We start from the raw sequence: 57671 nt of genomic DNA, 5'->3' as shown, positions 1-57671 counted from the left end.
TGCCTCGTCGAGACCTTGAGCGTCGTCCTCGCGCGGCCGGTGCCACAGCAGCGACCGCAGCCAGGCCCGGCTGAGCGGGCGCGGCGCGGGCTCCGGGGCGAGCGGCGGGGCGTCGTCGCAGAACACCCGCATGAACGCGGTCAGGTCCTCGTACCAGTCGTGGTTGCCGGGTATCGCGTAGATGGGCGCCCGGTAGTCCCGGTACGGCCGGAAGAACTTCGGTCCGTAGTCGCCGGCGCCGCCCACCGGGTAGATGACATCGCTGGCGAGGACCGCGAACCGGGTGTCCTGACCCTCCCTCAGAAGCCCGGGTACGACCGCGTACTGCGGGTCGTCGCCCTCGCCGGTGTCCCCGATGACGAGGAAGGAGAACCGGTCGGGGTCGTCGCGCCGGATCACCTTGTCGGCCGGTGCGCCGGCGGCCGCCCGCTGGGCCACCCACCGGGAGCGGGTACGGCCGGTGGGATCCCCGAACCAGGAGGCCAGCACGCCGTTGCGGGCCGCCCACAGCATCCGGGGGTCGAGCCAGGAGATCTTCCGGCCCCCGGGCGGCATCAGCCCTTTGTAGGTGCCGGGTTCGGCCGCGCCCCAGCCGGCGCCTTCCGGGGTATCACGTGAGGAGACAGACACCGGTGCACCGTAACAATGATCGGGTGACGGGGGAGCCCGCCCCCGTCACCCCGAACCGGCCGCTCAGAACGTGCGGTCGAGCAGGTCGAGCAGCGCCTCCCAGTGCCGCTCGTCCGCCGCGCGGTCGTAGGCGGCGGTGTCGGACTGGGTGAAGCCGTGGCCGGCGCCGGGGTACACCTCGCAGCGGTGCCGGACGTCCGCCTCGGTGAGGGCCTTCTCCAGGCGCTCGATCTGCTCGGGCGGCAGGGACGGGTCGCCGTCCGCGTGCCCGAAGTACAGCTCCGCGGTGACGCGTCCGGCCACCAGGTGCGGGCTGTCCGGCGCCTCGGTGGCGAGCCGGCCGCCGTGGAAGCCGGCCGCGGCGGCCACCCGGTCCGGGTAGGTGCCGGCGGTCAGCAGCGACAGCCGCGCCCCCATGCAGTAGCCGGTCAGGGCGACGGGACCGTCCGCCGCGGCCGGGCACGACTCCAGCCACCGCAGATAGGCGCCGGCGTCCCGCATCGCCGCCTCGGGGGTCAGCTGCCGCATCATCGGCCCGAGGGCCTCGAAGATGTCCGGCCGGGCCGCCGTGTCGATGAACTCGGGCAGGTCGAGCACCGGAGCCCGGCGGGCCCGGTAGAACAGGTTCGGCACCAGCACCGTGTACCCGGCGGCGGCGAGCCGGTCGGCCATCGCCTCCAGCCGGGGCCGCAGCCCGAACGCGTCCATGTAGAGCAGGACCGCGGGCCGGGGGCGGCCGTCGGCGGGACGGGCCAGGTAGGCGTCGGCGACGCCGTCCTCGGTGGGGATGTCGACGACGTTGCCCTGGACGGAGGTCATGCGGGGCGCCCTCTCTGCGATCGCACGGCGAAACAGGTCACCGGCCCGGCGGGACCGGACCGCGCACATGGTGTCACGCACGGTCCCGCGGCCCCCGGCAGCCCCGGCTCCTTGGGCACGGCTCTACTCGAACCGGGACGTGTCCCCCGCGCCGACGCGCACGATCTCCAGCTCGCCGGACGAGAAGTCGATCACCGTCGTCGGCTCGGTGCCGCACTCCCCGGAGTCCACGACCCCGTCCAGCACATGGTCGAGCCGGTCCTTGATCTCCCAGCCCTGGGTCAGCGGCTCCTCCTCGTCCGGCAGCAGCAGCGTGCTGGACAGCAGCGGCTCCCCCAGCTCGGCGAGCAGCGCCTGGGTGACGACGTGGTCCGGGATGCGCACACCGACCGTCTTCTTCTTCGGGTGCTGCAGCATGCGGGGCACCTCCCGGGTCGCCGGCAGGATGAACGTGTAACTGCCGGGCGTCGCCGCCTTGATCGTGCGGAAGACGTCGTTGTCGATCCGTACGAACTGGCCGAGCTGCGCGAAGTCCTGGCAGACGAGGGTGAAGTGGTGCCGGTCGTCCAGGCGGCGGATGGACCGGATGCGGTCGATGCCGTCACGGCTGCCCAGCCGGCAGCCCAGCGCGTAGCAGGAGTCCGTCGGGTACGCGATGAGCGCACCGGCACGGACGCTCTCGGCGATCTGCGCGATGGTGCGCGGCTGCGGGTTGTCGGGGTGCACGTCGTAGTACTTCGCCATTGGCCGAGCCTATCCCCGGGGCGGGCCCGCACTCCCACGGCACCGGCTCGCCGCGCGGGGGTGAGGTAACGTCCCCGACCGGTACGTGAACGAAGCGCAGAACCGCAAGACGAGGTGAAGGCCGCATGGCTGGCGGAGAGGACGGAGCCGGGCAGGCAGGGGTGAACGACGCCGGGCCCTCGGCGTGGGCGCAGGAGCTGCTGGAGCACCTGCGGCCGCACGGCAGGGACGTCGGCCGCGTCGTGGCCTGGCTCGCGGACGCCGTGCGGGGCACCGCCTGCCTCCTGGACCCCTCCGGCGCCCTCGTCGCCGGCACCCGGCCACCCATGGGGGAGCAGCTGGTCGACGCGGTCGCCGCCGGCCGGATCGCGTCGGCCGCCTGGGAGGGCCGGGGGCGTCATCTGCGGCTGGCCCGGGTCGCCTGCCCGGACCCGCCGGCCGCGGGTGTCCTCGCCGTGTCCCGCGCGGAGCCCTTCGACCGGCGGGCAGCGGACATCGTCGGCCACACCGCCCACGTCCTGGAACTCCTGCTCAGGGCCGGCGAGACCACCGCCGCCGGACGACGTCTGGAACGGGCGACCTCCGATCTGCGCCTGGCGATCCTGCAGTTGCTGATGGTGGAGGACACCGTGTCCGCGCGCCGGGTCGCGGCCGGGCTGTGGCCCGGGCTGCTGGACACCGACACCGCGTGCGTCTACGTCGTCGAGGGCAGCGCCGAGGAACGCGACCGGCTCGCCGAGGAGTGCATCGACGCCACCGGCGAGCGGGCGCTGGTCGTGCTGTGCCCGGCGGTCGACGAGCACGTCATCGTCGTGACCCCCGGCGAGACCGAGGCCCGCGAGCTGCGCTCGCTGATCGCCCCGCGTCCGCGGACCTTCCTCGGCGGCAGCGCCCGGCAGGCCCTGGTGCGCACGGCCACCGCGTACGGGCAGGCCGTGAGCGCGCTGGCCGTCGCCCACTTCCGGCCCGACAAGGCGGCCGTCTACGCCGAACGCACCCACCCCGAACGCCTCGTCGACCCGGCGGCCCTGCGCTGCTGGACGGCCCGGGTGCTGCGCCCGCTCGACGCGCTGCCGCACCACACCCGCGCCGAACTGCTCGCCACCACCCGGCTCGGCCTGGAGTTCACCGCCGTGAACGCGGCCAAGGTGCTCGGCGTCAGCCGCAACACCGTGCGCGCCCGCATGGAGCGGGTCGAGACCCTGCTGAGCACCCGCTTCACCGACCTGACCGCCCGGGCCGTCGTCCACGTCGCCCTCAACACCCAGGAGGGCCTGGCCGGCGCGCCCGCCGACCAGATCGCCCCGCACGACGCCCCCGTCTCGCTGCGCGACCTGCTGTCCGGGCCCGCCATGGTCACCTGGGCGCACGACCTCCTGTCCCGTCTCGACCAGGACACCCGGGACCTGCGCCGCACGCTGCGCGCCTGGATCGCCGAGGGCGGCAACGCCGAACGGGCCGCGCAGCGCCTCGGCGTCCACGCGCAGACCGTGCGCGAGCACGTCCGCAGCGCCGAGCCCGTCCTGGAGCGCAGGCTCCTGGCCGGCGGCAGCGATCTCTACGAGGTCGTCCTCGCGCACCTGGCGCTCGGTGACCTGGAACCTCCCGCCCTGCATGCGACGAAAGCGGGCGTTTAGGACGTGGCTGTGCACAGGTGAGTCCTGGCGGCCGCTCAGCGGGCACCGACGCGATACACAGGACGCGCGCGGGAGCCGTACGGTCTACGCACTGCGGGGGCACGACCGGAACGGGGGACCGGTCGCGTCCCCGCGCGGGTTGTGCGTCAGCCGCGCAGCCGCACCGGTATCTCCTGCCATCCGAACGCGATGAACGACGGCACCTGGCGCAGCTCCTCCGCACCGGCGGCCGGCCGCAGTCCGGGGAACCGGTCGAAGAGCGCGGGCAGCGCGGTCAGGGCCTCCAGCCGGGCCAGCGGGGCACCGATGCACCGGTGCACCCCGATCCCGAACGACAGATGGTCGTCGGCCCCGCGCGCGGCGTCGAAGCCGTCCGCGTCCGGCCCGTAGTGCGCGGGATCCAGATTGGCGGCGGCGTACGTCGTGATGATGGCGTCCCCGGCCGGGATCGTCACGTCCCCGACCTGGAGGTCGGTCACGGCGAACCGCAGCGGCAGCGAGGCGATCGACGGGTGCACGCGCAGCGTCTCGTCGATCACCGCGTCCCAGCCGATCTCCCCGGATCGCACGGCCGCCAGCTGCCGGGGGTGGGTGAGCAGGGCGACGACGGCGTTGCCGATCAGGTTCACCGTCGTCTCGAAGCCGGCGCCGATCACCAGCAGCAGCGTGTAGAGCAGCTCCTCGTCGCTGAGCCGGTCGCCGTCCTCGTCGCGTACCCGGATCAGCTCGGTCGTGAGGTCGTCGCCCGGGTGCCGCCGCCGGTGGGCGATGAGCGCGCCCAGCACCGAGCCGATCCGCTCCTGCACGAACGCGGCGTGCTCCGGCGTCGGGTCGGAGGTGTCCATGATCGCCGCGATGAGTGTGGCGGTGTCCTCGCGCAACTCGTCCGGCACGCCGAACAGCTCGCAGATCATGCGCATCGGCAGGGGGTGGGCGAACGCCGCCTTCAGGTCGACCGCGTCGCCGCCCTCGTCGAGCGCGTCCAGCAGCTCCGCGGTGATCGCCTCGACGCGGGGCCGCATGATCTCCGTGCGCCGCTGGGTGAAGCTCGGCGCGACCAGCTTGCGCAGCCGCGCGTGGTCGCCGCCGTACGTCGACAGCATGTTGACCACGCCGACCCAGCCCAGGATCCAGCCCCAGGAGGGGTGCTCACCCACCTCGGACCACAGCCGCCAGTGCTGCCGGGGGTCCTTGCTGACCCGGGGGTCGAGGATCAGTTTCCGCAGCGTGTCGTACGTCGTCGGGGCCCAGGCCGGGATGCCGCCGGGCAGCTCGACGGGCACGATCGGGCCGCGGGCGCGCAGCCGGGCGCTCTCGCCGGGGATGTCGGCTCCGAACGGGTCGATGGCGATGCGGTCGGTCACGGTCACGACGGGCCTCCTGGCTGGTCGGGGGAGCGGGGGGTGAACCGGACGGGCAGCGAGGTCAGCGAGCGGTGGAACGGCCCGGGCCGCCAGGTCAGGCGCTCCCGCGGCAGGACCGGCTCCAGGTCGGGCAGCCACTGGGTGAGCCGTTCGATGGCCTCGGTGGCGATCAGCAGCGTGTGCTGCCGCACCGGGCAGGCGTGCGGCCCCGCCGACCAGGACAGGTGGGAGGCGTCGCGGGGATGCCGCTCGCCGGGGGCGTCGCGCTCCGCGAAGTGGGCGAGCGCCCCGTACGAGATCACCAGCGGGACCGCCGCCCGGATCCAGGCGCCGTGGAACGACAGGGGCCTGCGGGCGTAGTGGATGCCGTAGTTGGCCAGCGGTGTCTCGTGGTGCAGCACCTCCACGACCGCGTCCATCACCGGGCGGGCGCCGCTGGTGAGCGTCGAGTAGAACCGCGGGTTGCCGAGGATGCGCGACAGGGCGTTCGACACCAGGTTGGCGGTCGGCTCGTGCCCGGCGCCCAGGGTGAGGAACACCTGCCAGGTGACCTCCTCCGGGGTGAGCCCGGCCGGATGGTCGAGGAGCCGGCTCGGCAGGTCGTCGCCGGGTGCCGCGGCCTTCGCGGCGATCAGCTCCATCACATAGCCGCCGTACTCCGCCTCGCCCTCGGCGGCTTCGGCGCCGCCCTCCATCATCTTGCCCAGCGCCACGTCGAGCCGGTCGCTCTGGCTGTCCGGCAGCCCGAAGAGGCTGTTGAAGACCAGCGCCATCAGCGGCCGCGCGAACTCGCCCACCAGATCGGCCTCGCCCTTCGGGCCGAACCGCCCGGCCAGCACCCGCACCGCGCGGTGCACGCGGGCCCGCAGGTCGTGCGGTTCGATCCGGTCGAAGGTGTCGATCAGCGAGGTGCGGTACCGTACATGGGCGGCGCCGTCGGCGAACAGCGTGTTGGGCCGCCAGCGCATCATGCCGAGAATCGGCGAGTCGTCGGCGACCGTCGCCTCCCAGGGCCGGGGGTCGTGCGAGAAGGCCTCCGTGTCGTGCAGCAGGTCCAGTGCCGCGCGCCGGCCGGTGACGACGTACGCCGGTACACCGGGCGCCAACTCGCCCCAGCCGACCGGGCCCTGGGCGCGCAGCGCCTCGTAGTAGCGGTAGGGGTCGAGCGCGAAGCCGTCCTCCCACAGCCGTACCGGCGTCGCACGGGAGAAGCTGTCCAGGTCGGGGGAGTGGACGGTCACCGGTCCTCCGGGGTGTCGCGGTCGATCAGGTGCTGGACGAGGGCGAGGAGCGCGTCGACGGACGAGTCGGCGTCCCGCGCGTCGCAGGTCACCATCGGGGTGCCGTCCGCCAGGTCCAGGGCGGCGCGCAGCTCGGCCTCCGTGTGGTGCCGGGGCGCGTCCGGGAAGGTGTTGAAGGCGACGGCGTACGGCAGTCCCGTCTCCTCCACGAGTCCCAGCACGTCGAAGGAGGCGTCGATGCGCCGGCTGTCGACCAGGACCAGGGCGCCCAGGGCGCCGTAGGCGATGTCGTCCCACAGGGGCCGGAACCGCTCCTGCCCGGGGGTGCCGAACAGGTAGAGGACGACCCCGCCGGGCAGGCTGATCCGGCCGAAGTCCACCGCCACGGTGGTCGTCGACTTGTCCCGCACCCCGGCGATGTCGTCGAGCGGGGCGGACGCCTCGCTGAGCGGCTCCTCGGTGTGCAGGGGCCGGATCTCGGAGACGGAACCGATCAGGGTCGTCTTGCCCACCCCGAACGGCCCGGTCACCAGGATCTTGACCAGGTCCCGTGCGGTGTCGGGCAGATGGACGTCGTCGGACGGGCCCGCGGTGGCGCGGGCGCGGACGTCGCTAGGCGTGCTTGAGGGCGCGAAGGCCATCGGCCACTCTCTTCAGCAGGTCGGGGTCGAAGCGTCCGGCAGGCGGGATCGGCGCGCGGGCCGACGCCAGCTCCCGGTCGATGAGGCCGCCCGCCAGGACACGCACCGCCGACACCGGGAGCCGCAGCAGCGCCGCCGCCTCCACCACCGTCAGCGAGCCGTCCTCCAGCGCGTCCAGCAGGGCGAGCTGGGCGGCGGGCAGACCGGCGGGAGCGGGCGCGTCGGTGCGGGTGAGCACCGACAGCCGCTCCAGGTGGGGCCGGCTGGGCCGGGCCACCCCGCCGGTCGAGAGGTACGCGGGGACCAGGGGGCGGCCACCGGCGCGGCCGGTCATGCCGGCGCGCCGCCGTCGCCGCCTCGGGGCGCGGCGGCCATCGCCTTCTCGCCCAGCCGCGCCACCTGCGAGTGCACGCGGTGCGCGAGCAGGTCGAGCCGTACCTCCTGGTCGCCGTAGGCGGCGACACAGGTGCCGTGGTCCGTCGGCACGATCAGCACATAGCCGTGGTCGGACTCGATGACCACCTGGCGCACCTCGGCCCGCTCCCGGTCGGCGAACGCGGCGGCCGCGGTGCGGCAGGCGCCCTGCACGGTGCTGGTGATCGCGGCGACCCGCTCGGCCGAGGCCTGGGTCAGCGCGTCGGTGTAGCCGGTCACGAGTCCGTCCCGGGTGAGCAGCACGGCGGCCACGACGTGCGGCACCTCCAGGATCGGATCGAGAACCCATGCCGTGTCTCCCGCGTCGCGGCTGGTCATCGAGCCGTTCCCCCTTCGTGGTCGGTCAGTTCGTGGTCGGTCCGGTCGGTCGGTCCGGTCCGGGCGGTCTGGTCGGTCGGTTTGAGCCGGTCGGTCGGGTCGGTCGGTCCGAGCCGGTCGGTCGGGTCGGTCGATCCGGTCCGGTCGGTCTGGTCTGTCGGTCCGAGCCGGTCGGTCGGGTCGGTCGATCCGGTCCGGTCGGCCTGGTCTGTCGATCCGGTCGGTGCGATCCGGTCGGTCTGGTCTGTCGATCCGGTCGGTGCGATCCGGTCGGTCCGGTCGGTCGGTCCGGGCCGGTCGGTCGGTCCGGTCCGGTCGGTCGGCGCGGTGGAGTCGGGCTCCGCCTGGGCGGGCCCGGCGTCGTCGGCGCTCCCGCCGGCGGCCGACCGTGCCGCGGCGGTGCCCGCCTGCAGCGCCCCGAGCGCGGCGGCCGCCTGCTCCGGGCGGTGGGCCGCGGGCTGCGGCGCGGCGGGCTCCTCCGACGCGGCGGTCACCCGCGTACGGCGTCTGCGCTGCGGCAGCCGCCCGGTCCCGCCCTGCTCCCGGTGCCCGGCCCCGGCCTCCCCGTCGGGCCGGTCGTTGCCGTAGCCGTGGGCGGAGTCGGACGCTTCGCCGGGGCGTGCGGCGGTGGTGCCGCCGGACACCGGCGCGGCGGCCGGCTCGTCCCGGGACGCGGGGCGGGTGGAGCGCGGCGCGCTCGCCGCCGGCGGCCGTTCCCCGGGGTCGATGTGCCCGAGCAGATGGCTGTCCACGCGCAGCACCGCGCGCACCCCGCCGTACGGGGCCGGCGACGACAGGTCGACGCTCAGGTCGAACTGCCGGGTCAGCTGCCCGATCGCGGCCAGCCCCATCCGCGGCGGGTCGCCGAGGTCGGTGAGGAGGATCGGCTCGGACCCCGCCACCAGCCGCTGCGCACGGGCGCGTTCGTCCTGGGTCATGCCCAGGCCGGCGTCGTCGACCGTGACGCACACCCCGTGGTGGACGTGTTCCAGGTTGACGACGACGTCCGTGTCGGGCGCGGAGTGCCGCAGCGCGTTGTCGAGGAGTTCGGCGACGATGATCGCGACCGGCTCCACGGCGTGGGACACCAGCGCGGTGCCCGCCTCCAGATGGTTGTGGACCCGGACCCGGTGGTAGCCGGCGAGCCGTGCCTGGCCGCCGGTCACCGCGTCCACCAGGTGCGACTCCTCGCGCGCGAGTCCGACCCAGGCTCCGCACACCACGGCGGCGACCTGCGCGCGCCGCAGCGACTGCTCGTTCTCGTGGTCGAGCTGGAACAGCGTCTGCGTCAGCTCGGGGTCGTCGTACTTCTGCTGGAGTCCGCGCAGCGCGTCCTGCAGACGGTAGAGGGCCGCCTGGATCTCGCGTGTCGCGCCGCGCATACCGGCCTGGGCGGCCGCGTCGATCCGGGTGCGCTGCGCGGTGAGTTCGGCGCGCAGGGCGTCCAGGACGTGCTCCAGCGCGAGGCCCAGGGGGGTGCCGGAGGTCTGGGGGCGCAACGGGCCGGGCACGGCGACGTTCGCGTGGGTCTGCTGCCGGGCGGCGGCGGGCAGGCGCCGCGCCGCGAGGTGCTCGACCTCGTCCGCCGACGCCCATGCGGTCTCGTCGAGTCGGGCGCGCAACCTGCCGATCTCGGCCCGCTGGCGGGCCTGTTGGCGCTGTGCGCGCAGCAGCAGGCCGCCCAGGGCGAGCGCTGACAGCATGCCGACGGCGAGCCCGCCGGTCACCAGGTCCGGTAATTCGATCATCGAGTCGGTTTCCCAGAAGGTCGGTTCGGGGCCGTCGGGCAGGGCTCGTCGCGAGACCGTGACGCGCGGCGCTCGGAGCACAGTACACACCGTCATCGATCGATCTCACACGGTCGGCGAATACTTGGGTTCAAATGCATCGCGAGTCTGCTCGCATCTGTCGCGGACTGTCGCAATTGCGGTCCCGGATCGGGTGTGCCGCGTGCCGCCGGGCGGGCGCACACGAGACCCCGGACGGACCCCCGCTTCGCCAACACCCGTTCGACACGTAGGGTTTACATCCGTTCGGCCCATCGGACCGGACAGGCTTGCTACGGTTCTACTCACCGGTAGCACATTTGATGCGGGGGGACACGAGGAGACGGCGGACCAGCGCCGTGACTCCTCGGCGGGTCGTCGAGACGGACGGCCGGGCAAGGGGGCCCGGGCGACCGAGGCGTCTGCACGTGTCCGGCACGTGACCCTCGAGCTTCCTTCTTCGCCCACCGATCCAGACAGGTGAGACTCGCGACATGGTGCGATCCCTGGTCGACCTTCTGACCGAGCACTCGGGGCGCCACCCCGAGCGCACCGCCTACCGATACCTCGTCACCGGCGACTGCGACGGCGAGATCCAGGAGATCTCCTACGGCCGGCTCGCCCGGCGCTCCCGCGCGATCGCCGCCTGGCTCCAGGAGCGCGGCCTGACGGGCAGCCGGGCCATGCTCCTGTACCCGCCCGGCCTGGAGTTCGTCTGCGGCTACCTCGGCTGCCTCGCCGCCGGTGTCGTCGCCGTCCCCGGCGTCCCCCCGCACGGCCGCGCGGGGAACCACCGCGCCCTGACCCGGATGCGGCGGCTGATCGCCGACGCCGACGCCCAGGTGATCCTGGGTGGCCGCGAGGTGATCGAGACGCTGACCGGCCTGACGGAGCACCTGCCCGAGCTCGCCGGACTGACCTGCGTGGCCACCGAGGACATCCCCGACGACGCGGCCGGCGCCTGGCGCGAACCCGACCTGGACGCCGACTCGGTCGCCTTCCTCCAGTACACGTCCGGCTCCACCTCCGCGCCCCGCGGCGTGATGGTCACCCACGGCAACCTGCTCGACAACGAGCGGATCATCACCGAGCGCATGGGGCACACCCCGGACGCCGTCGCCGAGCACGGACACGAGATGTTCGTCAGCTGGCTGCCCGTCTACCACGACATGGGACTCATAGGCCCGGTCCTCAACACCGTCTATCTCGGCGCCACCGCCACCCTGTTCTCCCCGCTGCACTTCCTGCAGCAGCCGCAGCGCTGGCTCACCGCCGTCAGCCGCTACCGCCCGCACACCAGCGGCGGCCCCAACTTCGCCTACGAACTCGGCCTGCGGCACGCCACTCCCGAACTCCTCGACGGCCTCGACCTGAGCGCCTGGAAGGTGGCCTTCAACGGCGCCGAACCCGTGCGGGCCGCCACCCTGCGGCGCTTCGCCGACACCTTCGCCCCGGCCGGCTTCCGCCGCGAGGCCCTGTACCCCTGCTACGGCCTGGCCGAGGCCACCCTCATGGTCAGCGGCGGCACCCCGGGCACCGCGCCCACCCTGCTCCCGCCCCCCGGCGGACGGCCCGACACCGCCGCCGTCGGCTCCGGCCGCCCGGCGCCCGGACTCACCGTCGTGGTGGCCGACCCCGAGCGCGGCGAGGAACTCCCCGACGGCGAGGTCGGCGAGATCTGGGTGTCCGGCGCGAGCGTCGCCAGGGGCTACTGGCGCAACGCCCTCGCCACCCGCGAGGCCTTCCGGGCCCGCCTCGCCGGACACGAGGGCCGCTTCCTGCGCACCGGCGACCTCGGATTCCTGCGCGACGGCGAGCTGTTCGTCACCGGACGCCTCAAGGACCTCATCGTCGTCGACGGCCGCAACCACTACCCGCAGGACCTCGAACTGACCGCGGAGACCGCCCACCCGGCCCTGCGCCCCGGCTGCACCGCCGCCTTCGGCGTGGACATTCCGGCCGGCGACGACACCGCGGCCGGCACCGAACAGGCCGTCCTCGTCGCCGAGATCGCCCCGGACACGGCGGGCGAGGCGGAGAAGATCACCGACGTGGTCCGCAGCGCCATCGCGGAGGCCCACGGCATCGCGGTGCGCGAGGTGGTCCTCGTCCGGCCCGGCACCATCCCCAAGACCTCCAGCGGCAAGATCCAGCGCCACGCCTCCCGGGCGGCCCACCTGGGCGGCACCCTCGCCCGGATCGAGGAACCCGCCCTCGGCTGACGCCGCCCCGCCCCGCCGTACGCCGCCGCGCGCGCCGTACGACGCACACCGCGGCCGCGGGCCCACGCGCCCCCGGACACCGCGGCCTCCTCTCCGCGACCCACGAGGACATCTGTCTCCATGCCTGCGCACGAGTCCCCGAAGCAGTTCCCCGATCCGCCCCTGCGCACCCCGCAGGACGTCCGGGCCTGGCTGGAGTCGGCCGTCGCCCAGGCGGCCGGACTCGACCCGGACACCGTCGACCCCGACCGGCCGCTCGCCGAACTCGGCCTGGGTTCACGCCAGTTGGTGACCCTGGCGGCCGAGCTGTCCGCGCTGACCGGCCGGACCCTCGACCCCTCCCTGGTCTTCGACCACCCCACGGTCATGGCGCTCGCCGAAGCGGCCCTCGACGACCGCCCCGCCGCCCCCGCCGCACCCCGCGACCCCGTCGGCGCGGCCCCGCAGCGCCACGACGACATCGCCATCGTCTCCATGGCCTGCCGGCTGCCCGGCGCCGACGACCCCGACGCGCTGTGGCGGCTCCTCGACGCCGGCCGGGAGGCCGTCGGCGACGTGCCCGCGGGCCGCTGGGACACCCGGGACCTGTACGACCCCGATCCGGAGGCGACGGGCAAGGCGTACTCCCTGCGGGGCGGTTACCTCCACGGCATCGACCGCTTCGACGCCGCGTTCTTCGGGATCTCCCCGCGCGAGGCGGCGGCCATGGACCCGCAGCAGCGGCTTCTGCTGCGGACGAGCTGGGAGGCCGTCGAACGCGCCGGCATCGTCCCCGCCACCCTGAACGGCAGCTCCACCGGCGTCTACGCCGGCCTGTACGACGGCGGCTACCTGGCCTCGGCGGGCCTCGGCCAGCTCGACGGGCACGTCGGCACCGGCACCGCGCCCAGCGTCGCCTCCGGCCGGATCGCCTACACCCTCGGCCTGCGCGGACCCGCGGTCACCGTCGACACCGCCTGCTCCTCCTCCCTGGTCGCCCTGCACCTGGCGGCACGGGCACTGGCGGGCGGCGAGTGCGACCTCGCCCTGGCCGGCGGCGCCACCCTGCTGCTCACCCCGCGCGGGCACGTCGAGTTCAGCCGGCTGCGCGGACTGTCGCCGTCCGGGCGGTGCAGCCCCTTCTCCGCCGACGCCGACGGGGTCGTGTGGGCGGAGGGCTGCAGTGTCGTCCTCCTCAAGCGGCTCGCGGACGCCCGCCGCGACGGCGACCGGGTCCTCGCCGTCGTCAAGGGCTCCGCGATCAACCAGGACGGCCGCAGCCAGGGCCTGAGCGCCCCCAGCGGACCCGCCCAGGAACGCGTGGTGCGGGCCGCGCTCGACGCGGCAGGGCTGGAGCCGCACGACATCGACCACGTCGAGGCGCACGGCACCGGCACCCCGCTCGGCGACCCCATCGAGGGCCGCGCCCTCGCCGCCGTCTTCGGCCCGGACCGCCCCGCCGGCCGGCCCCTCGGCATCGGGTCCCTGAAGTCCAACATCGGGCACACCCAGGCCGCCGCGGGCATCGCCGGCGTCATCAAGACCGTCCTCGCCCTCCACCACGAGCGGATACCGGCGTCCCTGCACGCCGCGACGCCGACCGGGCACATCGACTGGGCGCACGGCGGACTGCGCGTCCTCGACGAGGCGCGGCCCTGGCCGCGGGAGGCCGGGCGGGTGCGGCGCGCCGGGGTGAGCGCGTTCGGCATCAGCGGCACCAACGCCCACGTCGTGCTGGAGGAGGCCCCCGACGCGCCGGCGCCCCGGCCCGCCGCCCCGCCCGCTCCCGCCCTCTTCCCGCTGTCCGCGCGCAGCCTCCCGGCGCTCGGCGCCCAGGCGGCCCGGCTGCTCGACCACCTCGACGCCCACCCCGGACTGCCGCTGCCCGCCGTCGCCGCCACCCTCGCCCACCACCGCACCCACTTCGAGCACCGGGCCGTCGTCCGGGCCGCCGACCGGGACGGCCTGCTGCGCGCCCTGCGCGCCCTCGCCGAGGGCACGGCCGACGACGACGTCGTCACCGGCCCACCCCGGACGGCCCGCACCGGCAAGGTGGCCTTCGTCTTCCCCGGCCAGGGCTCCCAGTGGCCCGGCATGGCCCGCGATCTCCTCGACCGCGACCCGGTGTTCGCCGACGAACTCGACCGCTGCGACGCCGCCCTGCGCCCCTTCACCGGCTGGTCGGTGGCCTCCGTGCTGCGTGGCGACCCCGCGGCCCCGGACCTGGACCCGGTCGACGTCGTCCAGCCGGTGCTGTTCGCCGTGATGGTGTCGCTGGCCGCCGTGTGGCGGGCCCGCGGGGTCCGCCCGGACGCCGTCGTCGGCCACAGCCAGGGCGAGGTCGCGGCGGCCTGCGTCGCCGGTGCCCTCAGCCTCAACGACGCCGCCGCCGTCGTCGCCCTGCGCAGCCGGGCCCTGACCGAGCTGTCCGGCACCGGCGCCATGGCCGTCGTCGCGCTGCCGCACCCCGACGTGGAGCGCCGGATCAGCGGGCACGGCGGCGGGATCACCGTCGCCGCCGTCAACAGCGGCCGCTCCACCGTGGTGTCGGGAGCCGCGGACGCGGTGCGGACCCTGGTCGAGGGCCTGGAGCGGGAACAGGTCTTCGCCCGCGTCCTCGACGTCGACTACGCCTCCCACAGCGACCGCGTCGAGCCGGTGCGCGACGCCGTCCTCGACGAACTCGACGGCGTGCTCACCCAGGCCACCGCCGTCACCTGGTACTCCACGGTCACCGGCGCGCCCGTCACCGGCGAACTCGAAGCCGACTACTGGTACCGCAACCTGCGCGAACCCGTCCGCTTCGCGCCCACCGTCGAACGCATGATCGCGGACGGCCACCGCTGCTTCCTCGAACTCGCCCCGCACCCCTCCCTGCTGACCGCCCTGGGCACCATCGACGAGGACCTGGTGACGGTCGGCTCACTGCGCCGCGACGAGGACGGCCCCGCCTGCCTCGACCGCGCCGCCGCCGCGCTCCACGTCCACGGCCACGACGTCGACTGGCGCCGGCTCGTGCCGCCCACCGTCCCCGTCGACCTGCCCACCTACGCCTGGGACGAGCAGCGCCACTGGATCGGGTCCGCCGCCCCGGCGGACGCGCCGGGACTCCTCGACCGGGCCGCGCACCCGCTGCTCGGCATCCAGCTCCGCTCGGCCGACGAGACCCGCTGGACCTTCCGCGACGAGTGGTCCGCGGCCACCGCCGACTGGCTCGCCGACCACACCGTCCACGGCCGCACCGTCGTCTCCGGCACCACCCTGCTCGAACTGTGCCGCGCCGCCCTCGCGGTGGCCCGCCCGGACACCGCCGCCGACGTCTGCGGCTTGCTGCTCCTCACGCCGCTCACCCTGCCCGCCAGCGGCACCACCGAGGTGTCCGTCGAGGTGAGCACGGCCGGGGCCACGCCCGAGGTCACCGTCCACAGCCGGCCGCGCGGCCCGGAGAGCGCCGACTGGACCCTGCACGCCACGGCGTCCGCCGCCGAGCCGTCCGAGCCGCCCGCCGACGCACCGCCCACCTGGCCCGAGGAGTCCGCACCGGCCTGGGACGAGGGCACCTACGCCCGTCTGGCCGCCCTCGGCCTCGGCTACGGTCCCGCCTTCCAGGGCGTGCGCGAGGCCACCGCGACCGGCGCCGGGACCGTCCTGGCGCAGCTTTCCCTGCCGGCCGCCGCGCGGGGTACCGCGGATCCCTACCCGGTCCACCCCGCCCTCCTCGACGCCGCCCTGCAGGTGGCCGCCGCCCTCGAACCGCACGACGGCCGGGCGCTGCTGCCGGTCGCGATGGCCCGCTGCGTCCTGCCGCCCGGCGGCGCCACGGACCTCGTCGCCGTCGTACGCCGGATCCAGGAGCCGGGCGAGGACGTCGTCCTGGACGTCACCCTGTGGGACACCGACGGCTTCCCGGCCGGCCGGCTTGAGGGCGTGCGCCTGCGGGCCGCGGACCCGGCCGGGCTGACCGGCGGCCCGGAGATCGACCGCCATCTGTACGAGCTCGCCTGGACCCCGGTGAGCACGGCCGGAACCGGATCGGCGCAGGCGCCCGCCGGCACGGTGGTGCGCCGGTGGCCCGCCCCGGAGCCCGGTGCCGACCCGGTCGCCGCCGCCCACGCGACGGCGGCGGCCGCGCTGGGCGAACTGCGGGCACTGATCGCCCTCCCGCCGGACGAGGCCCCCGCGCGCAGCGTCTGGGTCACCACGGGCGCCGTCGCGGCCACGGACACGGACACCGCCGCCGGGTACGCGCAGTCCGTGCTGTGGGGCCTGGTCCGCGGCGCGCGCGCCGAACACCCCGACCTGGGGCTGACCCTCGTCGACGTGGACACGGACGACGGGGACCTGCCGCTCTCCGCCGTCGTGGACACCGGCGAACCCGAACTCGCCGTGCGGGACGGGCGGTTCCTCGCGCCCCGCCTCGTCCGGGCCCGTCCCGCCCCGCCCGGCGCCCAGCCCGCGATCCCCACCGACGGCACCGTGCTGATCACCGGCGGCCTCGGTGCCGTGGGCCGCAGGATCGCCCGCCTTCTCGCCGAACACGGCGTGCCGCGCCTGCTGCTGACGTCACGCCAGGGACCCGACGACCCGCGTGCCGTCGGGGCGACGGCCGAACTGGCCGCGCTCGGCGCCCAGGTGGAGGTCGCCGCCTGCGACGTCGCCGACGAAGCCGCCCTCGCGGACGTCCTCGCCCGCGTCGGCGACGAGGCCCCCCTGCGCGGCGTCGTCCACTGCGCCGGCGTCCTGGCCGACGGCGTGCTCGCCGAGACCACACCGGAGCGGCTGGCCGAGGTCCTGCGCCCGAAGGCCGACGGCGCCGCCCACCTGCACCGCCTCACCGCGGGCCTCGACCTCGGCCTGTTCCTCCTCGTCTCCTCCGCCGCGGGCGTCGTCGGCACCCCGGGGCAGGCCAACTACGCCGCCGCCAACGCCTTCCTCGACCAGCTCGCCCATCACCGGCGCGCGTCCGGCCTGCCCGCCCTCTCCGTCTCCTACGGCGCCTGGGCGGGGGAGGGGCTGGCCGCCGAGCACGCCGACCTGGAGCGCATGGCCCGCCTCGGCCACCGCGCCCTCACCCCCGAACAGGGCGGCGCCCTGACCGCACGGGCACTGCGGCACGACACCGCGCACCTGGTCGCCTGGTCCCTCGACCTGCCCCGGCTGCGCGCCGCGGCCCCCGCCGGTGCCCTGTGGCGGTCCCTGCTGCCCGCACGGCCGCCCGCCCCGGCGGGCGGACCCACCCTCGCCGACAGGCTGTCCCGGCTGCCCGAGACCGAACGCGCCGCCCGCGTCCTCGCCCTGGTCCGCGAGGAGGCCGCGCAGGCGCTCGGCCTGCGTTCGGCCGACGCGGTCCGCCCCGACCAGCCGCTGCGCGACCTCGGCATGGACTCGGTGACCGCCGTCGACCTGCGCAACCGCGTCGGCACCCGCATCGGTGCCCGGCTCCCCGCCACCCTGCTCTTCGACCACCCCACCCCGGCCCGGCTCACCGATCATCTGCTGACCACCGTCCTCGGCCGCCCGGTTCCGGCGAAGGCCGCACGGCCCGCGCACACCTCCTCCGCGCAGGAGCCGGTGGCCCTCGTCGCCATGGCCTGCCGGCTGCCGGGCGGCGCCCGCGACCCCGACGGGCTGTGGCGGCTCGTCGCCGAGGGCCGGGACGCCGTCGGGCCGTTCCCGGCCGCACGGTGGGACGTCGAGGCGCTGTACGACCCCGACCCGGACGCGCCCGGCAAGTCCTATGCCCGCGAGGGCGGGTTCCTCGACGACATCGACTCCTTCGACGCCGCGTTCTTCGGCATCACCCCGAAGGAAGCGGCGGCCATGGACCCCCAGCAGCGCCTGCTCCTGGAGACCGCCTGGGAGTCGCTGGAACGCGCCGGCATCGTGCCCGCCGACCTCGCGGGCAGCAGCACCGGCGTCTACGTCGGCATGTTCGGCAGCGACTACCTCTCCGGCACCCGGCTCGACCAGCTCGACGGCTACGTCGGCACCGGCTCCGCCCTGAGCGTCGCCTCCGGCCGGCTCGCGTACACGCTCGGGCTCAACGGCCCCGCCCTGACCGTCGACACCGCGTGCTCGTCCTCCCTGGTGGCCGTGCACCTGGCGGCGCAGGCACTGCGGTCCGGCGAGTGCGACCTCGCGCTCGCCGGCGGTGTCACGCTGATGGTCACGCCGGGGACCTTCGTCGAGTTCAGCCGGCTGCGCGGGCTGTCCCCGACGGGCCGCTGCCGCTCGTTCTCCGACGCCGCCGACGGCGCCGTCTGGGCGGAGGGCGCCGGCATGCTCGTCCTCAAACGCCTCGGCGACGCGCGGCGCGACGGCGACCGGGTGCTGGCCGTGCTGCGCGGCACCGCCGTCAACCAGGACGGCCGCAGCCAGGGCCTGTCCGCGCCCAACGGCCCTGCCCAGGAGCGGGTGATCCGCCGCGCCCTGGAGCAGTCCGGGCTGCGCCCCGCCGACATCGACCACGTCGAGGCGCACGGCACCGGCACCACGCTCGGCGACCCGATCGAAGCGGGCGCGCTCGCGGAGGTGTTCGGCGCCTCCCGCCCCGACGGGCGTCCGCTGTACGTCGGTTCGCTGAAGTCCAACGTCGGGCACACCCAGGCCGCCTCGGGCGTCCTCGGCCTGATCAAGGTCGTGCAGTCCCTGCGCAACGGGACCCTGCCGCGCACCCTGCACGCCGATCCGCCCAGCCGGCACGTCGACTGGGCGGACAGCGGGCTGTGCCTGCTGCACGAGGAGACCGCCTGGCCCGCGTCGGCGGACCGGGTGCGGCGCGCGGGCGTCAGCGCCTTCGGGATCAGCGGCACCAACGCGCACGTGATCCTGGAGGAGGCACCGCCCGCGCCCACCCCCGCGCCCCCCGCCGAACCCCCCACCGGCCCGGAGCTGTTCGTGCTGTCCGGCCGCGGCGAGGCCGGGCTGCGCGGGCAGGCCGCCGCCCTCGCCCGGCACCTGGCCGGCAGCGGCACCGACCTGCACGACGTCGCCCACACCCTGGCCCGCCACCGCAGCCACTTCGAGCATCGCGCCGCCCTCGTCGCCGAGGACCGCGACGAGCTGAGGACCGCCCTGACCGACCTCGCGGCGGGCCGGCTGACCCTGCCCGGCCGCCGCGAGGACCCCACCGGCAAGGTCGCCTTCCTGTACGCCGGGCACGGCGGCCAGTGGCCCGGCATGGCCCTGGACCTGATGAGCGACTCGGAGGAGTTCGCCGCCGAACTGACCCGGATCGACGAGGCCGTGCAGCGGCACGCCGGCTGGTCCGTGCTCACCGCTCTGCGGGCGCCCGAGGAGTTCTCGCCGCTGGAGCGCACCGAGTACCTCCAGCCGGTGCTCTTCGCCGTCAACGCGGCGCTCACCGCCGCCTGGCGTTCGGTCGGCGTCACCCCGGCCGCCGTGGCCGGTCACAGCCTCGGCGAGATCGCCGCCGCCCACAGCGCGGGCGCCCTCGGCCTGGACGACGCCGTGGCCGTCGTCACCGGCCGCGCCCGGGCCGTCGTCCCCCTCGCGGGACGCGGCGGCATGCTCTCCCTGGACGTGCCGCGCGACCGGGCCGAGGAACTGCTCACCCCCTACGCCGGGCTGCTGTTCGTGGCCGCCGTCAACGGCCCGCACGCCACGGCCGTGTCCGGCGACGCCGACGCCCTGGCGGACCTGCGCCGCGGCCTGGACGCGCAGGGCGTCGGGGCGCGGCCGCTGTCGACGCCGTTCGCCTCGCACACCCCGCTGATGGCCCCGGTCCGCGAGGACCTGCTCGCCCGGCTCTCCGGGGTCCGGGGCACGCCCACGGCGACCCCGCTGTACTCGACGGTCCTGGCGGAGCCCCTGCCCGGCGAGAGTCTCGACGCGGCGTACTGGTACGCCAACCTCAGCGAACCCGTGCGCTTCGCCGACACCGTCCGGCGCCTCCTCGAGGACGGCCACCGCTACTTCGTCGAACTCAGCCCGCACCCGTCGCTGGGCGCCGCCGTCGAGGCGGTGGCGGCCGAGGCCGGCGTCGACGCGGTCGCCGTCGGCACCCTGCGCCGCGGCGCGGGCCGCCGCGACACGCTGCTGCGTTCCCTGGGCGCGCTCCACACGGCCGGCCACACCCCCGACTGGACGGCGCTGTTCCCGACGGGCCGCCGTGCCGACCTGCCGACCTACGCCTTCGCCCGCGAACGCCACTGGCTCGCCCCGGCCCCGGCGACCGCGCCGGGCACCTCACCGCTGCTGGGCGCGCACGTCGAGGCCAGCGACGAACCCGGCCGGCACCTCTTCCAGACCGAGGTGGACCTGCGCGACGGCCGCTTCGCCTACCTCTCCGACCACCGCGTGACCGGCGAGGTGTGGCTGCCCGGCGCGGCCTTCCTGACCATGGCGCTGGAAGCCGCCCGCACCGTCCAGGACGACGGCGACGTACGGCTCACCGACGTCGGCTTCCTCCAGCCGCTGCGCCTGGACGCGTCCCGGCCGGTCCGGCTGCAACTCGTGCTGCGGCCCGCCGTCGACGGCGTCCGGGACTTCACCGTCTCCGCCGCACCCGCCGGCGACCCGGACGCCCGCTGGGAACGCCACGTGACCGGCCGGGTCACCACCGCCCCCGCCGCCCCCACCGAGGACGACCCGGCCGCCCTGCGCGCCCGCTGCACCGAACCCGTCGACCTCACGGCCCTCCACGCCACCCTGGCCACCCTCGGCATCGAGTACGGCCCCGCCTTCCAGGGCCTGGAGTCGGGCCGCCGTTCCCCCACCGCCGCCGTCGCCCGCCTCACCGACCGGCCCGCCGCCGGACACCTCCTCCACCCGGCCGTCCTCGACGCCGCCTTCCACACGGCCGCCCTGCCCGCCGACGCCCCGCAGGGCCGCGCGTTCGTCCCGGCCGGCGTCGGCGACCTCCGCCACACCGGGCTGCGCACCACCCCCGCCCGGGTGACCTGCGCCCTGCGGTCCGTCTCCGGCGACACCGCCACCCTGGACCTGCGCCTGTACGACGAGGACGACCGGCTGCTGCTGGAGGCGAGGGACTTCCGGCTCGCCGCCCTCTCCCCGCTCGACGGGGCGCTGTTCGAGACACGCTGGCAGCCCCGCCCGGCCGCCGCCGAACCCCCGGCACCGGGCACCTGGCTCGTCCTCGCCGACGCGTCCGGCGTCACCGCGGACCTGGCCCGGCGCCTGGACGGCTCCGTACCCCACGTCGTCGCCCGCGCGGGCACGGAGTTCGCCGAGGAAGGGCCGGGGCGCTACGTGCTCGACCCGGCCGACCCGGACCAGATGGCCCGGCTGCTCGACGAGGCGTTCCCGCACGAGCCTCCCCGGCACGTCGTGCAGTCGACCGCGCTCGACGCCCCCGCGATCCAGGACGGCCCCACGGCCGGGGAGGCGGCCCGGCTGGGCTGCCTGAGCACCCTGCACCTGGTCCGGGCCCTCGCGGACCGCGCCTGGACGCCCCGCCTCCACATCGTCGTACGCGGCAGCCAGGCCGCAGGCGACAGCACCCACGTCACCCACCCCGAGCAGGCGCTCGCCTGGGGCTTCGGCCTCGCCGTCGCCCAGGAGCACCCCGAGCTGCGGACCACCCTGGTCGACCTGCCGCCCACCGGCGGCGCCGACGCCCTGTGGACCCAGCTGCGCCACGCCGACGACGAACGCCTCGTGGCCCTGCGCCCCGACGGACGCCACGTTCCCCGGCTGGCCCGGACCCGCCCGGACGACTCCGGACGCCCCGCCCCGTCCGGCGCCCACCTGATCACCGGCGGCCTGGGTGGCCTCGGCCGGATCGTCGCCGAACGGCTGGCCGGGCGGGGCGCCCGCCGGCTGGCCCTGCTGGCCCGCAGCGCCCCCGACGACGACGCCCTCACCTGGATCGACGGACTCCGCGAGCGGGGGGTCACCGTGCACCTGGCCCGCGCCGACGTCACCGACCGCGCCGCTCTCACGGCCGCGCTGGACGGCGTGCGCGCGGCGCTCGGCCCGATCACCGGGGTGGTGCACGCGGCCGGTGTCCTCGACGACGCCACCCTCGCGCACCTCGGGGCCGACCGCGTCCGGTCCGTGCTCGCCCCCAAGGTCCTGGGCACCGCCCTGCTGACCGAACTGGTCCCGGAGGCCGAGGACCTCGTGCTGTTCGCCTCCGCGGCCGGGCTGCTCGGCTCCGCCGGGCAGAGCGCGTACTCCGCCGCGAACGCCTTCCTCGACGCGTGGGCCCACCACCTCGCCCTGCGCGGACGCCGGGCCCTGAGCCTCGACTGGGGCGCCTGGGCCGGTGTGGGCATGGTCGCGGGGTCCGACGCCCGCGCCGCGCAGACCGCCCGCTCCGGACTGGTCGCCCTCTCCGCCGGGGACGGCGGTGAACTGTTCGATCGGGTGCTGACCACGTCCCGCCGGCAGCTCGCCCCGCTCGCCCTGGACTGGGAGCTGCTGGCCCTCGACCCGGACGCCGTCCGCACCCGCCCGATCCTCGCCGACCTGGTGACCGTGTCCGCCCCGGCCACGGGCGCCGACGAGCTCGTCGAGAAGGTGCTCGCGGCGACCGACGACGCCGAACGGGCCGTCCGGCTGGAGGCGTACGTCCGCGCCAGGATCGCCGAGATCTCCGGTGGCGCGGCCCAGGTCCCGGCGACGACCGCCCTGAAGGAACTCGGCCTCGACTCGCTGATGCTGGTGCGGCTGCGCAACGCCTTCGCCCGTGACCTCGGCGTCGAACTCCCCGCCGCCACCGTCTTCTCCGCCTCCGACCTGCGCGGCCTCGCCGAGGCGCTGCGCACCGCCCTGCCCGAACGGACGGCCACCGCACGGGACGAGGCGGACGGCACGGCCGAGGTCCCGGCCGAGGAACGCCTCCCCGCGACCCGTGACGTCGTACGGCTGCTGCGCAGCGCCCCGCCCGGCATGCCCGAGGCCGCCCACGCCGTCGGCCTCGCGGTACGTCTCACCGCACCCGTCACCCGCGCGACCCTGACCGGCGTCGTCGACCGCCTCGTCGCACGGCACGCCGCACTGCGCACCGCCGTCACCGACCCGGACGGCGGGGGACGTGTGCTGCGTGTGCGACGGGACCTCGCGGCGACACCGCTGCGCTGGACCGTCGTCCCCGACGACACGGAACCGGACGCCGAGGGCGGGCTGCGCGCCCTCCTCGAACCCCCCTTCGACCTGGCCACGGCACCCCTGTGGCGCTTCGAGCTGCTGGACGGCGGCGAGCGCGGCCAGATCCTCGTCTACGGCGCCCACCACGCCGTCAGCGACCTGCAGTCGCTGCTGCTGGTGGCGAGCGAGATCGACGCCGAGCTGACCACAGGACCCCTCGGTGACACCCTCACCAACCGTGAGGCGCACCAGCTGATCGAGGCGCAGCGCGCCGACGGGCCCGGCGGGACGGACGAGTGGCAGGAGACGTTCCGGGGCAGCGCGCGCCTGGACCTCGCCCTGAGCCGGCCCCGCCCGACGACGCGCACCTACCGGGCCGGGAGCGTCACCCTGCCGATCCCCGACGGACTGCCCGCACGGATCGCGGCCGCCGCGGGCGCGCTCGCCGTCACCCCGGCCGCCTTCTGCCTGGGCGTGCTCACCGTGCTGCTGGCCCGCAGGCGCGAGCGGGAGCGCTTCGTCCTCGCCGTGCCCGTCGACACCCGTATCCACGCCGACGCCTACGACGCGGTGGGCTTCTTCGGGGTGCCGGTGCCCTTCCCCGCCGAGGCGCGGGCGGGGGAGCGGATCGAGGAGGTGCTGCGCCGTACCGACGGACGCCTGGAGAAGGTGCTGACGAAGGGCGCCATGTTCTCCGACGTGCTTCCGGTGCTGGCCGAGGAGGGCCTGTACCGCGCCGACGCGCCCCTGGTCGAGGTGTACTTCAACCACGTCCGCTCCGGCGGCGGCCTGAAGGCCCTGGAGGTGCTGCCGGCCGGGACCGGCTACTCCGACCTCGACCTGATGGTCACCATGACGCCGGACGCCGGACGGATCCGGCTCGACCACAACCTCGACATCCTGGACGCCGGCGCCGTCACCGGGCTCGGCGAGGAGCTGCTGCGGCTCCTCGCGGACACGGCGGACGACCCGTCCGGCCCGGTGCGCACCCAGGCGCCGGTGGCCGGGCCCGGCCACCGGCTCGCCCTCGCCGCCACGTTCGCCCTGGGCAACCTGCCGCGGATGTGCGAGGCGGCTGTCGGCGCGGTGACCCCCGGCACCCCGGTCGGCGTCGCCGAAGCCCCGTACCACCAGGTGCCGGCCGCCCTGCGCGACCCGTCGGGCGTCTTCGCCGACCCGGCCACGACCGCGGGCGTCGTCCTGCTGCGGGCCACCGACCTGCAGCGCTTCGGCCCGGTCGACGACGACCGCCTGGCCGAACTGCGCACGGCCTACCCCGCCGCCGTCCGCGCCGCCGCCGAACGCGGTCGCACCCCGCTGATCGTCGGCGTCCTGCCCTGCGCCCACACCGAGGAACGCCTCGCCCGATGGGAACGGGAGGTCGCCGCCGACCTGGCCGAGGTGCCCGGCGTCGCCGTCCTCGGACCGGACACGTGGACCCGGGACCACGGCGTGGACCAGCCGTTCGACGAACGCACCGAACGCCTCGCCCATCTGCCGTTCACCGCGCCGTTCCAGGCCGCGGTGGCGCTGCGCCTGGCCGAGGCCGTCCGTGCCGCGCACCGCCCGGCACCCAAGGTGATCGCGGTCGACGGCGACGGGACCCTGTGGGACGGCGTGGCCGGTGAGGCCGGTCCCGAAGGCGTCGAACCGGGCGGCGCACGGGCCCTGCTGGCCCGCCGGCTCCTGCAGTGGCGGGCGGCGGGCGCGCTGCTCGCCCTGGTCAGCAACAACGACGAGGACACCGTCCGCGCCGTACTGGACCGCCCCGACAGCCTGCTGAAGGCGGAGCACTTCAGCGTGATCTCCGCCGCCTGGGAACCGAAGCCGGACCGCCTGGCCGAGGCGGCCCGCACCCTCGGCCTGGGCCTGGACAGCTTCCTGTTCCTCGACGACAACCCGGCCGAGATCGCCCGGATGCGCGCCGCCGCACCCCAGGTGCTCTCGGTGACCTGCCCGGACGCCGGCGAACTGCCCGCGTTCCTGGACCGGTTGTGGCCGGTGGTCCCGGTGGCGGCCACGGCCGAGGACGCGTTGCGCGCGCGGTTCTACGCACAGGAACGGCAACGGGACGCCGTGCGCGAGGAGACCGGGTTCGAGGAGTTCCTGGACCAGCTGCGGCTGGAGGTCGACGTCCGGGCCCTGACCGACGCCGACGTCGGCCGCGCCGAACAACTCGTGCGCCGTACCAACCAGTTCACCCTGCGCGCCCGCTCCGCCGACGGCGGTGACGTCCGCCGCTGGCGCGAGGACGGCGAGGTGTGGACGGCGTCCGCCCGCGACCGCTTCGGCGACTACGGCCAGATCGGCCTCCTCGCCCTGCGCACCGAGGGGGACCGGCTCGACGTCACCGGCTGGCTGCTGAGCTGCCGCGCCCTCGGGCGGGGCGTCGAGGAACGCCTCCTGGACTGGCTGGCCGGACGCGCGGAGGAGCTGGGATGCGCCGAGGTCCGGCTGACGGCGCAGCGCACCCCCCGCAACACACCGGCGCGCCGGCTGCTCGCGGCGCTGGGCGGAGGAGACCTGGACGGCGACCGTCTGGAGGCCGTCGTCACCCCTGACCGGCTCCGGGCGTTCCGCTCCTGGCGGCGGCCGTGACCGGGGCCGAAGCGATCGACAAAGAGGCAAGGCGACTTGTGAAGGGCTTCCATGCGTGAGGTGAACTTCGGTGCGTGAGGTGAACGACAACGGGCCGGTGCCCGCCGACCGGCGGGCGACCGCCGAGGCGATCGAGCGGGGCGGCATCGGCCTCTCGGTGACCGACCTGCTGGCCAGGGTCGCGCCCGGGACCGAGCCGCCGCCGGAGGCGCGGCAGCCGCACCCGGCGGCGCCCGCAGGCCCCGAACCCTGCGCCGCGCCCCGCGACGAGGCCGCCCTCGTCCTTGCCGTAGCCGCCCTGGCAGGCCGCTACGTCCCCGCCGGTCATCTGCCGCCGGACGCCGACTTCTTCGACGCCGGCGGCACCTCCGTCCACGCGGTCGAACTGGTCGCCGCACTGGAGGCGGACCTGGGCCTGACGATCGAACTGGACGAGGTGTTCGCCGACGCGCGGCCCGCCAGCCTGGTCCGGCGCGCGGCCGGGGGCACAGGGGTCGTGGCGGTCGTGGAAGAGCCCGCCCCCCACGCGACGACCGAGGCCGGGACCGCCGCGCCGGGACTCCTCGTCCCCGCACCGCGGGCACCCGCCCTCCCCGTACCGTCTCCCGCCGGCCTCTCCGACGCGGTTGCCCGGCCCGAGGACCTGGCGCAGATCCTCGCCGACCTCTCCCTGGCCGACCGGCTGCCGTTCGTCGGGGCGCCCGAACCCACCCCGCCCCGCCGGGTCCTGCTGACCGGTGCCACCGGGTTCCTCGGCAGCCATATGCTCCTGGACCTGCTGCGGCACAGCGACGCCCATGTGTACTGCCTGGTCCGTGCCGCCGGCGAGGAGGCGGCCCTGGCCCGGCTGGGCGAGGCGCTCAAGGGCTACGCGCTGCCCTGGTCGTCGGAGGTCCGCCGACGTGTCACCGTCGTCCCCGGCGACATCCGCGAACCCCGCCTGGGCCTGTCCCACGACCTGTGGGACCGCCTCGCCGGGGAGCTGGACAGCGTCGTCTCGGTCGCCGCCGCCGTGGACTTCCTGCGCGGCTACCCGTCGCTGCGGGCGAGCAACGTGCTCGGCGCGCTCACGCTGGCCGAACTCGCCGCGACCGGCCGCCCGAAGCCGCTGCACCACATCTCCTCCGTCGCCGTCTTCAACGAGGTCGGCATCCCCTCCATGGGCGAGGACGACCCGCTCGCGCACATCGACCGCCTCGTCGCCGGCTACGACCAGTCCAAGTGGGCCGCCGAGGTCGCCCTGCGCCGCGCCCGCGACCACGGCCTGGTCGTCACGGCCCTGCGGCCCGGCGGGATCGGCGGGCACACGAGGACCGGTGCCTACAACGCCCAGGACCTCAGCAGCGGCCTGCTGTCGGCGTTCGCCCGCTACCGCTCGGTCCCCGCCTTCCGGCACCTCAACGCCGCCCCGGTCGACTGGGTCAGCCGGGTCGCGGTCGCCGCGATCTGCGAACCCGACGCCTGGGGATTCGACTACCACCTCACCGGCGTCCCCAACACGCTCGACGACGTCGTGCGTGACATGGCGTTCGGCGGGATGCACGTGCGCGTGCGGGACTGGGAGGAGTGGCGCGCCGACACGCTCGCCCGTCTGGAGGCCGAGCCCGTCCCCGCGCTCGGCTTCCTGACCCGGGTGCTGCGCAGCCCGACCGCCCTGAAGCTGTGCGAGGCCACCCTGACGGGCCCGGCGGCCACGGCCGACCGCACCGACGCGCTTGTCGACGCGCTCGGCCTGCCGCCCGCCGCCCGCTACGACGCCCGGGCGCAGCTGAAGACGTTCGAACGCCTCGCCGGTGACGGCCTGGCCCGGCTGCCGCACAAGGACGACCAGCCCTACCTGTGGTTCTCCGAGACCACCGAGGGCGGCGTCGGCCCGGTGGGGGCCGCCCCCGACGGGCCCTGCTCGATGGCCCTGACCCTGTCCGTGGCGAGCATGCACCAGCTGGTGACGGAGCGGCGCGTCGACGTCCGCGGCGAGGTCATCTGCCCGGCCGCGCACTCCGCGCCGCTCACCGTGGCCCGCGGCGACGTCTGGGTCCGCCCCGAGGAGGGCATCCCGCACCGCCACGGCCTGCGCCACCCGCTGCTGCGCTACCGCCTGGAGCTGACCGACGCCGACGGGGGCCGCTGGTGGCTGGAGGGGCACAAGTACGCCCGCGCGCGCCGCGACCTGTGGCGGCAGACCCGGACCCTGACGGTGGAACTGGGCCGGGAGGGCGAACCCGCGAGCCTGGCGGGCGAGGTCGTCGTCCCCGCCGGCACCTACGTCCGCGACCAGATCGACGGCATCCGGGTGGACCCGCGCCTCACCGGCCGGGAGAAGCGCGCCGCCAAGCTCACCTGGCTCGCCTGGTTCGGGCTGGAGATGAGCCGGGGCCTGGCCGGTCCCTTCGCCCGGGCCGCCGCGGACCTGCTCGACCTGCGCCGCACCCCGAACCCCACGGAGAACCACCGATGATCTTCCGCACGACCGCCTCCCGCACGACCCGGCCGGCCCTGCGCAGGGTCCGCAGCACCGTGACGCCCCGGCCCCTGCGGCACCGCCTCGACCCGGCCGCCGTCGAGGAGATCCCGCTGCGGGCCGGTGACGGGGTGCGCCTGGGCCTGACCCGCGTGGACCGCGGCGAGCGCGGCCGGCCCGCCGTGCTGCTGCTGCACGGGCACACCGCCTCCGCCGACATGTTCCTGCTGCCGGAGACCCGCAATCTGGTCGACGTCCTGCTGGACGACGGCTACGAGCCCTGGCTGCTGGACTGGCGGGGCAGCTGCCGGCTGCCGTACAACGAGACCGGCGGCCGCTACACGTACGACGACGTCGCGCTGCACGACATCCCCGCGGCCGTCTCCCACATCCGGACGCGGATCGGTGACCGGCCGCTCTTCGTGGTCGCCCACTGCATCGGCTCCCTCACGCTGTCGCTGAGCATGACGGCAGGTCTGGTGCCCGGGCTGGCCGGGGTGGTGTCCCAGGGCGTCTTCCTCACGCCGAAGCTCGCGGGCCGCACCTCTGTGCGGATGACCCTGGCGGGCGAGCTGCTGAAGTCCCGTGTCGACCACATCCCGGTCGACTTCCGCAAGGTCGGCCTGTGGTCGAAGTACACCCCGCTGTTCGCGCTGGCCTCGCGCGGGGCGGACTGCCCCGACCCCACCTGCCAGATCCTGCACCACTCGGCCTGGGGCACCGGCGCCTCCCTGTTCGTCCACGAGCACCTGTCCGCCGCCACGCACGACCGGCTGGCCGAACTCCTCGGCCCCGCCCCGCTGTGGATCCTGCCGCACCTGCGCCGGATCGAACTGGCCCGTACGGTCGTCCGCTGGCACGACACCGACCACCGCTACCGCGCCCTGCCGCAGAACGCCCTGGACGCCGCCGACCGCATCGACACCCCGGTGCTGCTCCTGTCCGGCAGCGAGAACGGGCTGTGGCTCGACTCGCAGAAGCTGTGCCACGACGTGCTGGCCCGCCGCCGGCCCGAGCTGGACGTGCGCTACACCGAGATCCCGGGCTACGGGCACCTGGACACGTTCCTCGGGCGGGGAGCGGCCCTCGACGTGTTCGGTCACATCCTGGACTTCCTCGGCGAACGCCGGTGACGGCGGGCCGCACGGCCGGATACCGTACCGGTCAGTAACCGGCTCGCTCCCAGGAGGCCCTCCATGCCGCAGCTCGAAGTCGACGGCGCCACCCTCACGTACGACGACGAGGGCCCCCGCGACGGCGAGGGGGTGCCCCTGGTGTTCGTCCACGGCTGGACGGCGAACCGGCACCGCTGGGACCACCAGACGGCCCACTTCTCGCAGACGCGCCGGGTCGTCCGGCTCGACCTGCGCGGACACGGCGAGAGCACCGGGGCGGGAGCGCGCCGCATCGACGACCTCGCCGCCGACGTCCTCGCCCTCCTGGACCATCTGAAGATCGAGCGGTTCGTGATCGTCGGCCACTCGATGGGCGGCATGATCGCCCAGACCATCGCGCTGTCGCACCCGGAGCGCGTGGAACGCATGGTGCTGGTCAACTCCATCGGCAAGATGGCCTACAGCCGCGGCCGCGCCCTGCTGATGGCGGCCTCGACCCTCGTGCCGTTCAAGCTGTTCGTCGCGGCGAACATCCAGCGCGCCTTCGCCCCCGGCTACCCGCGCGAGGAGGTCCGCGCGTACATCCGCGCCTCCGCCGGCACCCCCCGCGAGGTCGTCATGACGCTGTACGACGCCATGCGCGCCTTCGACGTCTCCGACCGGCTCGGCACGATCCAGGCGCCGACCCTGATGGTGCACGGCTACCACGACGCCCAGCTGCCGCTCGCGCCGATGCTGCGCCTGGCCACGGCGTACCCGGACGCGGTGGTCCGGGTGCTGGACGCCGGTCACGAACTGCCCCTGGAGAAGCCGGCCGAACTGACCGCCGTCCTCGACCGCTTCCTCACGGGCGGCAGCTGAACGGGCGCGGGGGCACCGCCGGTCAGCCGACGCGCAGGGTCCGCTTGGCCAGCTCGTAGGCCGGCAGCATCGCCCGGTGCTCCTCCGTGTCCAGTCCGCCGAGGTGGAGGACGACCGGGCCGCGCCGCGTGGTGACGGCCAGCGCCCGCTCCTCCTTCGTCTCGTCCAGGGCCTCACTGGTGTACCGGTACGTCACCTCGGCGCCGGTGACCCCGTCAGCCGTCTCGAAGGTGCGGTACTTCGCCTGCTCGGCGCCCTTCTCGGCGGCGACGAACTCCTTCAGGACGGTGCGCGCGTCGGCATCGCCCGGCTCGCCCGTCCACACCCGCAGGAAACCGATGTTCCCGGCCGGCTTGGCGTCGATCTCACAGGCCGCGGTGACCGGCCCCTGGTGCAGCAGGGCGTCGGCGAGCTCCCGGGCCAGTTCGTCGTCGCCTCCGGCGGGCTCCGTGTCGACGGCCTTCGGCTTCCAGGACGCGGCGGTGTCGAAGGTCACCGGGAGTTCGCAGGCCGACCCGGCGGCGCCGATGCTCCCGCCGCGCCTCGCCGCCGCCGACCCGGCGCCGGACGCCTCGGCCGACGCGCTCGCCCGGCTCACCGGCTCCTCGCCGGAGCCTCCCGAACAGCCCGTCAGCACCGCGCCCAGCAAGGCCGCCCCGGCCACCCCGCGCCGCATTCGTCCCGCCCGCACCCGCATGGTCTCTCCCCACCCGCTCCTGATCAGCCGGCTCACCGTAGCCGAGCCGCCGGACGGGCGGCCCGGCGGCCCTGCGGCATCATGAGGCGATGACCCCGCCCGCCTTCGAGCACCACTGCGACGAGATCGTCACGCAGACCGAACGGCTCACCGCCCACGTGCGCGGCGCCGACCTCTCCGCCCCGGTGCACACGTGCCCCGGCTGGTCCCTCGGGCAACTGCTGCGGCACGTCGGCGGCGCCCACCGGTGGGCCGAGGAGATCGTACGGACGCGGGCCGCCGAACCCGTCGCGGACGCCCTGGTCGACGACCCCCGCGCCGACTCGCGGGCGGACACGTCCACCCTGCTGCCGTGGCTCACCGAGGGCGCGGCGCGCCTGAGCGCGACCCTGCGCGCCGCGGGACCCTGCGCCCTCGCGTGGAACCCGTCCGCGGACCGGCCGGCGCCCGTACGGTTCTGGGCCCGGCGGATGGCGTACGAGACCGCCGTGCACCGGGCCGACGCGGCGCTGGCGACCGGGGCGCCGTTCACACTCGACGCCGGCCTCGCCGCCGACGCGGTGGAGGAGTGGCTGGAGTTCTCCACGTTCCCCGAGGCGTACGCGCCCCGGCCGGACCTGCCCGAACTGCTCGGCCCCGGCCGCCTCTTGCGCTTCGAGGCCACCGACGCGGGGACCTGGCACGTCGACCTCACCGGCGGACGGCCCCTCCTGCGGGCCGGGTCCGGCGCCCCCGTGGCGATCGCGCGCGGCCCGGTGGCCGACCTCCTCCTGTACTTCTACCGGCGGCCCGCACCGGCCGTGACGACGCGGGGCGACACGGCACTCCTCGACCTCTGGCGGGCCCGGGCGGGATTCTGGCTGGAGGCGCCGTAGGAGGTCCCCGCCCACCCCGATTTGCCGAAACGGCAAGGGTGTTTGTCAGCCAGGAATCCGCCCCCGCAGGCTTGAGGAGCGCGACCGCGCCCCTTTCCTACGCACCGGGAGGCACCCGTGACCGAGACGAACGCCGTGGAGGCCGCCGAGTTCTGGGAGGCCCGGTACCGCGACGGCGGCCCGCTGTGGAGCGGCCGCCCCAACACCCTCCTCGTCCGCGAGACCGAGGGACTGACCCCGGGCACCGCGCTCGACCTCGGCTGCGGCGAGGGCGCCGACGCGGTGTGGCTGGCCTCGCACGGCTGGCGGGTGACCGGCGTCGACATCTCCCGTACGGCCCTGGAGCGGGCCGCCGGACACGCCGCCGACGCCGGGGTGGCCGACCGTACGGCGTGGGAGCGGCACGTCCTCGGGGAGACGTTCCCGCGCGGCACGTTCGACCTGGTCAACGCGCAGTTCCTGCAGTCGCCGGTCCCGCTCGACCAGCGCCTCGTCCTGCGGCGGGCGGCCGGCGCCGTGGCGCCCGGCGGCACCCTGCTGATCGTCCTGCACGCGGGCTGGCCGTCCTGGCAGACCGAGCCGCCCTTCGAGGCGGACTTCCCGACCTTGGACAGCGTCGACGAGGACCTGGCACTGCCCGGGGCGGAGTGGACGGTCCTGACCCGGGAGACGGTACGCGGCCCGCACAGGTCCCCCGAGGGCGTGGAGGGTCACCGGGACGACCATGTGTGGAGGTTCCGGCGCCGCTGAGGCCGGCCGTTCCGCCGCTACCGCCCCCGCCGGGGGTCAGCCCTCGCCGGCCCCTGCCGGGGCCTCCTCGCCCAAGGCCTCGCGCACGGCGTCCAGGGCGGCCGTCCGGTCGGCCGGGACCAGGCCGATGCGGGTGCGCCGGTCGAGCAGGTCGGACGCGTCCAGAGCGCCCTCGTGGCGTACCGCCCACAGCAGTTCGGCGGCCGTGACCGGGTGCCCGGGCAGCACCGGCTCGTTCAGCCGCGGGTTCCGGGCGCCCGCCGCCGCGACGGCCGCGGCCTCGGTGCCGTAGCGCTGGACGAGGCGGCGCGGTGCCCTGACGGCCGCGAGGGCGGTGGGCGAGGCGGCCCCGACGAGCGGGAGCGAGGCGGTGGGGGAGGGCCCGGCGCCGACCCGGCCGGTGGCCACGGCGGCGTCGACGGCGTCCTCGGCCATCCGCCGGTAGGTGGTGAGCTTGCCGCCGACCACCGTGATCACGCCCTCGGACGAGGTGAGGACCGCGTGCCGGCGGGAGACGTCGGCGCTGCGGGCGGCTCCGGAGCCGCCCTCGGCGGCGGTGTCGAGCAGCGGGCGCAGTCCGGCGAACGCGCCGACGACGTCCTCGCGTCCGACCGGCGTGTCGAGGACGGAGCCGAGCACGTCGAGCAGGAAGCCGATGTCGGTCTCCGGCACCTCGGGGACGTCGGGGACGGGGCCCTCGACGGGTTCGTCGGTGAGGCCGACGTACACGCGGCCGTCGCCCTGCGGCAGGACCAGCACGAAGCGGTTGGCCGCGCCGGGGACGGGCACGTGCAGCCCGGCCGGCAGCGGGCCCAGGCGGTCGGAGCGCAGCACGAGGTGCGTGCCGCGTGAGGGGCGGATGCGGATGCCCTCCACCAGGCCGTCCGCCCAGACGCCGGTGGCGTTGATGACGACGCGGGCCCTGATCTCGCCCTCCTCGCCGGTCAGTTCGTCTCGGACGCGGGCTCCGGACGCGCCGAGCTCCAGGGCCCGGACCCGGGTCAGGACGCGGGCGCCGTGCCCGGCGGCGGTGCGGGCCACGGCGGTGACCAGCCGGGCGTCGTCGGTGAGGCGGCCGTCCCAGGAGAGCAGACCGCCGCGCAGGCCCTGGGTGCGCAGCGCGGGGGCGAGGTGCCGGGTCTCGACCGCGGAGAGGCGGCGCGGGGCGGGCAGGGTGGTGCGGGCGGTGCGCGCCGCGAGGCGCAGCGTGTCGCCGGCCCGGAAGCCGGCCCAGGCCAGCGCGGACTGGGTGCGGGAGACCAGCGGGGTCAGGGGCAGCACGAAGGGCTGGGCCCGCACCAGGTGCGGTGCCGTGCGCTCCATCAGCACCCCGCGCTCGACCGCGCTCTCGTGGGCGACGTCGAACTGGCCGGAGGCGAGATAGCGCAGCCCGCCGTGGATGAGCTTGCTGCTGAAACGCGAGGTTCCGAAGGCGAGGTCGTGCGCGTCGATCGCGGCGACCGTGAGACCGCGGGAGGCGGCGTCCAGGGCGGCGCCCGCGCCGGTCGCGCCGAGCCCGACGACCAGGACGTCGACGGCCGGGCCGCCGACGGTCGCGGCGAGTTCGCGGGTGCGCCGGGCGGCGGACAGCGACGCCGCGCCGGGCGGGGGAGTGACGGTGCTCATGGCGTCAGGGTCCTCTCGAGGATGCCGCGCAGCTCCGCCAGGAAGGCGTCGCCGTTCAGCTCGGGGTCGTCCGCGTCGGTCATGGTCCGCAGGGACAGGGCGAAGGACTGCACGATCAGCAGCAGGGCCCGTGCCTGCCGTTCGACGTGCCCCTGCCGCACCGACCCGTCGGCGTGGCCCTCGCGCAGCACGCCGGCGAGCTGGGCGAGCAGCGCCTCCTGGCTCGCGCCGCGCCGGTCGAGGACGTACGGCAGGAGCAGTTCCGGATCGACGTCGACGATCTTGCGGAAGAGCGGGTGCGCGCGGAACGCGGCCACTCCGGCGACCAGCCCGTCGGCGATCACGTCGCGGGTGGGGGTCCCGGGCCGCCGTTCGGGCATGGCGCCGGTGGCGGCCGCGACCCACTCGCGGGTCATCAGGTCCCCGACCAGGGAGCGCACGTCGGGCCAGCGCCGGTACAGCGTCATCCGGGAGACCCCGGCGCGGCGGGCCACGTCGGTCATCGTCGTACGGCGGACTCCGACGGCGAGGACGCAGTCCCGCACCGCGTCGAGGACCGCGTCACCGTCCGACTGGTTGTGACGAATAGGCGTCATGTGTCACAGTGTAACGCCTGCGAGGCCGTCCGGGACACGGCATCGCCCGACTCGACCCGTGAGGACGACAGCCGATGGACATGCTGTGGAGTGGCTGGGGCGACCCCGCCAAAGCGGCGCCACTGCCCGAGACCGTGACCGGGCTGCTGCGCGACCTGCTCGGCGTCAAGCCGCGCGGCACCGCGCCGGTCGCCCTCGCGGACATCGCCGTGCCCGAGCCGGGGCTCGAACCCGCCGCGCTCCAGGCCCTGGCGACCGCGGCCGGCGGCGCGGAGCACGTCCGCACCGACGCCGAGACGCGCGTCCGGCACACCCGGGGCAAGTCCACCCCCGACCTGCTGCGCATCCGCGACGGCCAGGTCGACGGGGACATCCCCGCCGCCGTCGTGCTGCCCGCCGATCACGACGAGGTGGTCGCGGTCCTGCGGGCCTGCGCCGAACACCGCCTGCCCGTCGTGCCGTTCGGCGGCGGCACCTCCGTCGTCGGCGGCCTCGCGCCCGCCCGCCGGCGTCCCTTCGTCGCCCTAGACCTGCGCCGCATGGACCGGATGCTCGCCCTCGACCCGGTCTCGCGCACCGCCACCCTGCAACCCGGCCTGCGCGCCCCGCAGGCCGAGGCGCTGCTCGCCGAACACGGCTTCACACTGGGCCACTTCCCCCAGTCCTACGAGTGGGCCACCATCGGCGGCTTCGCCGCCACCCGCTCCAGCGGCCAAGCGTCCGCCGGTTACGGGCGCTTCGACGAGATGGTCCTCGGCCTGACCGCGGCCACCCCCGAGGGCACCCTCGACACCGGCCGCGCCCCGCGCTCGGCGGCCGGCCCCGACCTGCGCCAGCTCCTGCTCGGCTCGGAGGGCGCGTTCGGCGTCATCACGTCCGTGACCGTCCGGATCCGGCCCGTCCCGCAGGCCCGCGTGTACGAGGGCTGGCGGTTCGCCTCCTTCGAGGACGGCGCCGCGGCGCTGCGCCGCCTCGCGCAGGACGGCCCGCGCCCGACCGTGCTGCGGCTGTCGGACGAGACCGAGACCCTGGTCGGCCTCGCCCAGCCCGACGCGATCGGCGGCTCCCTCCCGCAGGACGCGGGCTGCCTGGCGATCACCGGCTACGAGGGCACCGAGGAGGACACCGCCCACCGGCGCGAGCAGGCCGCGGCCGTACTGCGCGCCTGCGGCGGCACACCCCTCGGCGAGGAGCCGGGCCGGCGCTGGGCGCACGGCCGCTACTCCGCCCCTTATCTGCGGGACTCCCTGCTGGACGCCGGGGCCTTCGCCGAGACGCTGGAGACGGCCACGTTCTGGTCGTCCCTCCCCGGCCTCCACGCCGCCGTCCGCGACGCCCTCACCGGCACGCTCACCGGGGCCGGCACCCCGCCGCTGGTGATGTGCCACATCTCCCACGTGTACGAGAACGGCGCCTCCCTGTACTTCACCGTCGTCTCGGCGCAGGGCGACGACCCCGTGGCCCATTGGGACCGGGCCAAGCGCGCCGCCAACGACGCGATCCTCGCGGCCGGCGGCACGATCACCCACCACCACGGTGTGGGGACGGACCACCGCGACTGGTACGTCCGTGAGGCCGGGGTCCTCGGCGTCGAGGCGCTGCGTGCCGTCAAGCGCCGGCTGGACCCGTCGGGCCTGCTCAACCCGGGCGTCCTGCTGCCCCTCGACTGACGCGCCCGCGCACCACCCCGGTACATTCCCCTCCACCTCCCGCCTCTGGCGGCTCCTGACCGCCGGCCCGAAAGGCACACCGATGCGACAGTTCACCGCCATCGTCAACCCCACGGCGGGCGGGTCCGCCGCGGCTGCCGCGCTGCTGGACGTGGCCCGGCCGCTGCGGGAGGCCGGGGCCGGCCTGGAGACCCTGTACAGCCGCAGCCTGGCGCACGCCCAGGAACTGGCCCGGGACGCCGGGGAGCGCGGGCGGGTGGTGCTCGCCGTGGGCGGCGACGGCATGGCCGGCGGCGTCGGCGGCGCCCTCAGCGGTACCGACGCCCTGCTCGGACTCGTCCCCGCCGGCCGGGGCAACGACTTCGCCCGTGCCCTCGGCCTGCCCACGGAGCCGGAGGCGCTCGCCCGGGTGCTGCTGGACCACGAGCCCCGCGCGGTCGACACCATCGAGGTCGAGTCGGCCGTGCACCCGCGCACGGTCGTCCTCGGCAGCGTGTACGCCGGGGTGGACGCGCTCGCCAACCGGCACGCCAACCACGCCACCCTGCTGCGCGGCGCCGCTTCCTACTACGCGGGCGGCCTGCGCGCCGTCACGACCTGGCGCCCCGCCCGCTACCGGGTCACCGTCGACGGCCGCGAGCACCAGCACGTCGGCTACACCGTGGTGGCCGCCAATTCCGGCTACTACGGCTCCGGCCGCCGCATCGCCCCGGACGCGCGCGTCGACGACGGACTCCTCGACGTCGTGATGATCCGCGAGGCGCCGCGCCGGCTGTTCTTCGCCCTGATGAACGAGCTCAGGACGGGCGCGCACGTGCGCCGTCCCGAGGTGGAGATCCTGCGGGGCAAGGAGATAAGGATCACCGCCGACCGGGACGTGCCCTACGGCGCGGACGGCGAGGTGGACGCCACGCTCCCGGTCACCGTCAGGGTCCTGCCGGGCGCCCTGCGCGTCCTCTGCTGAGGGGCCGCCGGGCTCCCCCTGTCGTCTGTCAGGCGCTCTCGGTCCGGACGGGCGAGCTCTCCACCTGGATGGGCGAGCGCGTCGCCCGCAGCCGCTCGGACGCGGTGTCGCGCTGTGCCTGGTCCTGGACGAGCAGGCCGATCAGGGCCGCCACCGGCAGCCCCGCCTCGGCGGGGTGCCGCAGCAGCTTGCCCGGCTCGATCCGGTAGGTGTTGGTGCGACCCTCGCGCTTGTGGGACAGATAACCGTCCCGCTCCAGCTCCGAGATGATCTTCTGGACAGCGCGTTCGGTGAGCAGGCAGTGCGCCGCGATGTGCCGGATCCGTACATCCGGATTGTCGGCGATCGTCGCCAGCACGCGTGCGTGGTTGGTGAGGAACGTCCACCCGGTGTGCGGCTCAGGGACTGCATCCATGGCCCTAGCATACGACTGACCATTCACGTATACCAAAACACGTACTGTGTTTCATGCATCAGTTGACGTGTACCGCCGTTCGGGTTCAAGCTGTACGCGGGACGGGGAGATCTGAGAGAGAGGCGGACATGCCCGAGCTCGCGTCGGTACACCTTTCTGCCGCAGGCGACCCCGCGCCGACGGGGGCACCGGTGGTGAATCCGCCGCTTCCCCTGGTGGCGGCCCTGTGCCCGGCGGGCGACCGCACGAAGGTGGTCGTCCGCGGCGAGCTGGACCTCGACACGGGGGACCGGTTCGACCGGATCCTGTGCGAGGCCCTGCACCGCTCGGTGCGCGGTGTCGACGTCGACCTGCGCGGCGTCACCTTCTGCGACTGCGCCGCGCTCAACATCCTCCTGGCGGCGCGCCGGCAGGCCCTGGCCGACGGCAAGACCGTCGCGCTCCTCGGCGGCAGCCCCATGGTCGACCGGCTGCTCGCCCTGACCGGCACCCGCGACCTCCTCACCGGCCCGGACCCGGAGGGCGCCGACGCCACCGGCCGGCAGGGCCAGGACGGGGAGATGCCGGACCGGACCGACCGGGACCTGCGGGCCGAACTCGCCGAACTGCGGCAGGTCATGCGCACACGGCCCACCGTCGACCTCGCACGGGGCATCCTCATGGCCTACTACGGCCTGGGCCCCCAGGACGCCTGGGCGGTGCTCGTCTCGGCCGCCGAGCACGGCGGCGCCGAGCCGCACACCCTCGCCGAGGACCTCGTCGAGTCCGCCCAGGGCGGCACCCCCCTGCCCGCCGCGCTACGGGCGGAGCTGTCCTCGGCCATCGCGCGCGTGCACGCCACCGCCGGCTGACCGCCGCCCGGCACGGGCGCGGCGCTTGCGCGGACCGGCACCCCGGGGGCAGGGTGCGGTCGTGCCCACCTTGCTGATCGTCCATCACACGCCGTCGCCCAACTGCCAGGCCCTGCTGGAGGCCGTCGTCACCGGTGCCACCGCGCCGGAGATCGAGGGCGTCGACGTCGTGCGCCGCCCGGCGCTGTCCGCCACCGCCTCCGACGTGCTCGCCGCCGACGCCTACCTCCTGGGCACACCCGCCAACCTCGGCTATATCTCCGGTGCCCTGAAGCACTTCTTCGACCAGATCTACTACCCGTGCCTCGACGCCACCCGCGGCCGTCCGTTCGGGCACTACGTGCACGGCGGCAGCGACGTCACCGGGGCCCTGCGCGCCGTCACCACCATCACGACCGGACTCGGCTGGCAGCCCGCGATCCGGCCGGTGACGGTGACGGGCGAGCCCGCCAAGAGCGACATCGAGGCGTGCTGGGAGCTCGGCGCCACGCTCGCCGCGGGCCTCATGCCTTGACCGACGCACCCTCGATCCACGTGTGTTGACGCAGGCAGGAGCGTTTCAAACCGTCGGGCACTGAGAAACTTGTGAGAATTTCCGATGCGGTTGAACACACCTGGGATCGCCTCCGTATGAGAGCAGGGGGATTTTCATGCCCTGACCGATCACGAGGCGATGGAGTAATTCCTTGGGACGCAGCACGCGGAGACGCCCCACGGGCGCACGGCGCGCGACCTTTGCAGCGGTCGCGCTGATGTTGGGTGGTGGCGGCCTCGTCGCGGCCAACGTCTATGCCTCGGCCACCGAGGAGGGCGGAACCGACCCCGCCCAGACGCTGTCCACCCCGGCCGGCACGATCGACTGCCCCGACGTCGGCACCAAGCTGACCAACGTGCCGGAGGGGGCGAAGGAGGACGTCGCCAAGGAACTCGCCCTCCTAGACCAGCAGATCGCCGATGCCTACCAGCGTCTGATGAACGCGGGGCAGGCCATCGAGCAGGACGCGGCCTTCGCCGACAACGCGATCATGAATCCGCTGAAGGAGAAGCGCGCCGCGACGATCGAGCGGATCGCCATCGCCGTGGACCGCCAGGGCGACCGGCCCGAGGGCCTGGACGCCCTCGCCGCCTGCACCCTGCGCGCCCCCGAGAGCAGCGCCCCCGCCGGCCAGGCGGGCGAGGGCACCCAGGACACGGGCGACGGCCAGGGCGACGCCGGACAGGGCGGTCAGCAGGGCGGCGGCGGCGACCAGAACGCCGGGAACGGCGACAACGGCCAGAACGGCAACGGCGGTCAGGCCGGCAACGGGCCTGTCGCCGAGGACTACGTGGACATCAAGTCCGTCCAGCCCAACGTCTCCAAGCCCGCCGTGCGCGAGGGCGGCTCCCGCGGGACCTTCGCCACCAGCTGCGGCGTCAACGAGAACGGGCTGTTCAACTCGGACAACGTGATCGTGGCCCCCGGCGTCTCCAACGGCGCCCACCACTTCCACGACTACATCGGCAACCAGTCCAACTCGGCCTTCGCGAGTGACGAGGACCTGGCCAACGCCGAGACCAGCTGCGTGAACCAGAGCGACAAGTCCACGTACTACTGGCCGGTGCTGCGCCTGCAGAACGGCAAGCAGGAGCAGGACGCGAACAAGCCCGGCGGCGGCATCGAGGGCAATGCCGGCGAGATCGTCCGGGCCAAGGAGGTGACGCTGAACTTCGTGGGCAACCCGCAGAGCAAGGTCACCGAGATGCCGCGCCTGCTGCGCATCATCACCGGCGACGCCAAGGCGTTCGTCAACGGCCCGGCCAACGCCAACGCCTCCTGGAGCTGCACCGGGTTCGAGGACCGGCAGCTGAAGGACAAGTACCCGCTGTGCCCGAAGGGCAGTGACGTGGTGCGCACCTTCAAGTTCCAGAGCTGCTGGGACGGCCAGAACATCGACAGCGCCAACCACCGCACCCATGTGGCGTTCGCCGCGGCCGACGGCAGCTGCGCGAACGGCTTCAAGGCCATCCCGCAGCTCGTGCAGCGGATCGTGTACGACGTCGACGCGCCCAGCCTCCAGGACGGCGGCAAGACCACCCCGCTGTTCGCGGTGGACTCCTTCCCGGAGCAGCTGCACAAGCCCGTCACCGACCACGGCGACTTCATCAACGTCTTCGACGAGAAGCTGATGAACGAGATGGTCGACTGCATCAACGCCGGCCGCACGTGCGGTGTCGGCGCCGACGAGGGCGGCGACGGGGGCGGTGACGGGGGCCAGGAGGAGCCGACCGAGGCTCCCACCACCCCGCCGGCCGACAACGGCGGCGGCAACGGCGGCAACGGTGGTGGCAACGGCGACGACCAGACGGAGCCGCCCGCCACGCAGGCCCCCACGACCGACGCCCCGCAGACCGACCAGCCCGACGACGGCAAGAACGACGACGGCAAGAACGACGGCGACGCCGACGGCGGAAAGGGCGGCGCGGGCACGGGAGATGACGGCGACGCCGGCACCGGCCAGGACGACGAGCCGACCGTGTCCAGCACGGTGGCGCCGAAGTCCAGCGGCCTGCCGGACGCCGGAAACGACTCGGGCGACGACGAGGCGGAGGCCATCGGCACCCCGGCGCAGACCCAGCCCCCGACGAGCGACACCGACTCCCTCACGGGCGGTGCTCGGGCGCAGGCGGTCGGCGGCGATCTCGCCGAGACCGGCACCTCGCTCTGGCCCGCCGCGGGTGGCGCGGTCCTGCTGATCGCCGGGTTCGTGGTGCTCATGCGCACCAGGCGTCACGCCCGTTGAGAGTGACGAGGTCCCACGGCGGCACCTGACACGGTGACGCATCGGCGAAGGGCCCGGATCGGGAACACCGGTCCGGGCCCTTCGTGCTGCCGCGGCGCGGTGCCGCGCGCTCCGGGGAGACAGGCGTCGGCTCGAACACCCGCCCGGCATGGCGGAGCGCGGCCGCCCCGGCTAGCCGGCGTCGAGCTGGTGGTCCGCCCAGACGTAGGTCGCGGGCAGCAACTCCCGGACCGGCACGGCCCGCAGGCCCTCCCCGGAGCCGACGACGACGTGGAGGGACGGGAAGTAGTCGAACAGGACCTGGCGGCAGCGCCCGCAGGGCGGGATGACACCGCGGTCGCGGTCGCCCACGGCGACGATCGTGTCCAGCTCGTAGGCGCCCTGCGCGGCGGCCGCGCCGATGACGACCAGTTCGGCGCACGGACCGCCCGTGAAGTGGTAGGCGTTGACGCCCGTGACGATCCGGCCGTCGCGGGCGCGGGCGGCGGCCGCCACCGTGTGGTTGTCGCCCCGGCATGCGCTCCGGGCGACGTGGCCGGCGGCCTCGACCAGTTCGTGGTCGACGCAGGAGTCCTCGGCGGTCATGTCCTCTGCTTCCGTGCGGGGAGGCCCATTGTCACCCGTGGCCCTGGCCCGTGGCCCGTGCGAACGGGGGACGGGGCGGCCGACGGGCCTCAGGCGGGGTAGGCGTGGGTCTGGGTCGCCTTGACGGTCGCCCACACCGTCGCGCCGGGCCGCAGGTCGAGTTCGGCGGCGGCGATCGTCGTCAGGTCGGCGGCCAGCGGGAGCTCACCGGAGAGCGCCGCGCGGATCTGGTCGCCGTGCGTCTCCAGACCGGCCACCTCGCAGCGCCACAGATTGCGGGCGCTGGAACCGGTGGGCCGCTCCCGGTGCAGGGTCACCGCGCCGGGTGGGAAGGCGACGAAGACCGGGCCGGTCAGCTCCTCGGTGGTCGTGACCACCGGCCCGCCGTCGACCCGGACCGTGTGCCCGTCCGCCTCGCCCCGGTAGAGGTTGAGGCCGACCAGCCGGGCGATGTAGTCGCTGCGAGGGTGCCGCGCGATGTCGGCCGGGCCGCCCTCCTGGACGACCCGTCCCTCCTCGACGACGACGAGGTGGTCGGCCAGCACCATGGCGTCCAGCGGATCATGGGTGACCAGGACGGCGACCGCCTCGAAGTCCGCCAGGTGGTGGCGCAGCCGCGCCCGTACGTCGAGCCGGGTGCGGGCGTCGAGCGCGGCGAGCGGCTCGTCGAGGAGGAGCAGCCGCGGACGGGTCGCCAGGGCGCGGGCGAGGGCGACGCGCTGGGCCTGCCCGCCGGAGAGCCGGCGCGGTCGGCTCGCGGCGTGCTCGGCGAGCCCCATGCGTTCCAGCCAGGCGGCGGCCTGCGCGCGGGCGGCGGCCTTGGGGACCCTGTGGCAGCGCGGCCCGAACGCCACGTTGTCCAGCGCGGACAGATGCGGGAAGAGCAGATAGTCCTGGAAGACGACCCCGACGGGACGGGCCTCGGGCGGCGTACGGGCGAGGTCGGCGCCGTCCAGCCGCAGATGGCCGGCGGACAGCGGGACCAGGCCGGCCAGCGCGCGCAGGGCGGTCGTCTTGCCGGCCCCGTTCGGGCCGAGGAGCGCGACCACGTCACCGGGCGTGGCGCGCAGCGTCACGTCGAGGCGGAAGGCGTCCCGCTCCACGACCAGACGGGCGTCCAGGCCCTCGTCGCCGCGCGACGACCCGCTGTCGTGCGCCGTCCCGCTCATGAGGTGGTCATCCAGCGGTCACGCAGTCCGGCGAGCACCGCGACCGACACGGCGAGCAGGACGAGACTGAGGGCGATCGCCGCCTCCGGATCGTTCTGGAGGGCCAGGTACACGGCGAGCGGCATGGTCTGGGTCCGGCCGGGGAAGTTGCCGGCGAAGGTGATGGTCGCCCCGAACTCGCCGAGTGCCCGCGCCCAGGCGAGGACGGCGCCGGCCGCGACGCCGGGCGCGACCAGCGGCAGCGTGACCCGGCGGAACGCGGTGAACCGGGAGGCGCCCAGAGTGGCGGCGGCCTCCTCGTAGCGCGGGTCGGCGGCCCGCAGGGTGCCCTCCACACTGATGACGAGGAACGGCATCGCCACGAACGCCTCGGCCACCACCACCCCCGCCGTGGTGAACGGCAGCGTCACCCCGAACCAGTCGTCCAGCAGACGCCCCACCACCCCGTTGCGGCCGAGCGCCATCAGCAGCGCCACACCGCCGACCACGGGCGGCAGCACGAGCGGCAGGGTGACCAGGGCCCGCACCAGCCGCCGCCCGGGGAACTCGACCCGTGCCAGCAGCCAGGCCAGCGGCACGCCCACGACCAGGCTCACCGCGGTCGCCGCCGTCGCGCAGACCAGGGACAGCCGCAGCGCCTGCCACACCTCGGTGCTGGTCAGCAGTTCGGGCATGCTCCGCCACGGGGCCCGTACGAGCAGCGCGGCCAGTGGCAGGACGAGGAACGCCACACCGATCAGCGCGGGCACGAGCAGAGGCAGTGGAGCCCCGCGGCTCGTCCGGCGGCGCCGGCGAGCGGTGGCCCGGGGACCGGAGGTGTCCTCCTCCACGTCGGCCTCCTCCGCTCCCTCGGGTGCGCTTCCTCGGTCGTGAACGCGTACGCCGATCATACTGACGCAGATGCGAGGGGTCGGACTCCTGTCGCTTCGCATGAGCCGGTACCCAGGGCCGGGGTGGTGGCATGTGCGTTCGTACGGAACGGCCCGGGCGCTCAGGTGCGGTCGACATGGACATTCGTCGACTTCACCCGTGCGGTGGCCTCCATGCCCACCTCCAGACCCAGCTCCTCCACGGCCTCCCGGGTCAGGAGCGACACCAGCCGGTGCGGTCCGGCCTGGATCTCCACCTGGGCCGCCACGTCCCCCAGCTTGATCGCGGTGACGATCCCGGGGAAGGCGTTGCGCACCGAGGTGGAGGAGGGTGCCTCCTCGCCCGTGCCGCTGCGGGCGAGCTCGACGGAGAAGGCGGCGAGGTCCTTGCCGTCGATGAGCCGCTTGCCGCTCTCGTCGCGATGGGTGGCCACCCTGCCCGCGTCCGCCCAGCGCCGGGCGGTGTCCGGGCTGACGCCCAGCAGCCGCGCCGCCTGCCCGATCGTGTATGCCTGCATGGCGCCAAGATAGGTCAGCCACCGGGGGGTTCCGCCGCCGGACCGGGCGGACGGGCACCGGGATGCGGCGCACGCATGAGGCATGAGCGGCCCGCGCTGGGGTCGCCCCCATGCGTATGGGTCTCGATGAGCGGACGCGGGCGGCGGTCGCCGCGCTCCTGCACGCCACCGGTGAGTCGCAGACCGCCCTCGCCGCGGCCCTCGGGGTCAGCCAGGCCCAGGTGAGCCGGCGTCAGTCCGGGCCGCCGTCGGGAGCCCGGCCGACTGCGACGTCGTCGCCGCGCACTACGGCATCGACGTGCTCGACCTCCTGGCGGCTCCGACCCGCGCCACCGAGGCGCTCCCCGTGGAGCGGCGCCGCAGGCCGGCCCGTGCGGCCGGGACCGCCCGCGCGGACGTCCCGGGCGGGGTGGCCAGGTGACCGATTCGACGCGATCGACGCCCTGCTCGCCGGGGCCAGGAAAGAGGTCCCGCTGCCGCCGGTGCCGGAGCGCCGCGCCCTGCGGGAGGAACCGGGCCGCGTGGGACCGTCCACGATCGCGGGCTGGGAGTCGGGCCGCGGCCCGAGCGGCGAGGTCCGGGAGAAACCGTGAGGGAGGCCGCCCCGCCGCCCGAGTTGCCCGTTGATGGCACTCGGTGTCCCGTGTGAGCACGTCACGGCCGGGGAACCTGGCAGGCTGCACCCGGATCAGGACGCGTATCCGGGCTCTCGCTGGGAACCAGCAGCGGAGGAAGCAGCAAGGAACAAGTCACCGCGGCCGAACGGCGGACGGGGCCGGAGAAGGTGTGATGGCGACGGAATCGCAGGACGGCGGCAAGAAGCCGTCTACGGAACAGACACAGGAGTGGGGGGCCCGCTTCGACGGGGGGTTCGGCGATGTGACGCGTGCGCGTCTGGGCGCGGAGGAGTATCTGACGACCCTCGCGCGGGCCTCGCCCCCGGCGACCCCGGAGTACCGGGACGACGTCCTGCTGGTGGTGAGCGAGCTGGTCTCGAACGCCATCCAGTACGCGCCGGGTCCGATAGAGCTGAGGATGCGCAAGGCCTTCGACGGGGTCCATGTGACGCTCGGCGACACCAGCACCACGCCCCCCGCGCCGCGCCCCTTCCACCCCGGGACGGGCAAGGGCGGAGGCATCGGCTGGTATCTCATCCACACGCTGTGCGACCAGGTCAGCGTGGTGGTGCGCGAGGACGGCAAGGACGTCCACGCCTTTCTGCCCTGGTGAGCCGGGCCGCGTGACCGTCCCGAAGGAGGGCCGCCCGGCGGCGGGACGGACGGTCACGTCAGCGGTGCCAGGACACTGACCGTCTTGCCTCCCTCACGGCGGCGGTCGATCCGGATGTCACGGGTCAGGCGGATGATCAGGGGCCAGCCGTACCCGCTGCCCTCGTGCGTCTGCGGCAGCGTGCCCGGCCCGTAGGCGGCGGACGGCACGGTGTCGCTGTAGTCGTGCACGCGCAGCCGCAGCCCTTCCCGTTCCACGGCCACCTCGAACCCGGCGAGGCCGTCGCCGTGCTGGATCGCGTTGGTGACCAGCTCCGACACCACCAGCATCAGGTCCATGACAGCGCGCTCGTCCACGGGGGAGGTGCGCGCCTGCTCCTCGATGACCGACTTCACGAAGCTGCGTGCCGAGGCCGCGCTGCTGACCGCGGCCGGCCGGAAACGCACGTCCCCGGCCGGCCGGTGCTCCGCCGGCGTCACGATCGCTCGCCCGTGGTGCGCGCCCGGTCCCTGACCTGCTGGGCCCACCGGGCGCGCACCCGGCGCTTGGCGGCGGTGGTCACGTCGCCGGCCTTCGGGCACGGGCGTCCCGTGCTCCTCGTCCCGCTCCTGTACATGATCACACCGCTACCCCGATGCCTGCGAAGCATGGGTGAGAGCCGCGTAATAGGCGCCGACGTCGCTCAGGTAGCGCGGATCACGGGTCTCGCGGTCCGTCTCGAACCGGGGAGCGTCCTTCGCCTCGGCGCGCGTGCACCCCACCGTGACGGTCCGCGCCTGCTCGTCCACGCCCGTGACCGTGCCCGCCGGGATCACCACGCTCCGGCCGAACACCCAGGCGCCGGTGTCGACGATCAGGTGGCGCTGGACCGTGTCGTCGGCCTGCCGGTCGACATGCCCGATGATCCCGTCGGTCGCCTCGACCCTGAACCCGGTGAGGGCGAGACCCTCCCGGTGTCCGCTGCCGGGCGGATAGGACCAGATTCCGTCGGTGGCCACATCGCTCCCTTCCTTCGTGACCGTCAGTCCGTTCCGGCGCGCCGACTACACGGCGGCCGCCTTGCCTCGCACCGCGACGTCGACCGCCGACGCCGCGATCAGGTGCCGTGCCGTCTCCAGGGCCTGCCCCACCTCACGGGCCCCGGTCGACACGCACAGCGTGTACGCCAGGTCCTGGGCCCGCACATCGCCCCGGCCGGGGACCTCGCCGGGAGCCTGCTGCGCCATGAGCGCCTCGTACTCGTCGACGAGCCGGCGCAGCAGCGTCGGGTGGGGCCTCAGCATCGGTGTCCGCTCCTCGGATGAAGTCGTCGTACGGGGGAGGGGGGCCGGCCTCATCCGGCCCGGCCTCCGCGACGGCGCTGCGGCCGGGCGTCCTGGTCGAGGACCTCGGCCCGCACCTTCGCGCAGCACCGGCTGATCAGCCGTGAGACGTGCATCTGGGAGATCCCGAGCTGGTCGGCAATGCGGCTCTGCGTCATGTCCTCGAAGAACCGCATGTAGAGGATCGCCCGCTCGCGCTCCGGCAGCCGCCGCAGCCCTTCCTTCGCCGCCTCCCGGTCGATGACCACGTCGTACGCCTCCTCGCAGCCGCCGATCGTGTCGGCGAGGCTGAAGCCGTCCTCGCTCGCGGACATCTCGGCGTCCAGGGAGAGTGTGCTGTAGCTCTCCAGGGCCTCCAGGCCGGCGTTGACCTCGTCCTCGGTGAGCCCGGTGTGGGCGGCGATTTCGGCGACGGAGGCGGTGCCCCCGGAGCCGGCCTCGGTCAGCTCGCGGCGGGCGATCCGGACCTTGTTGCGCAGCTCCTGGACGCGGCGCGGCACCCGCAGCGCCCACATGCGGTCGCGGAAGTGCCGCTTGATCTCACCGGTGATGGTGGGGACGGCGTAGCTCTCGAAGGCGCCTCGGCCGGGCTCGTACCGGTCGATCGCCTTGACCAGGCCGAGCGCGGCGACCTGGCGCAGGTCCTCCAGCGACTCCCCGCGGTTGCGGAAGCGGCCGGCGATGCGGTGGGCCATGGGCAGCCAGGCCCGGGTCAGTTCGTCGCGGAGGGCGTTCCGCTCGGGCCCGTCCGGCAGCTCGGCCAGACGGACGAAGTTGCTCGCCGTGTCGGGGGCGTCGTCGTGGACGCGCCCCCCGGACACACGGGTGCGGGCAGGGAGGTCGGAACCATGTGCGGACGTTTCAACCAGCATAGAGACAGCTCCTGAACGGCGTTCTCAGGGATGTGCGTGTGGAAACGGTGCACGGGGCACGCGGGCCCCGGAGCGGCTCACGTCGTTCGCACCGGCGCGCCTCTGGTCCGAAGCACGAGATCCCGCATGCCCCGGGTCTTGTGGTGCAAACAACGCACACGCATAAGAAGAGGAGAGAAGTCCGCTGAGAAGAGGAGAGAGGTCCGCCCGCGTCCGCCCGCCCGGACCGGGTGGGGTCCGGGCGGGCGGACGCGGCTTATGGTGGATGCGTCCGGACGGGGCTTCCCCTGGGAAGTCACCCCGTTCGGGAGTTCCTCGAAGTTCTTCGACTTCTTCGGGATTGACCCGGGGGATCGGGGGCATGCGGGGGTACGACAACAGGTTCCGGCATCGGGAGGGCGGCATGGCAGCCGTGACGGTGGCGCAGGCAACGGCCACGGCACAGGAGACGGACGCGACGGAGGCGGCGCTGCCGCTGATCGAGGACCCGTCGCGGGTGAAGCCCCAGGACGCTCGCGAGCTGTCGCGGCAGTTCTTCGACCGACTGGTCATGCTGGAAGAGGGCACGCACGAATACCAGTACGTACGCAACACCCTCATCGAGATGAACCTGTCCCTCGTGCGGTACGCGGCCTCGCGGTTCCGTGCCCGCGGGGACTCGCTGGAGGACATCGTCCAGGTCGGCACGATCGGACTGATCAAGGCGATCGACCGGTTCGAGATCTCTCGCGAGGTCGAGTTCACGACGTTCGCCGTGCCGTACATCGTCGGTGAGATCAAGCGCTTCTTCCGGGACACCAGCTGGGCGGTCCACGTGCCGCGCCGTCTTCAGGAGGCGCGTGTGGAGCTGGCCAAGGCCACCGAGGAGCTCAGCTCCCGGCTCGGCCGGACGCCGACCACGCGTGAGCTCTCCGAGCTGATGTCGCTGTCGGAGGAAGAGGTCATCGAGGCCCGCAAGGCCTCCAACTGCTACCAGTCGGCATCGCTGGACGCCGCCATCTCCGGTGACGCGGACAGCGGCGAGTCGGTGCTGGCGGACCTCCTCGGCGAGGAGGACCCGTCGCTGGAGCTGGTGGAGGACTTCCACTCGCTCGCTCCGCTCATCGCGGGGCTGGACGAGCGCGAGCGCAGGATCATCCACCTGCGGTTCGTGGAGGAGCTGACCCAGTCGCAGATCGCCGAGCAGATCGGCGTCTCGCAGATGCACGTCTCGCGACTCATCAGCCGCATCATCAAGCGGCTGCGTGTCGGACTCCTCGAGCCCGGGGTCGCCTGACCACGGGCCGAAGGGCGCCATGAGAAGCACCGCGGGTGGGCCGCGGCCGTGAGGCCGGCGGCCCACCCGTATGTGTGCGGGGTCAGGCACCGCCCGGGTGCAGGCGGGACCCCAGCAGCGGGATCACCGCCGTGACGCGCTTGCCGCCGGCCGGCAGGTCCGCCACTTCCACCTCGCAGGCCAGCCGGCACACGATCGGCCAGCCGCGGCCTCCGCAGCGATGCCGGCCGCGGCGGTCGACGGCCTCCAGCGTCACCGGCCGCCGCCTCTCCCGGTCGCACACGGAGAGATGGAGGTTCCCGCCGACGATCTCGACGTCGAAGTCGGTGACCCCGCCGCCGTGCAGCATCGCGTTGGTCGTCAGCTCCGAGGCGACGAGCAGCGCGTCCGACAGCGTGTCGGGTGTGTACGGGACCCGCTGGCCGGACAGCCACCCGGCGAGGGCGCGCCGTACGACTCCGCGCGCCTCGGCCGGGCTGCGCGGCCCTTGGTGCGCGCAGCCGCCGGCCGGGCCGGCGGGGGCACCGGCTCCTTGTTCCTGACTCATCCTGTCGCTCCCTGACCGGAGGCGGAAGGACGGAGCGGCCGCGCGGCGTCCGTGCCGGACGGGGCGGTCCGAGCCTCCTCCCCCTCCACGATCCGTGACGTTCCCTCCCCTTTCGCGTGACCAGACGACCGCGGGTCAAACCGGCTCGCCGCCGTCCTGTAGGCGGGGGCCATCCATATGGGTGACCTGCTCCGGAGCGCCTCGGATCCGCTCGGTGTGCCGGGCACATTCGGGGGTAGACGGCCGTGCGGAACGCGTCGACGTCAGGTCGGACCGTGCGCCACGGTCGGATCGTGGACGCCGCACCTCGGAACCGCCGACGCCCGGGCCGGGGACGGTTCCGACGTCCCGCGCTCCGCGATGCATCGAAACGGCCGGTCGGGGCACCCGCTCCGATCGCCAAAGCCTGTGGGAGGTACTTGTGTCCGTTGCCCAGAATCCCTTGTCGATCAAGGTGGAAGTGCCCAGAGATGACGCCGTGCTGCTGACGGTGGAGGGTGACCTGGACATGGATACGGCCACCGAGCTGCAGCACCATCTGGCCAACCAGCTCCACCATGGCCGCCGCCACTTCCTGCTCGACATCGCCGGGGTGCCCTTCATGGACTCGTCCGGCATGAACATCGTGCTGCGGGCCTACCAGGAGGTGCGCGAGATCCCCGGTGGCGTGTATGTGATCTCCCCGACTCCCGCTGTCCGACGGATCATGGATCTCACCGGGGTCAGCATCACCGTCCCTATCGTGGAGAGCGTGGAGGAGGCGTTGGCCCTGGCGGACTCCGGTGCCTCGGCGGTCCCGGAGCCCTCGGCCGAGGACTGAGCACGACCTCTCATCGGGACGGCCCGTCCGGGCGTCTCCGCACCCGCGGGCTCAACAGTTGCCGTTTGACAACTATGGTTATGAGGCAACAGAGTGAGCGAGTCATAGCGCGGGAGGGGTGTGGAACGTGCCGTTCAGCAACGACGGTCCGCGCCGCTGTCCGGCGGCGCGGACCCCGTCCTGCCCACGCCCCGCGACCGGGCGGGGCCGGGCGTCAGGCGCTGCGGGCGTCGGACGCCTCGTCGCTCTCGTGGATCTCGGCGGACGCCGCCAGGCAGAAGGCATCCAGGCCCTCCAGCAGCGCGTTCCGCTTGGCGACGGGCATCTGCTCCAGGACGGACTGCAGAGCGGCCTCCCGCCGTGCGCGCAGCTCCGCCAGGAACGTGCGCCCGCGCCGGCTCAGATGCAGCCGCAGCTCCCTGCGGCTGGCGGCGCTGGTCTCGCGCTCGACGAAGCCCACCGCCTGCAGCCGGTCGCACAGCCGGCTCGTCGACGGCGGGGTGGAGCCGAGCGCTTCCGCGAGCATCCGCAGGTTGATGCCGTCACTGTGCTCCAGAATGAACAGCACCCGGATCTGGGAGGCCGACACCGGAGCCGTCGAGGCGCGGCCCCACAGGACCTCCAGCAACTCGGCGGCCTCGGAGGTCATGCGTGCCACCTCGTCCGGCTGCGGATGCGCGTAGGAGGAAGTCACGGGCCCACTCTTTCAGGCTTGGCGGATGCTGTCAGCCCGGTGCTTCGGGCAATACGTGCAGAACGATAGATACAGACAAGAGGGACCGGCGGCGGTCCCCGCGGTGACGTGGGGGCCCGGTGCCGTCACCATGACGAGGATGGCCGATCCGACATCGTGAACAGATTCGTGGCAGTCGAGCGGGCGCTGCGCTCCGCGGCCCCGCACCGGCTCGTGGACGCGGTGCGCGACGCGCTGTGCGCCGAGTACGGTGCGACGTCCGTGGAGCTGTACCTGGCCGACTACGCCCTCGTCACGCTCCAGGCCGTCCGCACGGCCGAAGGCCGCGGCGACTCCGTCCCGGCCCGCGGCAACAGCGCGGGACGCTGCTTCGGTTCGCAGGAGCCGTTCGTCGAGGAGCTCACCGGTGACGAGGTGCACCTGCACCTTCCGGTGACCGTCCGCGGCGACCGGCTCGGCGTTCTCATCGTCACGCTGCCCTCTGCCGGCCACGCCGCGAAGGCCCTGGACGAGCTCACCGACGTCGCACAGGTGCTCGGGCATGAGATCGTCGTCGCCGACCGGGACACCGACCTGTATCTGCGGGCCCGGCGCGCCGACCGCCTCACCCTCGCCGCCGAGATGCAATGGCAGCTCCTCCCCGGACGGTCCTGCGGTGGCCCCCAGTACGCGCTGGGTGCCCAGCTGGAACCGGCCTACGCCATCTACGGCGACAACTTCGACTGGTCCGCCGACGCCGACCGGCTGATGCTCTACGTCACCAACGGCATGGGCGAGGGCATCGAGGCGTCCCTGCTGACCAACCTCGGCATCAACGCCCTGCGCAACGCCCGGCGGGCCGGCCTCTCCATCGAGGACCAGGCCGCCCTCGCCGACCAGGCCGTCTTCGCCCAGTACCGGGGTGAGGCGTACCTCTCCGTGCTGCTGGTCGAACTCGAACTGCGCACCGGACGGCTGCGGGTCGTCGACGCCGGGTCCCCGCGGATGATGCGGCTGCGCGGCCGCACCGTCACCCCCGTCGACCTGGAGGCCCAGCTCCCGCTCGGCATGTTCGAGGAGACGGACTACGTCGCCCACGAGGTCGACATCGACCCCGGTGACCGGCTCCTCTTCGCCAGCGACGGCGTGTACGCCGTCGCGGCCCCCGGTGGGGAGGAGTACGGCGACCGCGCCCTGGCCCGCGCCATCGTGTCCACCAGCCTCCTGCCCGCCGCCGAGGTGCCCCGGGCCGTCCTGCGGGAGATGGCCGGCCACCGCGGCACGCCCGAGGCCACCGACGACGCGCTGGTGGTGTGCCTCGACTGGTTCGGGCCGCTCGAGGCGCCCTGACCGGGCGGACCGGCTTCCCCGTAGGGTCGGGGCAGCGATCAACGAACTAGGAGGAGAACTTCGTGCCGGAACAGCACACGGCAGAGGACAGGACGGATCCCAAGCAGGAGGTGGGTGCCTTCCTGCGGGCGCGGCGGGAGCAGATCGCCCAGCGCTGGGCCGACGCCGCGGTGTTCCGCACCGTGTTCACCGTCTCCCGTGACGAGGCGGTGGAGGCCGGCCGCGCCGTCGTGGAGGCCCTGGCCGCGGTGGCCACGTCCGGACGCGTCGAGGACCTGGAGGCCGACGGCTTCGCCGTGGTCCGGGAGCAGCTCGCGCGCACCGCGCAGGCGCGCGCGCGAGCCGGCGCCGGCATGGGGCAGATCTCGGCGGAGATGGAGGCGCTGCGCCCGCCCGTCACCGACCTCCTGCTCGACGAGCTCTCCGGCGCGCCCGCCGACCACGTCCGCGAGTGCACCACCGTCCTCGCGGTGCTGATGGGCACCCTCCGGCTGGTCATGCTGGAGACGACGACCGTCGCGGGTCAGGACCTGATCAACCGGCAGCGGCTGGAGATGCTGGAGATCGCCACGCCCGTCATCAAGCTGTGGGAGGGCATCGTCGCCGTCCCGCTCATCGGCACGCTCGACAGCGCGCGCAGCCAGGTCGTCATGGAGACGCTGCTGGACGCCATCGTCGAGCAGCACGCGCGCATCGCGATCCTGGACATCACCGGCGTGCCCACCGTGGACTCGCTGGTGGCCCAGCACCTGATGAAGACCGTCGCGGCGGCCCGCCTGATGGGGGCCGAGTGCATCGTCTCCGGCATCCGGCCGGCCATCGCGCAGACCATCGTCCACCTCGGGATCGACCTGAGCTCGATCATGACCCGCGCCAGCCTCGCGGACGCCCTGGCCCACGCCCTCCAGCAGCAGGGGGCGCACATCGTGCTGTCCAGCGGCCCCGCCCCGGAGCCACGGTGACCGGCCCCGCCGCCCCACCACCCGACGGATTCGTGCCCGTCCTGCGGCTCGGCGGGGTCCTTCTGGTCACGCTCCAGGGGGACCTCTACGACACCGCGGCCGAAAGGCTCCGGCAGGACATCGGCCGGACCGTGGCCGACAGCGCGGTCACCGGCGTCGTCATCGACCTCTCGGGCGTCGACATCGTCGACTCCTTCATGGGCCGCGTGCTCAGCGACATCGCGGCGACGACCCGGCTGCTGGCCGCGCAGACCGTCGTCTCCGGGATGCGCCCGGCCGTCGCCATCACCCTGGTGGAACTCGGACTCACCCTGCCCGGGCTGCGTACCGCCCTGAACACCGAGGAGGCCATGAACCTGCTCGGAGCCGGGGTGGCGGAGCTGCCCCGTCCCGCCGGCGCCCGCCGGGAGCGGCCGTGACCCACAGCACCGGAAGGGTCTCCGCCCGTCTGCCCCTGACCTCGGACCTGGACCTGGTCCGGGCGCGGCAGCATGTGCGGCAGCTGACCGCCGAGCTCGGGTTCAGTCTGGTCGAGCAGACCAAGCTGGTCACCGCGGCCAGCGAGCTGGCACGCAACGCCCTCGTCCACGGCGGCGGCGGCCGGATGGAGTGCGCGGAAGTGACCAACGGCGACGTACGGGGACTGCGCCTCGTATTCAGCGACGAGGGCCCGGGCATCGCGGACCTCGACCAGGCCCTCTCCGACGGGTACACCTCCGGCGAGGGACTGGGCATGGGGCTGGGCGGCGCCCGGCGCCTGGTCCACGAGTTCTCCATCGACAGCGCCCGCGGCTGCGGCACCACCGTGACGGTGACGTCGTGGGTGGCCGCGCCGCCCCGGCCACGCGAGGGCTCCTGATGCCGCGCGTCTGGGAGGTGCCGGTGCACGACTCGACCCGGGTCCGCGACGTCCGCGTCGCGGCCCGGGACGCGGCCGGGCGCGCCCGGCTGCCCGAGGACCGGCTCGCGGCCGCGGAACTCGTGGCCACCGAGCTGGCGACCAACCTCCTCAAGCACGGGGGCGGCGGACGCGTCCTGCTCGACCTCGTCGACCCGCCCGCGCCGGCCTACGGCGACGACGACCTCCGGCTGGTGCAGATCGTGGCCTTCGACCACGGCCCCGGCATCGCCGACGTGGAGACGGCCCTGCGGGACGGCTTCTCGACGACCGACTCCCTCGGTGCCGGCCTCGGCACCTGCCGGCGCACCGCCGACGGTTTCGGCCTGCACAGCGTGCCCGGCCGGGGGACCGTCGCCATGGCCAGGATCGGTCACCGCTCCGCCCGGCCGGGTACCGGTCCCTACCCGCCGCCGGTCCCGGTGCGGGTCGGCGGCGTCAACGTCCCGCTGGCCGGCGGCGAGTTCTCCGGCGACGCGTGGACCTGTGTGCGCGCCGCCGACCGCGTCACGCTGATGCTCGCCGACGGGCTCGGTCACGGCCCCCAGGCCGCCCGCGCCTCCTCGGCGGCGGTGCACGCCCTGCACCAGGCGGCCCACCTCCCGCCGGCCGAGCTGCTGCGGCGGCTGCACACCGCGCTGCGCGACACCCGGGGCGCGGCCGTCGCGGTGGCCCAACTCGACGTCATCGCTGGGCAGTTGTATTTTGCCGGGGTGGGAAACGTGGGAGCCCGGCTGCGTCGCGGCGACGACTGGCACGGACTGATCTCGCGTCCCGGCATAGTCGGCGCCCACCTCCCCGGGCATCTGCACCAGCACCAGGAGCCGTGGACGCCCGACAGCCTCCTCGTCCTGCACTCCGACGGCCTGCCGAGCCGCTGGAACCCCGGCCCCACCACCGGTGGGACGCCCCTGCTCGACCCCGCCGTCATCGCCGCCTCGATCCTGCGGGACGCCAGCAGCCCCGCGCGGCCGGTGCGCGACGACACCGCCGTCGCCGTACTGAGCCCCAGCCCTCCGGACCGCTCCTCATGATCCGAACCTGGTCCGTCCGCACCGTCACCGAGGCCGCGCGGGCCCGTATCGCCGCGGCGCGACTGGCGGCCACGTGCGGGGTGAGCACGGTCGAACGCGTCCGGCTGGTCGCGGCGTTCACCGCGCATCTGCGGCAGTGCCTCACCAAGGGCGGCACCTGGCAGGTCGGCGTGACGGCGACCCCGATGCCCGGTGGCGGCGAGTTCGTCATCGAGGTGGAGCCCGAGGGGCGCCGCCCGCAGGACCGCCGCCGGCCCTGGCGCATGGCGATCTCCTGCGCCGAGGAGGCGGACCTCCCCGGCGGCGACCACGACGCCGACGACCCCGCCACCCTGGCCGAGGCCCTGTTCGGCGCGGACGAGGACGCCGCCCTGCTGCTCGAACGGCTCGACGAGCAGGAGTCGCTCGTCGCCTTCCACCGGGAGGAACTGCACCAGACCAACCAGGGCGTCCTCGCCCTGCACGCCGAACTCGACGCCGCCAACCAGGCCCAGCGCCGCCTCTTCGACGCCGAGCAGAAGGCCCGCAAGGAGGCCGAGGCGGCCCGCGGCCGGCTGACCTTCCTCGCCGACGCCAGCGCCGCGCTGACGGCGTCCCTGAACCACGAGGCCATCGTGGGGCTGCTGCCCGCCCTGCTGGTCCCGCGCTATGCCCGTGCGGTCGACATCTGGCTGTTCGACGGCTCGGAGACCGCCCGCGAGTGCGCCCCGCACCCCGCCGCCGCGGTCGTCGCCGCCCGCCGGGAGCGCCCTCAGTACGCCGCGGACCACCCGGGTGGCCTGCCCGGCGTGGACGACCAGCCGCCCTCCGCGCTCGACCCGGGCCGGCCTCTGCTCTGCATCCCCCTGCTGACCCGCCGGTCCCCGCAGGGCGTCCTCACCCTGACCGCCCCCGACGACGGCTGGGACGCCGACGACGCCGTCATGCTCATCGAGCTGACCCGCCGCGCCAGCATCGCCCTGGAGAACGCCCGGCGGTTCGAGCACAACCGGGACATCGCCGAGACCCTCCAGCGCGCCCTGCTCACCGACCTGCCCACGACGCCCGGCCTGACCCTGGCGGCCCGCTACCTTCCCGCCACCCGCGGCCTGAACATCGGCGGCGACTGGTACGACGCCTTCTTCCAGCCCGACGGCAGTCTCATCACCGTCGTCGGGGACGTCACCGGACACGGGCTGCACGCCGCGGTGATGATGAGTCAGCTGCGTACGGCCCTGCGCGCCTACGCCGTCGACGGCAGCAGCCCCGGCCAACTCCTCACCCGCCTGCACGAGTTCCTGCACCGCCTGCGCATGGACCTGTACGCCACCGCCGTCATCGCCCGCTTCCACCCGCACGACGACACCTTCACCTGGGCCGCCGCCGGCCACCCGCCGCCGGTGCTGCGCGCCCCCGACGGCGAGGTGCTGACCCTGGACGCCAAACCGGGCGCGATGCTCGGCATCCCCCTGCAGCAGCGCATCGCCGACCACACGGCGCCGCTGCCGCCCGGCTCGACGCTCGCGCTGTACACCGACGGGCTGGTGGAGCGCCGCGCCCAGGGCATAGACCCCGGCATCCGGCGGCTCACCGAGGCACTGGCCACGTTCCGCGCGGACGAACTCGGCCAGGACCTCGAAGGGTCCGCCGACCGGCTGCTGCACCCGCTGCTGAACGACTCCGAACACGACGACGACGTCTGCCTGCTGCTGTGCCACGTGCACGGTGACGAGCAGCCGGCCTGACCCTCCGCGCGCCGGTCGCGGCTATCAGAATTCATTCGCAGTGCATCGGTCTGCAGGCCGGTGGTGAAGCGAATCTACTGGTCGCGACGCGGAGCGTCGCGGATTCAGGTCCGCCGGAGCCGGACGGCGTGGTTCTTTGCCTGCGGCGAGGAGCGTCGCGAGAGCTCTTCCCGGTTCAGCCGGGTGGTGCTCACACCGGCCGGTTCTGCTGTTCGATGTACTACCTGATCACGGCGAGCGGGGCGCCGCCGACGGTTCCGGCGAAGTAGGACCCGGACCAGAGTTTGCTGTGCACGATCTCCTCCGTACGCCTCAAGTGGGCATGGGTGAACACCTTGTGCCGGAATTTCGTCACGAAGACCCAAGTGCACATGCATCACGAAAACACAGGGCCGACCAGTTCTGATCTCCTGCATCTCACCCATAACCCGAGTGCGTAGGGTGACGGTCATGCAGCTCCGGTACAGCTTTCGCCTGTACCCGGATACCGGCCAGCAGAGGGCGTTGGCGAAGGCGTTCGGGTGCGCCCGCGTCGTGTTCAACGACGCGGTGCGTGCCCGTGAGGACGCCCGTAGGGCCGGGCAGCCTTTCCCGACGGCCGGTCAGCTGTCCACGCGCCTGATCACCGAGGCGAAACGGACTGCCGAGCGGTCCTGGCTGGGTGAGGTCTCCGCGGTAGTGCTCCAGCAGTCCC

General features: G+C 74.5%; 46 protein-coding genes and 2 pseudogenes (1 of these 48 running past the window's edge). 25 read left to right on the top strand and 23 right to left on the bottom strand.

Going from position 1 to position 57671, the window contains the following annotated elements:
- The 3 genes from ABZ899_RS31600 to ABZ899_RS31590 all read right to left on the bottom strand — a co-directional run.
- Positions 1 to 630 carry the start of a metallophosphoesterase gene (locus ABZ899_RS31600; protein ID WP_361352815.1) on the bottom strand. It extends 873 nt beyond the left edge of the window, so the window shows 630 of its 1503 coding nt (coding positions 1-630); its start codon is at positions 628 to 630; its stop codon lies off the left edge, out of view.
- A 63-nt stretch (positions 631 to 693) separates the two neighbouring features.
- The gene (locus ABZ899_RS31595) at positions 694 to 1449 is read right to left on the bottom strand and encodes a dienelactone hydrolase family protein (protein WP_361352813.1); all 756 of its coding nucleotides are present in this window, start codon (positions 1447 to 1449) and stop codon (positions 694 to 696) included.
- 123 nt (positions 1450 to 1572) lie between these two features.
- Complete coding sequence (locus tag ABZ899_RS31590; RefSeq protein ID WP_361352810.1) at positions 1573 to 2193, bottom strand: L-threonylcarbamoyladenylate synthase; 621 nt, start codon at positions 2191 to 2193, stop codon at positions 1573 to 1575.
- Positions 2194 to 2318: 125 nt separating this feature from the next.
- Between ABZ899_RS31590 and ABZ899_RS31585 the strand changes: the two genes are divergently transcribed.
- Positions 2319 to 3830, top strand: coding sequence for a helix-turn-helix domain-containing protein (locus tag ABZ899_RS31585; protein WP_361352807.1), 1512 nt, complete (start codon positions 2319 to 2321; stop codon positions 3828 to 3830).
- Positions 3831 to 3976: 146 nt separating this feature from the next.
- On the opposite strand, the gene ABZ899_RS31580 is transcribed toward ABZ899_RS31585, so the two are convergent.
- Genes ABZ899_RS31580 through ABZ899_RS31555 form a run of 6 tightly spaced genes read right to left on the bottom strand, consistent with a single transcriptional unit; the run spans position 3977 to position 9658 of the window.
- Positions 3977 to 5200 (bottom strand): cytochrome P450, encoded by a 1224-nt coding sequence (locus ABZ899_RS31580; protein WP_361352804.1) that lies wholly within the window; start codon positions 5198 to 5200, stop codon positions 3977 to 3979.
- A complete protein-coding gene (locus tag ABZ899_RS31575) occupies positions 5197 to 6435 on the bottom strand; it encodes a cytochrome P450 (protein WP_361352801.1) in 1239 nt (412 codons plus the stop codon). The genes ABZ899_RS31580 and ABZ899_RS31575 overlap by 4 nt, the downstream gene beginning before the upstream one ends.
- Positions 6432 to 7076, bottom strand: a complete 645-nt coding sequence (locus ABZ899_RS31570) for an ATP/GTP-binding protein (RefSeq protein ID WP_361352798.1) — start codon at positions 7074 to 7076, stop codon at positions 6432 to 6434. Before ABZ899_RS31570 ends, ABZ899_RS31575 begins: the two co-directional genes overlap by 4 nt.
- Positions 7048 to 7410, bottom strand: a complete 363-nt coding sequence (locus ABZ899_RS31565) for a DUF742 domain-containing protein (protein ID WP_361352795.1) — start codon at positions 7408 to 7410, stop codon at positions 7048 to 7050. Before ABZ899_RS31565 ends, ABZ899_RS31570 begins: the two co-directional genes overlap by 29 nt.
- A complete protein-coding gene (locus tag ABZ899_RS31560; protein WP_361352792.1) occupies positions 7407 to 7829 on the bottom strand; it encodes a roadblock/LC7 domain-containing protein in 423 nt (140 codons plus the stop codon). The genes ABZ899_RS31565 and ABZ899_RS31560 overlap by 4 nt, the downstream gene beginning before the upstream one ends.
- Positions 7826 to 9658, bottom strand: coding sequence for an ATP-binding protein (locus ABZ899_RS31555; protein ID WP_361352789.1), 1833 nt, complete (start codon positions 9656 to 9658; stop codon positions 7826 to 7828). Before ABZ899_RS31555 ends, ABZ899_RS31560 begins: the two co-directional genes overlap by 4 nt.
- Positions 9659 to 10089: 431 nt before the next feature.
- On the opposite strand from ABZ899_RS31555, the gene ABZ899_RS31550 reads away from it, so the two are divergent.
- The 5 genes from ABZ899_RS31550 (at position 10090) to ABZ899_RS31530 (ending at position 29904) form a co-directional block, all read left to right on the top strand.
- Positions 10090 to 11817 carry a fatty acyl-AMP ligase gene (locus ABZ899_RS31550; protein WP_361352788.1) on the top strand — a complete coding sequence of 576 codons (1728 nt, stop codon included), beginning with the start codon at positions 10090 to 10092 and terminating at the stop codon, positions 11815 to 11817.
- A gap of 120 nt (positions 11818 to 11937) precedes the next feature.
- Positions 11938 to 25467, top strand: coding sequence for an SDR family NAD(P)-dependent oxidoreductase (locus ABZ899_RS31545; protein ID WP_361352785.1), 13530 nt, complete (start codon positions 11938 to 11940; stop codon positions 25465 to 25467).
- Positions 25468 to 25537: 70 nt separating this feature from the next.
- On the top strand, positions 25538 to 27925 hold the full coding sequence (locus ABZ899_RS31540) for a thioester reductase domain-containing protein (RefSeq protein WP_361352782.1): 2388 nt from the start codon (positions 25538 to 25540) through the stop codon (positions 27923 to 27925).
- Entirely contained in the window at positions 27922 to 29061 is a 1140-nt protein-coding gene (locus ABZ899_RS31535) for an alpha/beta fold hydrolase (RefSeq protein WP_361352779.1), read from the top strand. Before ABZ899_RS31540 ends, ABZ899_RS31535 begins: the two co-directional genes overlap by 4 nt.
- A 63-nt stretch (positions 29062 to 29124) precedes the next feature.
- The gene (locus tag ABZ899_RS31530; protein WP_361352776.1) at positions 29125 to 29904 is read left to right on the top strand and encodes an alpha/beta fold hydrolase; all 780 of its coding nucleotides are present in this window, start codon (positions 29125 to 29127) and stop codon (positions 29902 to 29904) included.
- 22 nt (positions 29905 to 29926) lie between these two features.
- Here ABZ899_RS31530 and ABZ899_RS31525 read toward each other — a convergent pair whose 3' ends face one another.
- Positions 29927 to 30601, bottom strand: a complete 675-nt coding sequence (locus ABZ899_RS31525; protein WP_361352773.1) for a lipoprotein — start codon at positions 30599 to 30601, stop codon at positions 29927 to 29929.
- A gap of 89 nt (positions 30602 to 30690) precedes the next feature.
- Here ABZ899_RS31525 and ABZ899_RS31520 point away from each other — a divergent pair, with 89 nt between their 5' ends.
- Together ABZ899_RS31520 and ABZ899_RS31515 are read left to right on the top strand one after the other, a co-directional pair.
- A complete protein-coding gene (locus ABZ899_RS31520) occupies positions 30691 to 31476 on the top strand; it encodes a maleylpyruvate isomerase family mycothiol-dependent enzyme (RefSeq protein WP_361352770.1) in 786 nt (261 codons plus the stop codon).
- Positions 31477 to 31593: 117 nt separating this feature from the next.
- Positions 31594 to 32226, top strand: a complete 633-nt coding sequence (locus tag ABZ899_RS31515; protein ID WP_361352767.1) for a class I SAM-dependent methyltransferase — start codon at positions 31594 to 31596, stop codon at positions 32224 to 32226.
- Between the two features lie 36 nt (positions 32227 to 32262).
- On the opposite strand, the gene ABZ899_RS31510 is transcribed toward ABZ899_RS31515, so the two are convergent.
- On the bottom strand, positions 32263 to 33852 hold the full coding sequence (locus tag ABZ899_RS31510) for a glycerol-3-phosphate dehydrogenase/oxidase (RefSeq protein ID WP_361352764.1): 1590 nt from the start codon (positions 33850 to 33852) through the stop codon (positions 32263 to 32265).
- Positions 33849 to 34448, bottom strand: a complete 600-nt coding sequence (locus ABZ899_RS31505; protein ID WP_361352761.1) for a TetR/AcrR family transcriptional regulator — start codon at positions 34446 to 34448, stop codon at positions 33849 to 33851. Before ABZ899_RS31505 ends, ABZ899_RS31510 begins: the two co-directional genes overlap by 4 nt.
- Before the next feature lie 74 nt (positions 34449 to 34522).
- On the opposite strand from ABZ899_RS31505, the gene ABZ899_RS31500 reads away from it, so the two are divergent.
- Together ABZ899_RS31500 and ABZ899_RS31495 are read left to right on the top strand one after the other, a co-directional pair.
- Positions 34523 to 36118, top strand: coding sequence for an FAD-binding oxidoreductase (locus ABZ899_RS31500; protein WP_361352758.1), 1596 nt, complete (start codon positions 34523 to 34525; stop codon positions 36116 to 36118).
- Between the two features lie 82 nt (positions 36119 to 36200).
- Positions 36201 to 37082 (top strand): YegS/Rv2252/BmrU family lipid kinase, encoded by an 882-nt coding sequence (locus ABZ899_RS31495; protein WP_361352756.1) that lies wholly within the window; start codon positions 36201 to 36203, stop codon positions 37080 to 37082.
- Positions 37083 to 37110: 28 nt separating this feature from the next.
- On the opposite strand, the gene ABZ899_RS31490 is transcribed toward ABZ899_RS31495, so the two are convergent.
- Complete coding sequence (locus tag ABZ899_RS31490) at positions 37111 to 37497, bottom strand: helix-turn-helix domain-containing protein (protein WP_361352753.1); 387 nt, start codon at positions 37495 to 37497, stop codon at positions 37111 to 37113.
- 191 nt (positions 37498 to 37688) lie between these two features.
- On the opposite strand from ABZ899_RS31490, the gene ABZ899_RS31485 reads away from it, so the two are divergent.
- From ABZ899_RS31485 to ABZ899_RS31475, 3 genes are all read left to right on the top strand, one after another.
- Positions 37689 to 38348, top strand: coding sequence for an STAS domain-containing protein (locus tag ABZ899_RS31485; protein ID WP_361352750.1), 660 nt, complete (start codon positions 37689 to 37691; stop codon positions 38346 to 38348).
- Between the two features lie 61 nt (positions 38349 to 38409).
- Entirely contained in the window at positions 38410 to 38862 is a 453-nt protein-coding gene (locus ABZ899_RS31480) for an NAD(P)H-dependent oxidoreductase (protein WP_361352747.1), read from the top strand.
- Between the two features lie 238 nt (positions 38863 to 39100).
- The gene (locus ABZ899_RS31475) at positions 39101 to 41128 is read left to right on the top strand and encodes a DUF1996 domain-containing protein (protein WP_361352865.1); all 2028 of its coding nucleotides are present in this window, start codon (positions 39101 to 39103) and stop codon (positions 41126 to 41128) included.
- 171 nt (positions 41129 to 41299) lie between these two features.
- Here the strand turns inward: ABZ899_RS31475 and ABZ899_RS31470 are convergent, their stop codons facing one another.
- The 4 genes from ABZ899_RS31470 to ABZ899_RS31455 form a co-directional block, all read right to left on the bottom strand.
- Positions 41300 to 41713 carry a cytidine deaminase gene (locus tag ABZ899_RS31470; protein ID WP_361352745.1) on the bottom strand — a complete coding sequence of 138 codons (414 nt, stop codon included), beginning with the start codon at positions 41711 to 41713 and terminating at the stop codon, positions 41300 to 41302.
- An 89-nt stretch (positions 41714 to 41802) separates the two neighbouring features.
- Entirely contained in the window at positions 41803 to 42882 is a 1080-nt protein-coding gene (locus ABZ899_RS31465; protein WP_361352742.1) for an ABC transporter ATP-binding protein, read from the bottom strand.
- On the bottom strand, positions 42879 to 43712 hold the full coding sequence (gene modB, locus ABZ899_RS31460; RefSeq protein ID WP_361352739.1) for a molybdate ABC transporter permease subunit: 834 nt from the start codon (positions 43710 to 43712) through the stop codon (positions 42879 to 42881). Before modB ends, ABZ899_RS31465 begins: the two co-directional genes overlap by 4 nt.
- A 161-nt stretch (positions 43713 to 43873) precedes the next feature.
- On the bottom strand, positions 43874 to 44269 hold the full coding sequence (locus tag ABZ899_RS31455) for a helix-turn-helix transcriptional regulator (protein ID WP_361352736.1): 396 nt from the start codon (positions 44267 to 44269) through the stop codon (positions 43874 to 43876).
- A 110-nt stretch (positions 44270 to 44379) separates the two neighbouring features.
- Between ABZ899_RS31455 and ABZ899_RS31450 the strand changes: the two are divergent.
- From ABZ899_RS31450 to ABZ899_RS31440, 3 genes and pseudogenes are all read left to right on the top strand, one after another.
- Positions 44380 to 44690 (top strand): annotated as a pseudogene (locus ABZ899_RS31450) (helix-turn-helix transcriptional regulator).
- Positions 44641 to 44856 (top strand): annotated as a pseudogene (locus ABZ899_RS31445) (transcriptional regulator); the annotation flags it as partial. The pseudogenes ABZ899_RS31450 and ABZ899_RS31445, both read left to right, overlap by 50 nt.
- A 202-nt stretch (positions 44857 to 45058) precedes the next feature.
- Positions 45059 to 45499 (top strand): ATP-binding protein, encoded by a 441-nt coding sequence (locus tag ABZ899_RS31440; protein WP_361352733.1) that lies wholly within the window; start codon positions 45059 to 45061, stop codon positions 45497 to 45499.
- Positions 45500 to 45552: 53 nt separating this feature from the next.
- Here ABZ899_RS31440 and ABZ899_RS31435 read toward each other — a convergent pair whose 3' ends face one another.
- The 4 genes from ABZ899_RS31435 to ABZ899_RS31420 all read right to left on the bottom strand — a co-directional run bounded on the left by ABZ899_RS31435 (position 45553) and on the right by ABZ899_RS31420 (position 47693).
- Positions 45553 to 45978, bottom strand: a complete 426-nt coding sequence (locus tag ABZ899_RS31435; protein ID WP_361352730.1) for an ATP-binding protein — start codon at positions 45976 to 45978, stop codon at positions 45553 to 45555.
- Between the two features lie 147 nt (positions 45979 to 46125).
- The gene (locus ABZ899_RS31430; RefSeq protein ID WP_361352727.1) at positions 46126 to 46497 is read right to left on the bottom strand and encodes a PRC-barrel domain containing protein; all 372 of its coding nucleotides are present in this window, start codon (positions 46495 to 46497) and stop codon (positions 46126 to 46128) included.
- A gap of 45 nt (positions 46498 to 46542) precedes the next feature.
- A complete protein-coding gene (locus ABZ899_RS31425) occupies positions 46543 to 46782 on the bottom strand; it encodes a DUF5133 domain-containing protein (RefSeq protein ID WP_361352725.1) in 240 nt (79 codons plus the stop codon).
- 50 nt (positions 46783 to 46832) lie between these two features.
- Positions 46833 to 47693: a SigB/SigF/SigG family RNA polymerase sigma factor gene (locus ABZ899_RS31420; RefSeq protein WP_361352722.1), complete on the bottom strand. Its 861-nt coding sequence runs from the start codon at positions 47691 to 47693 to the stop codon at positions 46833 to 46835.
- A gap of 403 nt (positions 47694 to 48096) precedes the next feature.
- On the opposite strand from ABZ899_RS31420, the gene ABZ899_RS31415 reads away from it, so the two are divergent.
- Complete coding sequence (locus ABZ899_RS31415) at positions 48097 to 48969, top strand: RNA polymerase sigma factor SigF (RefSeq protein ID WP_361352719.1); 873 nt, start codon at positions 48097 to 48099, stop codon at positions 48967 to 48969.
- Positions 48970 to 49051: 82 nt separating this feature from the next.
- Here ABZ899_RS31415 and ABZ899_RS31410 read toward each other — a convergent pair whose 3' ends face one another.
- Positions 49052 to 49516, bottom strand: coding sequence for an ATP-binding protein (locus ABZ899_RS31410; protein WP_361352716.1), 465 nt, complete (start codon positions 49514 to 49516; stop codon positions 49052 to 49054).
- 421 nt (positions 49517 to 49937) lie between these two features.
- Between ABZ899_RS31410 and ABZ899_RS31405 the strand changes: the two genes are divergently transcribed.
- Positions 49938 to 50336, top strand: a complete 399-nt coding sequence (locus ABZ899_RS31405) for an STAS domain-containing protein (protein WP_361352713.1) — start codon at positions 49938 to 49940, stop codon at positions 50334 to 50336.
- 214 nt (positions 50337 to 50550) lie between these two features.
- Here ABZ899_RS31405 and ABZ899_RS31400 read toward each other — a convergent pair whose 3' ends face one another.
- Entirely contained in the window at positions 50551 to 50985 is a 435-nt protein-coding gene (locus ABZ899_RS31400) for a MarR family transcriptional regulator (RefSeq protein WP_361352863.1), read from the bottom strand.
- Positions 50986 to 51186: 201 nt separating this feature from the next.
- On the opposite strand from ABZ899_RS31400, the gene ABZ899_RS31395 reads away from it, so the two are divergent.
- The 7 genes from ABZ899_RS31395 to ABZ899_RS31365 all read left to right on the top strand — a co-directional run.
- Positions 51187 to 52359: a PP2C family protein-serine/threonine phosphatase gene (locus ABZ899_RS31395; RefSeq protein ID WP_361352710.1), complete on the top strand. Its 1173-nt coding sequence runs from the start codon at positions 51187 to 51189 to the stop codon at positions 52357 to 52359.
- A gap of 62 nt (positions 52360 to 52421) precedes the next feature.
- The gene (locus ABZ899_RS31390; RefSeq protein WP_361352708.1) at positions 52422 to 53321 is read left to right on the top strand and encodes an STAS domain-containing protein; all 900 of its coding nucleotides are present in this window, start codon (positions 52422 to 52424) and stop codon (positions 53319 to 53321) included.
- On the top strand, positions 53318 to 53740 hold the full coding sequence (locus ABZ899_RS31385) for an STAS domain-containing protein (RefSeq protein WP_361352705.1): 423 nt from the start codon (positions 53318 to 53320) through the stop codon (positions 53738 to 53740). Before ABZ899_RS31390 ends, ABZ899_RS31385 begins: the two co-directional genes overlap by 4 nt.
- Entirely contained in the window at positions 53737 to 54180 is a 444-nt protein-coding gene (locus ABZ899_RS31380) for an anti-sigma regulatory factor (RefSeq protein ID WP_361352703.1), read from the top strand. Before ABZ899_RS31385 ends, ABZ899_RS31380 begins: the two co-directional genes overlap by 4 nt.
- Positions 54180 to 55253: an ATP-binding SpoIIE family protein phosphatase gene (locus ABZ899_RS31375; protein WP_361352700.1), complete on the top strand. Its 1074-nt coding sequence runs from the start codon at positions 54180 to 54182 to the stop codon at positions 55251 to 55253. Before ABZ899_RS31380 ends, ABZ899_RS31375 begins: the two co-directional genes overlap by 1 nt.
- Positions 55250 to 56977, top strand: a complete 1728-nt coding sequence (locus ABZ899_RS31370) for a SpoIIE family protein phosphatase (protein WP_361352697.1) — start codon at positions 55250 to 55252, stop codon at positions 56975 to 56977. Before ABZ899_RS31375 ends, ABZ899_RS31370 begins: the two co-directional genes overlap by 4 nt.
- Before the next feature lie 450 nt (positions 56978 to 57427).
- Positions 57428 to 57671 (top strand): helix-turn-helix domain-containing protein (locus ABZ899_RS31365; RefSeq protein WP_361352694.1); only part of this gene is annotated, 244 nt, incomplete at its 3' end.

The organism is Streptomyces sp. NPDC046859, from assembly GCF_040645135.1.
Taxonomy (GTDB): domain Bacteria; phylum Actinomycetota; class Actinomycetes; order Streptomycetales; family Streptomycetaceae; genus Streptomyces.
Note: the sequence above shows the minus strand (reverse complement) of the source record. Positions and strands in the feature narration are given on the sequence as shown.

Excerpts from the sequence above, each read along its gene's own strand:
- ABZ899_RS31425 (WP_361352725.1), bottom strand. The coding sequence starts at position 46,782 with ATGCTGAGGCCCCACCCGACGCTGCTGCGCCGGCTCGTCGACGAGTAC.
- ABZ899_RS31440 (WP_361352733.1), top strand. The coding sequence starts at position 45,059 with ATGGCGACGGAATCGCAGGACGGCGGCAAGAAGCCGTCTACGGAACAG.
- ABZ899_RS31400 (WP_361352863.1), bottom strand. The coding sequence starts at position 50,985 with ATGACCTCCGAGGCCGCCGAGTTGCTGGAGGTCCTGTGGGGCCGCGCC.
- ABZ899_RS31505 (WP_361352761.1), bottom strand. The coding sequence starts at position 34,448 with ATGACGCCTATTCGTCACAACCAGTCGGACGGTGACGCGGTCCTCGAC.
- ABZ899_RS31475 (WP_361352865.1), top strand. The coding sequence starts at position 39,101 with ATGTTGGGTGGTGGCGGCCTCGTCGCGGCCAACGTCTATGCCTCGGCC.
- ABZ899_RS31490 (WP_361352753.1), bottom strand. The coding sequence starts at position 37,497 with ATGGATGCAGTCCCTGAGCCGCACACCGGGTGGACGTTCCTCACCAAC.
- ABZ899_RS31545 (WP_361352785.1), top strand. The coding sequence starts at position 11,938 with ATGCCTGCGCACGAGTCCCCGAAGCAGTTCCCCGATCCGCCCCTGCGC.
- ABZ899_RS31565 (WP_361352795.1), bottom strand. The coding sequence starts at position 7,410 with ATGACCGGCCGCGCCGGTGGCCGCCCCCTGGTCCCCGCGTACCTCTCG.
- ABZ899_RS31550 (WP_361352788.1), top strand. The coding sequence starts at position 10,090 with ATGGTGCGATCCCTGGTCGACCTTCTGACCGAGCACTCGGGGCGCCAC.
- ABZ899_RS31535 (WP_361352779.1), top strand. The coding sequence starts at position 27,922 with ATGATCTTCCGCACGACCGCCTCCCGCACGACCCGGCCGGCCCTGCGC.
- ABZ899_RS31590 (WP_361352810.1), bottom strand. The coding sequence starts at position 2,193 with ATGGCGAAGTACTACGACGTGCACCCCGACAACCCGCAGCCGCGCACC.
- ABZ899_RS31410 (WP_361352716.1), bottom strand. The coding sequence starts at position 49,516 with ATGAGTCAGGAACAAGGAGCCGGTGCCCCCGCCGGCCCGGCCGGCGGC.
- ABZ899_RS31595 (WP_361352813.1), bottom strand. The coding sequence starts at position 1,449 with ATGACCTCCGTCCAGGGCAACGTCGTCGACATCCCCACCGAGGACGGC.
- ABZ899_RS31570 (WP_361352798.1), bottom strand. The coding sequence starts at position 7,076 with ATGGCCTTCGCGCCCTCAAGCACGCCTAGCGACGTCCGCGCCCGCGCC.
- ABZ899_RS31520 (WP_361352770.1), top strand. The coding sequence starts at position 30,691 with ATGACCCCGCCCGCCTTCGAGCACCACTGCGACGAGATCGTCACGCAG.
- ABZ899_RS31510 (WP_361352764.1), bottom strand. The coding sequence starts at position 33,852 with ATGAGCACCGTCACTCCCCCGCCCGGCGCGGCGTCGCTGTCCGCCGCC.
- ABZ899_RS31375 (WP_361352700.1), top strand. The coding sequence starts at position 54,180 with ATGCCGCGCGTCTGGGAGGTGCCGGTGCACGACTCGACCCGGGTCCGC.
- ABZ899_RS31420 (WP_361352722.1), bottom strand. The coding sequence starts at position 47,693 with ATGCTGGTTGAAACGTCCGCACATGGTTCCGACCTCCCTGCCCGCACC.
- ABZ899_RS31585 (WP_361352807.1), top strand. The coding sequence starts at position 2,319 with ATGGCTGGCGGAGAGGACGGAGCCGGGCAGGCAGGGGTGAACGACGCC.
- ABZ899_RS31495 (WP_361352756.1), top strand. The coding sequence starts at position 36,201 with ATGCGACAGTTCACCGCCATCGTCAACCCCACGGCGGGCGGGTCCGCC.
- ABZ899_RS31530 (WP_361352776.1), top strand. The coding sequence starts at position 29,125 with ATGCCGCAGCTCGAAGTCGACGGCGCCACCCTCACGTACGACGACGAG.
- ABZ899_RS31470 (WP_361352745.1), bottom strand. The coding sequence starts at position 41,713 with ATGACCGCCGAGGACTCCTGCGTCGACCACGAACTGGTCGAGGCCGCC.
- ABZ899_RS31415 (WP_361352719.1), top strand. The coding sequence starts at position 48,097 with ATGGCAGCCGTGACGGTGGCGCAGGCAACGGCCACGGCACAGGAGACG.
- ABZ899_RS31370 (WP_361352697.1), top strand. The coding sequence starts at position 55,250 with ATGATCCGAACCTGGTCCGTCCGCACCGTCACCGAGGCCGCGCGGGCC.
- ABZ899_RS31500 (WP_361352758.1), top strand. The coding sequence starts at position 34,523 with ATGGACATGCTGTGGAGTGGCTGGGGCGACCCCGCCAAAGCGGCGCCA.
- ABZ899_RS31560 (WP_361352792.1), bottom strand. The coding sequence starts at position 7,829 with ATGACCAGCCGCGACGCGGGAGACACGGCATGGGTTCTCGATCCGATC.
- ABZ899_RS31465 (WP_361352742.1), bottom strand. The coding sequence starts at position 42,882 with ATGAGCGGGACGGCGCACGACAGCGGGTCGTCGCGCGGCGACGAGGGC.
- ABZ899_RS31455 (WP_361352736.1), bottom strand. The coding sequence starts at position 44,269 with ATGCAGGCATACACGATCGGGCAGGCGGCGCGGCTGCTGGGCGTCAGC.
- ABZ899_RS31525 (WP_361352773.1), bottom strand. The coding sequence starts at position 30,601 with ATGCGGGTGCGGGCGGGACGAATGCGGCGCGGGGTGGCCGGGGCGGCC.